Annotated in this window: 42 protein-coding genes (1 of these 42 only partly in view); 23 read left to right on the plus strand and 19 right to left on the minus strand. The window is 71.6% G+C overall.

From position 1 onward, the window contains the following. Together ACIBQZ_RS01025 and ACIBQZ_RS01030 are read right to left on the minus strand one after the other, a co-directional pair. Nucleotides 1-449 carry the beginning of a DHA2 family efflux MFS transporter permease subunit gene (locus ACIBQZ_RS01025; RefSeq protein ID WP_396086388.1) on the minus strand. Its footprint begins 1,102 nt before the window's first position, so only the first 449 of its 1,551 coding nucleotides appear in the window; it begins with the start codon at nt 447-449; its stop codon lies beyond the left edge, outside the window. 94 nt (nt 450-543) lie between these two features. After that, complete coding sequence (locus tag ACIBQZ_RS01030; protein WP_396086390.1) at nt 544-1,017, minus strand: response regulator transcription factor; 474 nt, start codon at nt 1,015-1,017, stop codon at nt 544-546. A gap of 176 nt (nt 1,018-1,193) precedes the next feature. Between ACIBQZ_RS01030 and ACIBQZ_RS01035 the strand changes: the two genes are divergently transcribed. Beyond that, nucleotides 1,194-1,979, plus strand: a complete 786-nt coding sequence (locus ACIBQZ_RS01035; protein ID WP_396086391.1) for an SAM-dependent methyltransferase — start codon at nt 1,194-1,196, stop codon at nt 1,977-1,979. A gap of 32 nt (nt 1,980-2,011) precedes the next feature. Here the strand turns inward: ACIBQZ_RS01035 and ACIBQZ_RS01040 are convergent, their stop codons facing one another. Genes ACIBQZ_RS01040 through pseB form a run of 9 tightly spaced genes read right to left on the minus strand, consistent with a single transcriptional unit; the run spans nt 2,012 to nt 10,266 of the window. Further along, complete coding sequence (locus tag ACIBQZ_RS01040) at nt 2,012-2,329, minus strand: hypothetical protein (RefSeq protein ID WP_396086392.1); 318 nt, start codon at nt 2,327-2,329, stop codon at nt 2,012-2,014. A 2-nt stretch (nt 2,330-2,331) separates the two neighbouring features. After that, entirely contained in the window at nt 2,332-2,649 is a 318-nt protein-coding gene (locus tag ACIBQZ_RS01045) for a hypothetical protein (RefSeq protein ID WP_396086393.1), read from the minus strand. Beyond that, on the minus strand, nt 2,646-4,073 hold the full coding sequence (locus ACIBQZ_RS01050; protein WP_396086394.1) for an AAA family ATPase: 1,428 nt from the start codon (nt 4,071-4,073) through the stop codon (nt 2,646-2,648). The genes ACIBQZ_RS01045 and ACIBQZ_RS01050 overlap by 4 nt, the downstream gene beginning before the upstream one ends. A 9-nt stretch (nt 4,074-4,082) precedes the next feature. Further along, nucleotides 4,083-5,171 carry a PseG/SpsG family protein gene (locus tag ACIBQZ_RS01055; RefSeq protein ID WP_396086395.1) on the minus strand — a complete coding sequence of 363 codons (1,089 nt, stop codon included), beginning with the start codon at nt 5,169-5,171 and terminating at the stop codon, nt 4,083-4,085. Then, on the minus strand, nt 5,168-5,905 hold the full coding sequence (locus ACIBQZ_RS01060) for a cytidylyltransferase domain-containing protein (protein WP_396086789.1): 738 nt from the start codon (nt 5,903-5,905) through the stop codon (nt 5,168-5,170). The genes ACIBQZ_RS01055 and ACIBQZ_RS01060 overlap by 4 nt, the downstream gene beginning before the upstream one ends. A gap of 9 nt (nt 5,906-5,914) precedes the next feature. Next, the gene (locus ACIBQZ_RS01065; RefSeq protein ID WP_396086396.1) at nt 5,915-7,348 is read right to left on the minus strand and encodes a hypothetical protein; all 1,434 of its coding nucleotides are present in this window, start codon (nt 7,346-7,348) and stop codon (nt 5,915-5,917) included. Continuing rightward, the gene (locus tag ACIBQZ_RS01070; protein WP_396086397.1) at nt 7,345-8,163 is read right to left on the minus strand and encodes a hypothetical protein; all 819 of its coding nucleotides are present in this window, start codon (nt 8,161-8,163) and stop codon (nt 7,345-7,347) included. The genes ACIBQZ_RS01065 and ACIBQZ_RS01070 overlap by 4 nt, the downstream gene beginning before the upstream one ends. Before the next feature lie 4 nt (nt 8,164-8,167). Continuing rightward, complete coding sequence (locus ACIBQZ_RS01075; RefSeq protein WP_396086398.1) at nt 8,168-9,292, minus strand: DegT/DnrJ/EryC1/StrS family aminotransferase; 1,125 nt, start codon at nt 9,290-9,292, stop codon at nt 8,168-8,170. Beyond that, nucleotides 9,292-10,266 (minus strand): UDP-N-acetylglucosamine 4,6-dehydratase (inverting), encoded by a 975-nt coding sequence (gene pseB, locus ACIBQZ_RS01080; protein ID WP_396086790.1) that lies wholly within the window; start codon nt 10,264-10,266, stop codon nt 9,292-9,294. The genes ACIBQZ_RS01075 and pseB overlap by 1 nt, the downstream gene beginning before the upstream one ends. Nucleotides 10,267-10,458: 192 nt before the next feature. Here pseB and ACIBQZ_RS01085 point away from each other — a divergent pair, with 192 nt between their 5' ends. The 7 genes from ACIBQZ_RS01085 to ACIBQZ_RS01115 are packed head-to-tail and all read left to right on the plus strand — an operon-like array spanning nt 10,459 to nt 18,236. Next, complete coding sequence (locus tag ACIBQZ_RS01085; protein WP_396086399.1) at nt 10,459-10,704, plus strand: acyl carrier protein; 246 nt, start codon at nt 10,459-10,461, stop codon at nt 10,702-10,704. Further along, complete coding sequence (locus tag ACIBQZ_RS01090; RefSeq protein ID WP_396086400.1) at nt 10,697-11,434, plus strand: SDR family NAD(P)-dependent oxidoreductase; 738 nt, start codon at nt 10,697-10,699, stop codon at nt 11,432-11,434. Before ACIBQZ_RS01085 ends, ACIBQZ_RS01090 begins: the two co-directional genes overlap by 8 nt. Further along, the gene (locus ACIBQZ_RS01095; RefSeq protein WP_396086401.1) at nt 11,431-12,762 is read left to right on the plus strand and encodes an AMP-binding protein; all 1,332 of its coding nucleotides are present in this window, start codon (nt 11,431-11,433) and stop codon (nt 12,760-12,762) included. The genes ACIBQZ_RS01090 and ACIBQZ_RS01095 overlap by 4 nt, the downstream gene beginning before the upstream one ends. Then, a complete protein-coding gene (locus tag ACIBQZ_RS01100) occupies nt 12,759-13,796 on the plus strand; it encodes an acyl-protein synthetase (RefSeq protein WP_396086402.1) in 1,038 nt (345 codons plus the stop codon). The genes ACIBQZ_RS01095 and ACIBQZ_RS01100 overlap by 4 nt, the downstream gene beginning before the upstream one ends. Next, nucleotides 13,793-14,977, plus strand: a complete 1,185-nt coding sequence (locus tag ACIBQZ_RS01105) for an acyl-CoA reductase (RefSeq protein WP_396086403.1) — start codon at nt 13,793-13,795, stop codon at nt 14,975-14,977. Before ACIBQZ_RS01100 ends, ACIBQZ_RS01105 begins: the two co-directional genes overlap by 4 nt. 8 nt (nt 14,978-14,985) lie before the next feature. Further along, nucleotides 14,986-15,969 carry a glycosyltransferase family 2 protein gene (locus ACIBQZ_RS01110; RefSeq protein ID WP_396086404.1) on the plus strand — a complete coding sequence of 328 codons (984 nt, stop codon included), beginning with the start codon at nt 14,986-14,988 and terminating at the stop codon, nt 15,967-15,969. Continuing rightward, nucleotides 15,966-18,236, plus strand: a complete 2,271-nt coding sequence (locus ACIBQZ_RS01115) for a hypothetical protein (RefSeq protein ID WP_396086405.1) — start codon at nt 15,966-15,968, stop codon at nt 18,234-18,236. The genes ACIBQZ_RS01110 and ACIBQZ_RS01115 overlap by 4 nt, the downstream gene beginning before the upstream one ends. On the opposite strand, the gene ACIBQZ_RS01120 is transcribed toward ACIBQZ_RS01115, so the two are convergent. From ACIBQZ_RS01120 to ACIBQZ_RS01140, 5 genes are read right to left on the minus strand one after another with little or no spacing between them, the layout of a single operon-like run. Further along, nucleotides 18,233-18,763, minus strand: coding sequence for a GNAT family N-acetyltransferase (locus ACIBQZ_RS01120; RefSeq protein WP_396086406.1), 531 nt, complete (start codon nt 18,761-18,763; stop codon nt 18,233-18,235). The two genes, ACIBQZ_RS01115 and ACIBQZ_RS01120, sit on opposite strands and share 4 nt — an antisense overlap. A gap of 32 nt (nt 18,764-18,795) precedes the next feature. Continuing rightward, nucleotides 18,796-19,197 (minus strand): DUF4180 domain-containing protein, encoded by a 402-nt coding sequence (locus tag ACIBQZ_RS01125; RefSeq protein ID WP_396086407.1) that lies wholly within the window; start codon nt 19,195-19,197, stop codon nt 18,796-18,798. Beyond that, the gene (locus tag ACIBQZ_RS01130; protein ID WP_396086408.1) at nt 19,194-19,637 is read right to left on the minus strand and encodes a helix-turn-helix domain-containing protein; all 444 of its coding nucleotides are present in this window, start codon (nt 19,635-19,637) and stop codon (nt 19,194-19,196) included. The genes ACIBQZ_RS01125 and ACIBQZ_RS01130 overlap by 4 nt, the downstream gene beginning before the upstream one ends. Nucleotides 19,638-19,679: 42 nt before the next feature. Beyond that, on the minus strand, nt 19,680-20,804 hold the full coding sequence (locus ACIBQZ_RS01135; RefSeq protein WP_396086409.1) for a serine hydrolase domain-containing protein: 1,125 nt from the start codon (nt 20,802-20,804) through the stop codon (nt 19,680-19,682). Between the two features lie 4 nt (nt 20,805-20,808). Then, complete coding sequence (locus ACIBQZ_RS01140) at nt 20,809-21,117, minus strand: hypothetical protein (RefSeq protein WP_396086410.1); 309 nt, start codon at nt 21,115-21,117, stop codon at nt 20,809-20,811. A 169-nt stretch (nt 21,118-21,286) separates the two neighbouring features. On the opposite strand from ACIBQZ_RS01140, the gene ACIBQZ_RS01145 reads away from it, so the two are divergent. From ACIBQZ_RS01145 to ACIBQZ_RS01155, 3 genes are all read left to right on the plus strand, one after another. Further along, a complete protein-coding gene (locus tag ACIBQZ_RS01145; protein WP_396086411.1) occupies nt 21,287-22,750 on the plus strand; it encodes a plasmid pRiA4b ORF-3 family protein in 1,464 nt (487 codons plus the stop codon). 341 nt (nt 22,751-23,091) lie between these two features. Next, nucleotides 23,092-23,202, plus strand: coding sequence for a hypothetical protein (locus tag ACIBQZ_RS01150; RefSeq protein WP_396086412.1), 111 nt, complete (start codon nt 23,092-23,094; stop codon nt 23,200-23,202). 272 nt (nt 23,203-23,474) lie between these two features. Then, nucleotides 23,475-24,851 (plus strand): helix-turn-helix domain-containing protein, encoded by a 1,377-nt coding sequence (locus tag ACIBQZ_RS01155; RefSeq protein ID WP_396086413.1) that lies wholly within the window; start codon nt 23,475-23,477, stop codon nt 24,849-24,851. Here ACIBQZ_RS01155 and ACIBQZ_RS01160 read toward each other — a convergent pair. Next, complete coding sequence (locus tag ACIBQZ_RS01160; protein ID WP_396086791.1) at nt 24,848-25,414, minus strand: NUDIX hydrolase; 567 nt, start codon at nt 25,412-25,414, stop codon at nt 24,848-24,850. The two genes, ACIBQZ_RS01155 and ACIBQZ_RS01160, sit on opposite strands and share 4 nt — an antisense overlap. Nucleotides 25,415-25,782: 368 nt before the next feature. Between ACIBQZ_RS01160 and ACIBQZ_RS01165 the strand changes: the two genes are divergently transcribed. The 5 genes from ACIBQZ_RS01165 to ACIBQZ_RS01185 all read left to right on the plus strand — a co-directional run bounded on the left by ACIBQZ_RS01165 (nt 25,783) and on the right by ACIBQZ_RS01185 (nt 30,752). Further along, nucleotides 25,783-26,004 carry a hypothetical protein gene (locus ACIBQZ_RS01165; RefSeq protein ID WP_396086414.1) on the plus strand — a complete coding sequence of 74 codons (222 nt, stop codon included), beginning with the start codon at nt 25,783-25,785 and terminating at the stop codon, nt 26,002-26,004. 152 nt (nt 26,005-26,156) lie between these two features. Then, nucleotides 26,157-26,300 (plus strand): hypothetical protein, encoded by a 144-nt coding sequence (locus ACIBQZ_RS01170; protein WP_396086415.1) that lies wholly within the window; start codon nt 26,157-26,159, stop codon nt 26,298-26,300. A 198-nt stretch (nt 26,301-26,498) separates the two neighbouring features. Then, nucleotides 26,499-27,806: a sensor histidine kinase gene (locus ACIBQZ_RS01175; RefSeq protein ID WP_396086416.1), complete on the plus strand. Its 1,308-nt coding sequence runs from the start codon at nt 26,499-26,501 to the stop codon at nt 27,804-27,806. Nucleotides 27,807-27,834: 28 nt separating this feature from the next. Further along, on the plus strand, nt 27,835-28,479 hold the full coding sequence (locus ACIBQZ_RS01180; protein ID WP_396086417.1) for a response regulator: 645 nt from the start codon (nt 27,835-27,837) through the stop codon (nt 28,477-28,479). Nucleotides 28,480-28,562: 83 nt separating this feature from the next. Further along, nucleotides 28,563-30,752: an MMPL family transporter gene (locus ACIBQZ_RS01185; protein WP_396086418.1), complete on the plus strand. Its 2,190-nt coding sequence runs from the start codon at nt 28,563-28,565 to the stop codon at nt 30,750-30,752. 140 nt (nt 30,753-30,892) lie between these two features. Here ACIBQZ_RS01185 and ACIBQZ_RS01190 read toward each other — a convergent pair whose 3' ends face one another. Further along, nucleotides 30,893-31,066 (minus strand): CsbD family protein, encoded by a 174-nt coding sequence (locus ACIBQZ_RS01190; protein WP_396086419.1) that lies wholly within the window; start codon nt 31,064-31,066, stop codon nt 30,893-30,895. Nucleotides 31,067-31,131: 65 nt separating this feature from the next. Further along, nucleotides 31,132-33,441, minus strand: coding sequence for a putative bifunctional diguanylate cyclase/phosphodiesterase (locus ACIBQZ_RS01195; protein WP_396086420.1), 2,310 nt, complete (start codon nt 33,439-33,441; stop codon nt 31,132-31,134). A 143-nt stretch (nt 33,442-33,584) separates the two neighbouring features. On the opposite strand from ACIBQZ_RS01195, the gene ACIBQZ_RS01200 reads away from it, so the two are divergent. The 7 genes from ACIBQZ_RS01200 (at nt 33,585) to ACIBQZ_RS01230 (ending at nt 40,553) form a co-directional block, all read left to right on the plus strand. Next, the gene (locus ACIBQZ_RS01200; RefSeq protein WP_396086421.1) at nt 33,585-34,628 is read left to right on the plus strand and encodes a glycosyltransferase family 2 protein; all 1,044 of its coding nucleotides are present in this window, start codon (nt 33,585-33,587) and stop codon (nt 34,626-34,628) included. Between the two features lie 34 nt (nt 34,629-34,662). Then, a complete protein-coding gene (locus ACIBQZ_RS01205; protein ID WP_396086422.1) occupies nt 34,663-35,124 on the plus strand; it encodes a GNAT family N-acetyltransferase in 462 nt (153 codons plus the stop codon). Further along, entirely contained in the window at nt 35,124-36,149 is a 1,026-nt protein-coding gene (gene pseI / locus ACIBQZ_RS01210; protein ID WP_396086423.1) for a pseudaminic acid synthase, read from the plus strand. The genes ACIBQZ_RS01205 and pseI overlap by 1 nt, the downstream gene beginning before the upstream one ends. A gap of 19 nt (nt 36,150-36,168) precedes the next feature. Further along, nucleotides 36,169-37,752: a hypothetical protein gene (locus ACIBQZ_RS01215; protein ID WP_396086424.1), complete on the plus strand. Its 1,584-nt coding sequence runs from the start codon at nt 36,169-36,171 to the stop codon at nt 37,750-37,752. Further along, nucleotides 37,749-38,957 (plus strand): hypothetical protein, encoded by a 1,209-nt coding sequence (locus tag ACIBQZ_RS01220; protein WP_396086425.1) that lies wholly within the window; start codon nt 37,749-37,751, stop codon nt 38,955-38,957. Before ACIBQZ_RS01215 ends, ACIBQZ_RS01220 begins: the two co-directional genes overlap by 4 nt. Next, nucleotides 38,954-39,958 (plus strand): hypothetical protein, encoded by a 1,005-nt coding sequence (locus ACIBQZ_RS01225; RefSeq protein WP_396086426.1) that lies wholly within the window; start codon nt 38,954-38,956, stop codon nt 39,956-39,958. The genes ACIBQZ_RS01220 and ACIBQZ_RS01225 overlap by 4 nt, the downstream gene beginning before the upstream one ends. A gap of 259 nt (nt 39,959-40,217) precedes the next feature. Continuing rightward, nucleotides 40,218-40,553, plus strand: a complete 336-nt coding sequence (locus tag ACIBQZ_RS01230) for a fluoride efflux transporter FluC (protein WP_396086427.1) — start codon at nt 40,218-40,220, stop codon at nt 40,551-40,553. The last annotated feature ends 1,561 nt before the right edge of the window (nt 40,554-42,114 follow it).

Below are 42,114 nucleotides of genomic sequence, written 5' to 3' on the forward strand. Positions count from 1 at the left end.
ATGCCGCCCAGCCCGGACCAGGCGCCGATCGCCCGGGGCCGGTCCTCGCGGACGAACGACGCCTCCAGGATGGCCAGCGCGCCCGGGGTGAGCAGGGCGCCGCCGATGCCCTGCAGCACGCGGGCCGCGACGAGCTGTTCCATGGACTGTGCCAGGCCGCACAGCAGCGAGGCCAGCGCGAACCAGCCGACCCCGATCAGGAACACCCGGCGCCGGCCGAAGCGGTCGCCGAGCGAGCCGCCGAGCAGGATCAGGGACGCCAGGCTCAGCGCGTACCCGTTGACGGTCCATTGCAGGCCCGCCGCGCCGCCGCCGAGGTCGGTGCCGATCGCCGGCAGGGCGATGTTGACCACCGTGGCGTCGATGAACGCCAGGCTGGAGCCCAGCACGGTGGCCAGCAGCACCCACCGGCCGGCGGCGCTGCGATAGCTGATCAGGGGTGCCGTCACCGCGTGCCGACCAGGCCGGCGGTGTCCGTGCCGGCGTACCCGAGATCCATGACTGGACCCTACGCCCGGGCGACGATCATCCGGGCCGGCCCGGTCAGGCGGTGCGCCGGACCGGGCGGGGCAGCGGGACCTGCATGCGGGGCACCGCCGCCCGGGCTGCCAGCAGGGCCGCGGTGGCCGCGGTGGCCGGTGTGACGCTGCCGCGGCGGGCCAGCAGCATTTCGAGCCGGCTGTGCAGTTCGGCGCGCTGGTACGGCTTCGTCAGATAGTCGTCCGCACCCGCGTCCAGCCCGGCGAGGATGCGGTGGTTGTTGACGTCGGCGCTGATCAGCATGATCGGCAGGTGCGCGGTGGCCGGCGTCTCGCGGATCCGGCGGCACAGCTCGATGCCGGAGGCGCCCGGCATCCGGACGTCGAGCAGCACGGCGTCGATCCCGCCGACCTCGAGGGCGCGTTGCGCGGATTCGGCGTCGCCGGCCTCCACGACGTTGTGGCCCAGCCGGGCCAGCGCGAGCATGATCAGCTCACGGTGGTCGGCGTCATCGTCGGCGATGAGCACGGTGGGCACGGCAGCACCTCCAGCCAGCGGTTCGGGTTCGCAGAACTGTTCGGCACCTGCGTTCGGGTCGCTGAGCCGTTCGGCGGGATTGCTCCGCTACCCGGCACTGCTGGTGCTGGTGGTGACCGAGGGGTCCCTGATCAGGGGTCCACCCGCTGTCGATCCGTTCGCATAGACTTCCGTGCATGTCGGATGACCGGCCGCAGCCCGCCCGGCGGTACAACTACTGGCTCGGCGGCAAGGACAACTTCGCCGTCGACCGGGCCTCGGGCGACGAGATCGAGCGCGCCTTCCCGACCGTGCGCACGATGGCCGTGGAGAACCGGCAGTTCCTCCGGCGCGCCACCGCCTACCTGGCCGAGCGCGGCGTCCGGCAGTTCATCGACATCGGGTGCGGGTTACCCGCCCACGACAACACCCACGAGATCGCCCAGCGGACGCATCCCGGCGCCCGGGTGGTCTACGTCGACAACGACCCGATCGTCATGGTGCACGCCCGCGCGCTGCTCACCGGCACGCCGCAGGGCCGGACCGCCTACCTCGAGGCCGACCTGACGGATCCCGGCAAGATTCTCGACCACGACGACCTGCGCGCCACCATCGACCTGTCCCAGCCGGTCGCGCTGATGCTCGTCGCGGTGCTGCACTTCATCCAGGGACCGGGCGCGGCCGGGCCGATCGTGCGGCAGCTGCTCGACGCGCTGCCGGCCGGCAGCTACCTGGCCGCCAGCAACGCGACCAAGGACTTCTCCCCGCCCGCGATGGCCGCCGGCTACGACGCGATGCTGGCCAGCGGTCGGGTCGACGCCTGGCCGCGGGGCCGCGCCGAGTTCACCGACCTCTTCCACGGCCTGGAGCTGGTCGAGCCCGGCGTCGTGGCGGTCAGCGAGTGGCGAGCCGAGCACGAGCCGCAGCCCCGACCCACCCCGGCCGAGGTGGCGGTCTACTGCGGCGTCGGCCGCAAGCCCTGACCGAGCAAGGCTGCGGTTCAGGCTCACGAATCTCATCGCCTCAGGTGACTACAAGCCGTTTCGATGTCCTCTACCATGCGCTGCCAACTGGGCAAGGCCGTCACGGCACCGTGACAGTTCAACCGTTCCAGCAGGGACCGACGATGCTCTGAGAATCTCGTGCGCTCACGGTCACGCCGCCGTCCTTTGACGTCCGCGGCTTGAAGCAACACTTCTTGCAGGAGCTTCTTCGGATCGGCGTGGCTCTCCGCCTCGTGGCGTTTGGGCAAATTCAGCGCCATCTTCCCGCGAGGATTCCCAGCGACGAAGCGGATCTCGTTCTCGTCGAGCAGGAGCCATGCTTCAGTCATTCTTACGGCACTACGGGGACGACTTGGCGTAACGTGGGCAGCATCCGGGCGGCGTCCGTGATCTCATTTCTTCGAGCTTGAGTTCCGGCATTGTCGGCGTCACGATGAACGACGACCAGATCGAAAGCTCCGGCGGTCAGGATCTCGCCGGCGTTAAGTCGAGACTTCAGGTCCTTCGGGACCTTGCCCAGTCGTCCAAAGTCCGGCTTGCGCAGTCTCAGGTCCAATCCGCGTTCAAAGAAGAGGCGCTCGACGATGTCCGCGATGGGCATGTCCGAGCTTCCCTCGGCCACGAAAAGGCCGTCGATCGGCGCGCTCATCCTGCGATGCCGAGAGGGATCCGCAACTGGGCGCCGACCGGAGCGAGCAAGTAGTAGGTCACATCCGCTTCGGTGAACGAGTGTGCACGTGACGTCGCCCGCCATGACTTCGCGTAGGGCAGCAGCCTGAGCGCCCGAGTCGATAGACCTTCAGCGCTGCTATGAGTCTTTACTTCGGCGAGCAGCAGGTCAGCCGGATCGCACAGCTGCACCACTCCCGGTGAGTGGGTATTGACAATTACCTGTCGGAACGGGTTGTCGCTGTCCGGCGGCAGAGTCGGATCGATGGCGAGATCCTTGATGAGACTCATCATTGCCGGAAGGTTTGCCGGATGAATGCCATTCTCCGGCTCTTCCATGCACATCAAGCCGGTAAAGCTGGGGTCTTCGAGAAGTACGCAGAGGGCGAGAAACCGAAGAGTTCCCTCTGAGAGGGCCCGAGCGGGAAGGCGAAGTCCACCCTTCTCGTGCAGGAAGAGGGTGAACACCTCGCGGACCGGATCGACCTCCACCACGATGCTGTCGACATCTGTGCCGGCGAGGTCTGAAAGACGGCCGGCGACCCTTGCATAGATCGCCTCGGGGTGGGCGTTGCCGGTGACGTCATCTTTCTGATGTGCAATTCGATAGAGAGTCGCAGCGAGATGGCGACCGTCGACATCAATATTGCGGGAGTCGGTGAGGCTGTCCGGTGCACGCAGGGCTGAGGGCTCCAGCGCCAGCCTTCGCCAGCTCTGCATTTCGCGGCGAGCGGCGAGAATAGTGGGGTGGTCATTGGTTGCGACGGTGCTGAGCACGGTGCGACCTGCTCTGGCGGCGGCTCGGGGCTGTGGTTTGCCGAAGCTGCCTCCGTCGCCGTGCACGTTAATTACCGTGCCGCCTTCGCGATCTTCGGTGGAGAGATATGCTCCGCCTCTGCGATGATTGTGCACAACCGCGTCTCGAAACGTTGCTGCGGCGTGCTCGAAACGCAGATGTTTGCTCGCCTCGCCCTTGTTGATATGCCGGAGTTCCTCGCCGATCAGTCTCAGCCGGCCAACGCTGCCCTCTCCTTCCGGCGCTGAATATCCCAGGACTATCTGATAGCGAAGAAACGTCGCGGTCGCGCGCGCTGGTGCGCCCAGGTCGTCCTCCACCTCCGCCGGGACAATCATCTCGGCCGCCAGCGTGATCTGCCGCTGATGGTCGCGGTAGCCATCCCAAAAGAGGTCGCGGGGGTCACCGCCCCGCGTGCCGGAGGCGCCCCGCACTCGCTGCGATGCCTCCACCAGGGTGTCGGTGGCCAGGTACGCGAGAAATTCGATGGCGTCGAAGATATTGGACTTTCCGATGCCGTTCGCGCCTGCGATGCAGGTGAACGGACCAAATTCCACCTGTACATCAAGCAGATTTTTGAAGCCCTCGACCTCGAGCCTGGTAAGCATGCGTACAGCCTACCCAGGCGTTTGATCGGCAGTAGGCCCTCCGGCCACGTGAGAACGCGCCCGCAATGAGCGGGTGAGCAGGGCGTCCGCGACCCGGGCGGTGCCGAGCCCGTCGACCGCGGCCCAGGCCCGGCCGGCCAGTGCCGTCCGGGCGGTGGTGCTGATCAGCAGTTCGCGCAGCACGTCGACGGCGTCCCGGGCGTCGTCCCCGCCGGCGGCCAGGGCGGGCAGGTGGCCCAGGCCCGCCGCGAGGCCGCGTGCCGTGGTCCGGCCGTACCCGATGAGCTGGTTCTCCACCACCCAGACCAGGGCGGCCGGCAGCCCCAGGCAGAGCAGCTCCCAGGTTGAGGTGCCGCTGGCGCTGATCGCCAGGTCGGCCTCCGCGAGCAGTGCGGGCAGCCGGTCCGTCGGCGAGATCACCTCGAGCCGCTGTCCGGGTCCGGGCCGCAGCGCGAGCAGTTCGTGGCGCAGGCTGTCGTCGGCGGCCACGATCGTGGCCCGGCAGGCCACCCCGGTGCGGAGCAGCAGCCGGCCCATGACCGGGGCCGCGCGGTAGGCGTCGGTGCCGCCGAAAAAGGCCACCACCTCGGGGGTACGTCCGGAGCCCGGCACCGGGGTCGTGGCCGGACGCCGGTCGCGGATCACCCGGCGGAGCAGCGCGTAGTCGAGCCCGGCCAACCGGAGCGCGCCCGGGGGCAGCGGGGGAGTGCTCAGCTCAGCGTCCAGGTTCTGGTCGACGTAGACGTCTGCCTCCTGACCGCGCAGGTCACCGTCCACGATGGCCAGTACGGTCCGGCCGCTCGCCCGCAGTGCCCGGGAGTGCGCGGGCGGCAGCTGATAGGAGTCGAGCACCACGGCGTCCAGGTCGAGCCGGGTGGCGGCCGCGATCAGCCCGACGGTGTCGTAGGGCGCCGGGTGCCAGGGCAGCCCGCGGCTGGTGAGCTGGCGCGCCGCCCAGTCGAGCCCGCCCAGGTCGCTGAGGAAGTGCACGGCGGTGCCGCGCGCCGTCAGCTCCTCGGCCAGCGCCACGCAGCGCACCAGGTGGCCGACGCCGGTCTGCGGCCCGGCGTCACAACGGATCCCCACGGTGATCGTCACGCCTGCGCCAGCTCCTTCTGCCGGACGTGCGCGTTCAGCACGGCCAGCTCCGGCCGGCCGGCCAGCCAGTCGGCGAGGGTACGCACGGGCACCGGCCGGTCGCCGAAGTGTGCCACCACCGCCTCGATCAGCCGCCAGTCGTCCTCGGTGTCCAGGGTCAGCCGCAGGTGCGAGAGGTCCGGCTGCAAAGTCAGGCCGAGCACCGCGTAGTCGTACGGGTGTGAGTAGACGTACGAGGTGACGTGTGTGCGGTGGTGGTCGGTGGCGAGCTTGTCCACCTGCCGCAGCACCTCGGTGCGGACCACCTCCACGTCCAGCCCCCGCGGCAGGGTCCGGGCGATGGACGTGCTCAGGTAGTCCAGCCCCGGGGTGGCCGCGAAGACGTTGCAGGCCAGCATGATGAGCTCGGGGTCCAGCAGCGGGCAGTCGGCGGTGAAGCGCAGCACCGCGTCGGACTCGTACGCGCACTCGTCCAGCACACCCAGGAAGCGGGTCAGCACGTCGTCGACCGGGCCGCGGTGCACGGCGACGCCGACGGCCGCGCACTCCTCGGCCACCGCGTCGTCGGCCGGTTCGATCGTGGTGGCCACGACCAGGTCGTCGAGGACGCCGCTGTCCCGGGCGGCGCGGACCACCCGGTCCAGCACCGTCCGGCCGCCGAGCCGGCGCAGCACCTTGCCGGGGAGCCGGGAGGAGCCCATCCGGGCCTGGACGATGCCGATGGTTCGCATGATTGCAGTCCTTCAGGAGGGGTCGGAACGGCGTACTGCTCGGACGGCCTGGCGGGCGGCCCGGGCGCCGAGCCGGGTGAGCCGGTAGCCGACCGTGCCGCTGAACGCGGCGATCTGGAGCCGGGCCCGGCGCAGCTCGGCCTCGCGCTTGGCCAGTTCGATCTCGGTGTGCCGGAGCTGGTCCGCGGCCTCGGCCAGCCGGTGCTCGAACCGGCGGACCTGCTCCTCGTGCTCGCGCACCGGCCGCGGCTCGGCCGGGCCCGGCTCCGGGCAGTCCGGCGGTTCCGGCCCGAGACCGGCGACGGCGAGCAGGATCGCGGTGAGGGCGGGCACGTCGGCAGCCGCCGGCCAGGGCTGGGCGTAGCCGCCGGTGAGCAGCGTGCGGGCGAAGCCGTGCAGCACCACGCCCGGTTCCCGGTTGGGGCGGGCCGGGTCGAGCAGGTGGAGGGTGTCGCCGTCCAGCACCAGGTTGTCGAAGCCGGCGCCCGGGTGCCGAAGCGCCCACAAGCCCAGCACCCGCCGCAGTTCCGGCAGGTCGTGCCCGAGGCAGGCGGTGATCAGCAGCTCCTCGACGAGCCGGCCGCTGGGCAGGGCGCCCGTGGGGCCGTCGGCGGTCAGCACGCCGGGCAGCGCGGTCGGCGCCCGGTCGCCGCGGACCGCCAGGACCAGCCAGGCCGGTGCCAGCTCCGGACCCAGCCCGGCGCGCACGGCGGCCGCGGCGAGGCGCCGGGGGTCGGCCAGCACCGGCTGGTCCGCGTACGCGACCGCGACCGCGCCCGTGACAGCCGCGGCGAGCGCGCCGGCCGGCCCGTCGCGCAGCACCTCGACGGCGACGGCGAGGCTCGGCGCGGTGGGCAGCGGCCAGGCGGAGGCGAGCCAGCCGACCGTGAGCCCGTCGGCGGTCAGCCGTTCGGCCAGCCGGGCCGGGGTGCCGGGCTTCGTGCCGAACTCGCCGAGCGGGGACCAGGAACGGTCGCCCGAGGTCGCCAGCCCGCGGTCGACGAGCCGGTGCACGCCGAGCTCGTTCTCCACCGTGAGCAGCAGGGCACCGCCGGGACGCAGCGCCCGGCGCAACACCCGGACGCTCTCGGCCCAGTCGTGCTGCGGTCCCTCCGGCGAGCAGAGCCGGTCCACCCCGTCCAGGGCGACCACCACGTCGTACCGGTCGGTGTCGGTGAGCTTGGCCAGCGTGCCGCAGAGCACGGTGTCGCAGTGCCCGCCGAGCGCGAGGGCGTCGGACTGGGACCGGACCAGGCAGGTGACCGAGGCGAAGCTGCCGAGAACGTCCACAAGGGAAGGTGCGTGGGGGCCGGCGACCAGCACCCGGCCGTCCTCGGGCACCAGCGGGCGCAGCAGGTCGAGCAGCCGGCCGGCCAGCGCGCCGGAGACGGGCGAGGGGTCGGTCCAGCCGGCCATCTCGCCGCCGATGAGCCGCACCGGGTTCACGCCGGCACCAGCGCCCGGTGCCAGCCCAGGACCGCGCGCAGCTCGGCCGGGGACGCCAGCTGGCCGGCGCCCAGCTCGCTCAGCGCGGAGCTGGTTGCCGCGGCCGGATCGGGGTGGGTGCCGTGCAGCTCCGGCCACTGCCGGCGGATCCGCTCGGCGAGCACGGTGACCTCGCCGGCCAGCTGCATCGGGTTGCCGTAGACGGCCGGCTCGCAGCCGACCGCGGCGCCGTAGAGCACGGCGCTGCTGAGCCGGTTGGACGCCACCCGGCGGTGCCGGCGCAGCTCGGTGAGCTGGCGCTGGAGGAAGTTGGCGTCGGTGTCCTGCCAGCGCAGCCCGCGGTAGCCGTGGCAGATGACCCGGCCGGCCCGCTCGTAGGTGCGGCGGACCCGGGCGTTGCGGTACTCGTGCCAGTACAAGCAGAAGGTGACCGGGCCGTCCTCGGTCGCCAGGATCTCGTCCCGCAGCCGCTGGTGGTCGCCGGCCACGTGCTGGCCCTCCCATCCGTGGAACGGGTACCAGATCGTGCCCTCGCGGGGCTGCTCCGCGGCGGGACGCATGGCCAGCAGGTAGAGGAACGGCGCGCCGATCACCGTCGGGTACCGGCGCCCCATCGACCAGGACCGGCGCCGGGTCTGCTCGGACCACACGAAGATCGGCCGGCCCGGCACGTACGGCGTGCCCGGCCCGAGCCCGTCGCCCACGTTCCAGCCGTGCTGCACGTACCCGTCGATCCGCGGTGGCGCCGCCGGATCGAGCCCGCAGTACTCGGCCAGCACGTGCGCGTGGCCGTAGAAGTGGTTGGCGTGGTGCACGGCCTCAGCTCTCCACGATGGTGCGCAGGGTGTCCGCCACCCGGTCCTGGTCCGCGTCGCTGAGGTCGACGAAGAGCGGCAGGGACAGCTGCTCGCGGTAGAACCGCTCGGCCACCGGGCACATGCCCCGGCGGTAGCCCAGATCCTCGAAGACCGGGTGCCAGTACGCCGGCACGTAGTTGACCTGCACGCCGATCCCGGCCGCCCGCATCCGGTCGTACACCTCACGCCGCCGGCCGCCCTCGATCCGCACCGGGTAGAGGTGGCGCATCGGGTCAGCCCAGGCCCGCCGGGCCGGCAGCCGCAGCCCCGGCACCCCCGCGAGCAGGGTGTCGTACCGCTCGGCGAGCGCCGTCCGTCGCGCCTTGAACGCCGGCAGCCGCCGCAGCTGCGAGCTGCCCAGCGCGCAGAGCACGTCCGGCAGCCGGTAGTTGAGCCCGAACTCGGGCACCTCCTGATGCCAGCCGCCCTCGTCGGAGTGCCGCAGCCGGGCCCGGTCCCGCACCAGCCCGACGGTCCGGAAGCTGCGGGCCCGGTCCAGCAGCTCGGGCACCGTGGCCGCGACCGCGCCGCCCTCGCCGGTGGTCAGGTTCTTCGTCGGGAAGAACGAGAACGTGGTCAGGTCGGCGAGCGTGCCGACCGGGCGGCCGTGGTACGTCGAGCCGATGGCGTGCGCCGCGTCCGCGATGAGCACCGCGTCGGCCTCGTCGGCGACCTTGCGGAGCTGGTCGTACTCGGCCGGGTGGCCGGCGTAGTCGACCGCGGTGACGGCCCGGGTCCGTGAGGTCACCGCCGCCTCGGCCGCCGCCGGGTCGAGGTTCGCGGTGTCCTCCTCGACGTCGGCGAAGACCACGGTGGCGCCCAGCATGGCGGCCGTCGACGCGGTGGCCACGAAGGTCATCGGGGTGGTGACGACCTCGGCGCCCGGCCCGATCCGCGCCGCCGCGTACGCCGTGTGCAGCGCCGCCGTGCCGTTGCTGACCGCGACGCAGGGTGCGCCGGCGATCCGGGCCAGGTCGTGCTCGAACAGCTCGACCCGTGGGCCGGTGGTCAGCCAGTCGCTGCGCAGCGCCGCGGCCACCGCCTCGACGTCGGCGTCGGTGACGTTCTGCCGCCCGTACGGCAGCATCAGTTCTCCTCGACCAGGGCGCGCATCTCGTCGACTTCGAGCCACAGGTCGTTGTTGTCGGAGCGGTAGTTGAAGCCGTCCTGGACCCGCTCGCCGCCCGCGGGCGTCCGGTAGCCCCAGCTGGCGACGACCGGCTGCACCACGTACCGGTCCGGGAAGCGCAGCGTGCGCCGGCTGTCGTCGGCCGCGATCATCTCCTCGTGCAGCTTCTCGCCCGGCCGCATGCCCATCTCGTGGGTGGGCGCCTCCGGCGCGACGGCCTCGACCAGGTCGAGGATGCGCATGCTGGGGATGCGCGGCACGAACAGCTCGCCGCCCTGCATCACGTCGAACGAGTCGACGACGAACTTCACCGCGGCGTCCAGGCTGATCCAGAACCGGGTCATCCGCTTGTCGGTGATCGGCAGGCTCCTGCCCTCGGCGTTGAGCCGGCGGAACAGCGGCACCACCGAGCCGCGGCTGCCCATCACGTTGCCGTAGCGGACCACCGAGAATCGGGTCGGGTGGGTCGCCGCGTAGTGGTTGCCGGCGATGAACAGCTTGTCGGCGACCAGTTTGGTGGCGCCGTACAGGTTGATCGGGCTGGACGCCTTGTCCGTGGAGAGCGCGACGACGCGCTGGACCCCGGCGTTGATCGCGGCGTCGATGACGTTCTGCGAGCCGTTGATGTTGGTCGCCACGTACTCCGAGGGGTTGTACTCGGCGGTGTCGACCTGCTTGAGGGCGGCGGCGTGCACGACGTGGTCGACGCCGTGCATGGCGCGCTCCAGTCGGGGCAGGTCGCGGATGTCGCCGATGAAGAACCGCAGCCGCGGGTCGTCGCCGAACATCTGCCGGACCTCGTACTGCTTCAGCTCGTCGCGGCTGAACACCACGATCCGCTGCGGGTCCAGCTCGGCCAGGGCGTGGCCCAGGAAGGCCTTGCCGAACGAGCCGGTCGCGCCGGTGACCAGGATCGACGATCCACTCAACACACTCATCAATTGCTCCCAAAGAGCGCCGGGCATGGGTTCGGTTTGGCAGCATAGCGGCGCGACGTGACAATTCTTCGGACCGATAAAGAAGCCAAACGCAATTCACGTCGAGTTCAGCTGACGGTGGTCGCGGCGTCGCGACCGCTGCGGCAAGGTGGTGTCCTCCGACCTATGCCCCCTGGGAGACACACCGTGAATGAGCTGCAGCGACTGCGTGAGGTGTTCCGGACGGCGCTGGATCTGCCGGCCGGCGCCGACGTGGACGACCTGCATTACCAGGACAGCGAGAAGTGGGATTCGCTCGCGCACATGTCGCTGGTGGCCGCGATCGAAGATGAATTCTCGGTAATGATCGATACCGATGACGTGATCAATATGTCCAGTTTTGCCGAGGCCACGCGAATTCTCGGTAAATACGGGGTGGCGCTCGATGGCTGAGCGGGTGGCCGTGGTGACCGGGGCCTCCCGCGGCATCGGTCTCGCGGTGGCCCGGCGCCTCGCCGAGGACGGCCACGAGCTCATCGTGCACGGCCACCGCGCGGACCCGATCGCCGAGGTCGCGGCCGAGCTGGCCGGCAAGTACGGCGTCCGGGTGCTGCCCGCGCACGGCGACATCGCCGACCCGGCGACGAGCAGGACGCTGATGCGGTTGGCCTTCGACACCTGGAAACGCCTCGACGCGCTGGTGGTCAACGCCGGCACGCACGCCGCCGGGATGCTCGGCATGACCGACGACGCCACGGTCCAGCGGCTCTTCGCGGTCAACGCGGTCGGGGCCGCGTACACGTTGCAGGGCGCGGTGCGGCTGCTCGGGCGGGGCCGTACCCCGGCGGTGGTGCTGGTGTCCTCGGTCACCGGGACCGCCGGCGCGGCCGGACAGGCGATCTACGCCGCGTCCAAGGCCGCGGTCAGCGGCCTGGCCCGGTCGGCGGCCAAGGAGCTGGGCCCGCGCGGCATCCGGGTCAACGCGGTCGCCCCCGGCTTCATCACCACCGACATGCTGTCCACTCTGGATGACGCCGGGCGCGGGCAGCGCATCGCGGACACCGCGCTCGGCCGGCTCGGCGAGGCCGACGAGGTCGCCGACGTGGTGGCGTTCCTGCTCGGTGACCGGGCCCGGTTCGTGACCGGCCAGGTGCTCGGGGTCGACGGGGGACTCACGCTGTGAACCTGCTGCATCCGCGGGCCCGGGTGGTCGACGCGGAAACCGGCCGGACGCTGGACCGGGCCCGGGTGGACGCGGTCGCGGCGCGGCTCGCCCGCCGCCCGCCCGGCGTGATCTTCGCGCTGACCCCGACGGACCTCGACGCGGTCGAGCTGTATCTGGGCGCCCTGGCGGCCCGGCGCCCGCTGGCCCTGCTCGACCCGGACCTGGAGCGCACCCTGCTGCCGGCGCTGCTCGACCGCTTCGCGCCGATCCTGGTCACCGGGGTCACGACGGCGCCGCCGGACGGCTACCGGGCCGCCGAGGACGGCTGGGTGCGCGAGACCCCCGCGGTCGAGCCGCACCCCGCCCTGGCGCTGCTGCTGACCACCAGCGGCTCCACCGGCAACCCGAAGCTGGTCCGGCTCTCCCGGGCGAGCGTGCTGGCCAACGCCGCGGCGATCGGGCAGAGCCTGGGGATCACCCCGGACGACGTCGCGCCGACCACGCTGCCGCTCTTCTACACGTACGGGCTGTCGGTGCTCAACAGCCACCTGCTGGCCGGCGCGACCGTGCTGCTGGAACGCGGCGGCATCCTGCAACGCGACTTCTGGACCGCGGTCGGCACGCACGGCGTGACGTCGCTGGCCGCGGTGCCGTACCAGTACGAGATGCTGCGCCGGCTGCGCTTCGACCCGGCCCGGTATCCCAGCCTGCGCACCCTCACCCAGGCCGGCGGCCGGCTGCGGCCCGAGCTGGTCGAGGACTTCGCGGGCCGGATGACCGCCGTCGGCGGCCGGCTCTTTGTCATGTACGGCCAGACCGAGGCCACCGCCCGGATGGCCGTGCTGCCGCCGGAGCGGATCGCCGACCGGCTCGGCTCCGCCGGCCTGCCGATCCCCGGCGGCGCCCTGGAGATCGCGGACGGCGAGGTCGTCTACACCGGACCCAACGTGATGATGGGGTACGCGGAGAGCGCGGCCGACCTGGCCCGGGGCGACGAACTGGGCGGCGTCCTGCGCACCGGCGACCTCGGCCACCTCGACGACGAGGGGTTCCTGTTCCTGACCGGCCGGCGCAAGCGGATCGGCAAGGTCTTCGGCGTCCGGGTCAACCTCGACGACGTGGAACGCACGCTGGCGCCGCACGGGCCGGTGGCGGCGGTGGCCGGCGACGACCGGCTGCACGTGTTCCTGGAGGGCGCCGACGCCACTGCGACCCGCTCGGTGCGCGGCGAGCTGGCCGGCTTCCTCGACACCCACTTCTCCGGCCTGGACGTCCGCGGCATCGACGCGCTGCCGCTGCTGCCGACCGGAAAGATCGACTACCGGTCCCTGGAGGCCCTGCTGTGACGGTGTTCAGTCTGCCCCAGGCCGAGCGGGAGGTGCTGCTGCTCAAGGAGCTCGCCGGCCTGGTCGAGCACCACCGGGAGCGGTGCGGGCCCTACGACCGGATACTCGCCGCCGCCGGGTACGCCGGCGCCGCGACGGTCGCCGAGCTGCCGTGGCTGCCGGTGCGGCTGTTCAAGAACCTCACCCTCAAGAGCATCCCGGACGACGCGGTGTTCAAGGTGCTGACCTCCAGCGGCACCACTGGCGAGGTCAGCCGGATCTACCTGGACAAGGCCGCCGCGGCCACGCAGACCCGCCAGCTCGGCGCGACCCTGCAGGCCGTGCTCGGCCCCAAGCGCCTGCCGATGCTGCTGGTCGACACCCGGTCGCTGCTCAAGGACCGGCGGTCGTTCAGCGCGCGCGGCGCCGGGGTGCTGGGCATGGCGACGTTCGGGCGCGAGCACGTGTGGGCGCTCGACGAGGCCGGGGCGCCCGACCTGGCCGCGCTGCGGGCATTCCTGGCCGCGCACGGGCAGGCGCCGTTCCTGATCTTCGGCTTCACCTACCTGGTCTGGCTGCACCTCTACGAGGTCGCCCGGGACCACGGGCTGGACCTGAGCAACGGCATCCTGATCCATTCCGGCGGCTGGAAGAAGCTGGTCGACCAGTCGGTGTCGCCGGAGGCCTTCCGGCGGCGGCTGGCCCAGGACACCGGGCTGGTGCACAGCCACAACTTCTACGGGATGGTCGAGCAGATCGGCACCATCTTCCTGGAGGGCCCGTCGGGCGGCTCGCTGTACTGCCCGGACTTCGCCGACGTGATCATCCGGAACCCGCAGACCTGGGCCGAGCAGCCGGTCGGCGAGCCGGGGCTGATCGAGGTGGTGAGCACGTTGCCGACCTCGTACCCGGGGCACGTGCTGCTCACCGAGGACCTCGGCGTGGTGCACGGGATCGACGACGGCGACTGGCCGGGCAAGCGGTTCTCGGTGCTCGGCCGGCTGCCGCGGGCCGAGGCGCGCGGATGCAGCGACACCTACCGGGCGGCGGCATGAGATTCCGGTTCGGTGATCCCGGTGACCTGACGGCCCCGTCGGCGGACCGGCTCGACGTCGGTGACCCGCGGATCGTCGACTTCCTGTCCCGGTTCGCGCGCAAGCTGCTCGCGCCCGCGGTCGCCCGCCGGCACCCGGAGCTGGGCTCGCTCGGCTTCTTCCTGCGCCCGGCCGAGCTCACCCGGGTCGCGGCCCGGCTCCGGCGCCCGGACGCGCTGGTCTTCCCCAGGGGCAACGTCTTCCACGTGCCACCGGCCAATGTGGACACCATCTTCGTGTACTCCTGGGCGCTGTCCGCGCTGGCCGGCAACCACAACGTGGTGCGGATCTCATCGCGGTCCGCCGGCGCCGCGGAAACGGTGCTGGAGACGCTGAACGCGACCCTGGCCGACACGGACCCGGTGATCGGCCGGACCCAGCGGATGGTCACCTACGGCCGGGACGACGCCATCACCGCGGCCCTCAGCGCCTGGTGCGATCTGCGGGTGATCTGGGGCGGCGACGCGGCCGTGGAGAGCATCCGCGCGCACCCGCTGCGCCCGTCGGCCCGGGACCTGACCTTCCCGGACCGGACCAGCTGGGCGGTGCTGTCGGTGCCCGGCTGGCGGGCCGCCGAGCCGGCCGGCAAGCGGGCCGCGGTGCTCGGGTTCGCCAACGACGCGTACTGGTTCGACCAGGCCGCCTGCTCCTCGCCGCGCACGGTGTTCCTGGTCGGCGGGGACCCGGCCGGGGTCGCCGAGGAGTTCCTGACGCTGCTCGGCGAGGCGGTCGCGCGGCGGGGCTGGACCGTGGACCCCGCGATGGCGGTGGAGAAGCGGGTGCACGCGTACGGGCTGGCGGCGACCGGCGCGGCCACGGCGCTGGCCTTCCCGGAGAACGCGGTGACCGCGTTGACGCTGGCCGGGGTGGCGGACGCGCCGCGGCGGTGGATCGGGGCGGGAGCGTTCCCGTTCGCGGCCGTGGACCGGCTCGAGGACCTGGTGCCGGCGATGACCAGGCAGGACCAGACGGTCAGCCACTTCGGGTTCGCACCGGACGAGCTGCGGGCGTTCGCCGCCGCGCTGGGCGGCCGGGGCGTCGACCGGATCGTGCCGTTCGGTGCCGCGCTCACCTTCAGCGCCATCTGGGACGGCTACGACCTGCCGCGGGAGTTCACGCGGCTGACCACGCTCGAGACGTAGGGGATGCCGTGGACAGCACCGTCCTGTCGGTCGTCGTGCCGATGTTCAACGAGGAGGCGGTGATCCCCGCGCTCGTGGACCGGCTCCGGCCGGCGCTCGACGGTCTCGGCGTCCCCTACGAGGTGGTCGCGGTCGACGACGGCAGCGCGGACCGGACCGCGACGCTGCTCTTCGAGCACGGCCGGACCTGGCCCGAGCTGCGCCTGGTCAAGCTGCGGCGGAACAGCGGGCACCAGGCCGCGCTGACCGCCGGGCTGCAGCGCGCCCGCGGCGACTGGGTGGTCAGCATCGACGCCGACCTGCAGGACCCGCCGGAGACCATCGCCGAGATGCTGCGGGTGGCCCGGGAAGACGGCCTCGACGTCGTGTACGGCGTCCGCGCCGACCGCAGCACCGACACCGCCTTCAAGCGGCACACCGCCGGGGCCTACTACCGGGTGATGCGCCGGCTGGTCGGTGCCGACGTGCCCGCCCAGGCCGGCGACTTCCGGCTGCTCAGCCGGGACGTGGTCGAGGTGCTCAAGCGCCTGCCCGAACGCGCGCCGGTCTACCGCCTGCTGGTGCCGTCGCTCGGCTTCGCCTCCGGCTCGGTCCGGTACGCCCGCGAGCGGCGCGCGGCCGGCGAGACCAAGTACCCGCTGCGCAAGATGGTCGGGCTGGCCTGGGACAGCGCCGCGAACTTCTCGGCGGCCCCGCTGCGCATCGCCACCTGGCTCGGCCTCGGTGCCTTCGCGGCCTGCCTGGCCCTGATGATCTTCGGCCTCGTGGTGTGGTCGAACGGCACGGTCATCCCGGGCTGGACGTCGCTCTTCCTCGCCGTGCTGATGCTCTCCGCGGTGCAGCTGATCTGCCTGGGCCTGCTCGGCGAGTACGTGGCCCGGATCTACCGCACCGTGCAGAACCGCCCCACGTTCCACATCGGATTCGACTCGGCCACCGGCGACGGGCAGCTCGACATCCCGCGGCAACGCTCCGCGGCCGGGCGCCGGTGACCGCACTGCTGTCCCGTCCCGCCGTCGTCCCGCGGGCCGCACCCTGCACCACCGCGCACCGGCTCCTGGCGGTGCTGCCGTGGCTGCTGGTCGGCGCGCTGCTGGCCGGGGCGTGGCACTGGGCGGACGTCCCGGACCGGGAGATCGTCCGCTACGGGCTCTACCTGTTCGCCGGCGTGGTGCTGCCGGGCACGCTGGTGCACCGGGCGATCCGGGGCAGCCGCGGCAACCTGCCCGAGGACCTCGGCTACGGCGCGGCCACCGGGCTGGTGCTCCAGCTCGGCGGCTGGGCGCTGGCGGCGGCGACCGGGTGGCAGGTGCTGCTGCCGTACTGGCCGGTGCTGGTGCCGGTGGTGTTCCTGGCCGTGCCCGCGTTGCGCCGGCACTGGCGGATCGCCGAGCCCCGGCCACTGCCGCCGGCCTGGTCCTGGCTGACCTGCGGGGCGCTGGTGCTGGTGATCGCGGCGGGGGCGGCGGCCTGGGCCGGCACGCCGCTGCCGCCGGCGGACACGATCTACTACCCGGACCTGATGTACCACCTCGCGCTGGTGCACGAGATGACCCGCTCGATGCCGTTCGAGGTGCCGCAGCTGGCCGGCGACCCGCTGCGATACCACTACCTCTCCGACGCCGACATGGCCGTCGCGAGCATGAGCACCGGCATCCCGGCGGCGACCGTGCTGCTGCGGCTGTGGATGGTGCCGGTCGGGGCGGTCGCGGTCGTGGTGATCGCGGCGCTGACCCGGGAACTCAGCGGGAAGTGGTGGGCCGGGCCGCTGGCCGGTGCGGTCGCCTTCGCGGGGCTGCCGCTCACGCTGGGCGCGCCGGTCGCACCGTACGGGGGTGCGTCGCTGGCGTTCGCGAGCCCGTCGCAGACGTACGCGATGCCGCTGCTGGTCCTGCTCGTCGCGATCGTGGCCGACGTGGTGCGCGGCCACCCGGCGGGCCGGGCCTGGTTCCTCGTGCCGCCGCTGGCGCTGGCGTGCGCGGGCGCCAAGTCCAGTGCACTGCCGCCGCTGGTCGCCGGGCTGGCGCTGGCGGGCCTGGTGCGCTGGCGGCAGGATCGGCGGGTGCCACGTGCGGTGGCCGGCCTGCTGGCGCTCCTGGTCGTGGTCATGCTGGCCGGCGCCCGGCTGTTCGCCGGCGGCGGCGCGGGCACGCTGGGCGTCCAGCCGCTGAGCCTGCTGCGATGGATGGAGCCGTACAACACCACCTGGGGCGTCGATGACGGGGTGACGCCCGGCGGCCTGTTCCCGCCGGGCCTGCAAGGGATCGGCCTGACCGGGGCGGCCTTCGTCGCCGGGATCGTCGTCTGGTGGCTGCTGATGCAGACGCCGCGGCTGCTCGGCCTGCTCGCGCTGCGCGGGCGCTCGGATCCGGCGGCCTGGCTGCTGGGCGGCACGGTGCTCGCGGGCTTCGGCGCCGCGCTGCTGCTCTGGCACCCCTCGGCCAGCCAGCTCTACTTCCTGCTGTGCGCGGCACCGCTCGGGGTGGTGCTGACCGGGTGGATGCTCGCCGAGCGGGTCCGCCGCTGGTGGGTGCCGGTGGCCGGGCTGGCCGCCGGCGGGCTCTGGGCGGTGCTGGCTCCCGCGGTGGCTCTGCCGGGCGAGAACACCCAGCGCGGCTGGGCCTGGGCGCTCACCCTGCCGGTGCTGCGCACGGCCGGATGCGTGCTGGTGGCGGCCGTGCTGGTGCTGGTGCTGCGGCGCAACCTGCGGGCGCTGCTGGTCGCGGTGCCGGCCGCGGTGCTCGGCGCGAGCATCGCGACGGGCACGACCGTCAGCATCACGGCGCTGACGGCGGAACCGGTCGAACCGCCGGCGCCGGCCCGGATGGTCACCCAGGAGGAGATGCGGGCCGCCCTGTGGCTGGACGGGCACGCGGCCGCGGACGACGTGGTGGCGACGAACGTGCACTGCGTGCCGATGAACCGTTACCAGCCGTGTGACGCGCGCGCCTTCTGGGTCGCGGGGCTCGGCGGGCGCCGCACGCTGGTGGAGAGCTGGGCCTACTCGGACGCGACCGTCGCGGCCAACGGCGTGGGTGGGCGCAAGTACGTGCTCCAGCCGCCGCCGGACCCGGCGAAGTACGCCCTCAACCAGCGGGCGTTCACCGGCGCGGCCCCGGCGGATCTGGCGCGGCTGCGGGCGTACGGGGTGGTCTGGCTGCTCGCCGACCGCCGGGCCGGCGCCGTCGCACCGGAGCTGGCCCGGCTGGCGCGGGTCCGCTACTCGGCCGGCCCGGTGACCGTCTACGAGCTTCGCTAGCTGGGCGGTGGGCGCAGGCCGAGCCACTGCTCGGCGTCCCAGGCCTGGAACCGCTCCACCTCGGTGAACCCCAGCTTGGCCGCGAGGCGCATCGAGCCGGCGTTGGCGCTCTGGGTGGTGAGCACCACCGGCTCGCCGGGCAGGACGCTGTCGAACCAGTCGAGGGCCGCCGCGCACGCCTCGGTGGCGTACCCAGATCCCCACGCCTGCGGCAGGAACAGATAGCCGAGATCGGCCTTACCCGTGGCGGCCGGGCGGCGGTGCCCCGTGGCCCTCCTGAGCAGGATCTGGCCGATCATCGCCCCGTCGAGGTCAACGACGAAGCTCCCGGGCCACTGCTCGGGCACCTCGGGCAGCTCACGCTCCAGCTCGGTGCGCGGCCGGGGCCCGCCCAGGTAGGCGTTCACCTGCGGCGACGCCAAGAGGTTGAGGAACGCCGGACGGTCCCGGGCCGCGGACTCGCGGAGCACGAGCCGCCCGGTCCGGATCGGGGCAGGCGGCCAGGCGACGGGTCCGAGCGCAGTCATGCCGGCCAGCCAACCAGCAGACCCGGCAGCGATCAAGACGGGCGGCCGGGCGCCCCGACCGGGCCGGACGGTCGGGAGCGGGCGTCGAGCTCGTCGAGGTCGGTGACGAACCAGATCTGACTGCCGCGGTTGGACTCGTGCACCAGGGCGCGCAGGGCCGAGCTCGCCGCCAAGTGGCCGTTGATGTCGCCGACGATCGCCAGCCTGATCCGGTAGTTGGCGAACTTCTGCATGATCTCGCCGGCCAGGCCGGTGCCGAGGGTGAAGAACCGCTCGTCCAGGCGGGTGGCGGGCAGGGCGACCAGCTCGGCCCGGCCGAAGGCCGCGCCGATCACATCGAGCGCGTCCTGCACGGTGGCCACCGGCGGCCCGTCGGCCGCACAGACCAGCACAGGTACGCCGTTGCGCTCCTCCACCCACTCGGTGCCGGTCATCGGTCGGCTGCCGGGGCGAACAGGCCGTTCTCCGGGCCGAGCAGGTCGTCGAGCAGCTGGAGGATGTCGGCGGTGGCGGCGGGGCCACCGAGGATCACGATCTTCATCCGGGACCTTCCCTCGTCGTAGATCGTCTGGAGGCGGAGCGGGTCGGCGGTGGCGCGGGGGCTCTGGGCACCGGCGGTGAGCAGGGTGCTGAGCCGGTCGGCGGCGCCGGGCGCGAGGCCGTCGATCTGCACGATGCTCGACACCTCGGCGTGCCCGGCGCCGGCCGCCGCTTGCTCGCCGGTCAGGGCCCGCAGGTCGGCGGGGGCGATCCGGTACTGCTTACCGATCTTGACCGCGCTCAGCCGGCCGTCCCGGATGTAGTTCCGGACCGTGCGGACGTGCAGCCCCAGCCGCTCGGCCACCTGCTCGACCGAGTACATATCGTTACCCATCGCACCCCATTATCCGCCGTACAGGGAAGTATAGGGTATCGGTCAGCGTGGTGCGGCGATAGGTCTGCGATCGGCGACCGCCCCGGCGATCAGCGCCGCGAGGCCCTCCATCGGGTCGTCGCCGCCGATGCCGAGGTGGTTCTTGGTGACCGCCAGCGCCAGGCCCAGCTCCGGGTAGCAGCCCGCCAGGCTGCCGCCGTTGCCGCTCCAGCCGAACCGGGTGCCGCCCACCTGGGCCGCGTACCCGAGGGTCTTCGGCAGGTCGCCGCCGAACGCCCAGTCCGGGCCGCGGGTGGCCACCGTGGTGATCTCCTTGAGCCGGTCCGGCGAGATCAGCCGGACCCCGTCGACCTCGCCCAGCAGCGCCGCGTACATCCGGGCGATGGCGCGCGCGCTCACCGTGGCCACCGCCGGGATGTCCGCTCGCAGGATGTCGCGGCGGTTCGCCAGGGTCGAGTCGGGGCGGACCCCGGGCGGGTTGATCTTGTCGAAGTTCTCCACCCGCTCGCTGAGCAGCTGCAATGCCGCGGTCCAGTTCCGGTCCTTCAGCCGGGCGACCCGGGGGAGCTGCTCCACCGGCACACCGAAGAAGAGCTCCCGCTCGGCGTGCAACGGCCGGGCGATCTCCTCGGCCAGCACCCAGGAGATCGGCCGCTGGGTGGCCCGGCGGACGATCTCGCCGACCAGCCAGCCGTAGGTCCACTCGTGGAAGCCGTGCCGGGTGCCCGGCTCCCACACCGGCGCGGTGGCCGCGATGGTGCGGCACATCCGGTCCCAGTCGAGGAAGTCCTCCGGCATGGTGTAGCCGGGCAGCACCGGCACGCCGGCGCTGTGGGTCAGCACGTGCCGCAGCGTGGTGCGGCCCTTGCCGTGCCGGCCGTACTCCGGCCAGACGTCGGCGATCCGCAGGTCGTAGTCGAGCCGGCCCTGCTCGGCCAGCACGTGCACGATCGTGCTGGTCAGCCCCTTGCCGGTGGAGAAGCTGAAGAACGGCGTGTCGGGGGTGACCGGCCGGCCGCCGGCCTCGTCGGCGAGCCCGGCCACCGCGTTGACGATCTGCCTGCCGTCCAGGTACGCGGCCACCTGCACGCCGATCTCCCGGCCGGAACCGACCAGCCCGTCGATCGTGCGCCGCACCACGAGCTGCAGCGCGCTCCAATCCCGCACGTCCTCAGGATGGCCCACCTCGGGCCGGCGGGGGGCGTGATCCGGCACGCCGTTCAACACGGCCGTCACCGCCGTCGTCCAGGCGCACCGGGATGTCAGCGTCATAGTTGATGTCGAACGGCGCTACGACACCTTCGCGCGGTTGATCGTGACCGAGGACGGCCGAACCGCAAAGTCCGGCTTCGACCGGCGCATCTTCGCCGCCGCCCTCGGACAGGCCAGCCCGCTGGACCCGGCGGATTTCGCCCAGTACGGCATCGCCGGCCAAGACCGCGGCGGGCCTGCGGGCCTTCACCCGGCGGTGGGTGGTCACCCGACGAGCACCGGCTGTTCGGCAGACTGGCGCGATGAGTTCTTCAAGCCGACGCCCCGCAAAGCGGGGAACCAGCCGGGCCCGCCGCCCAGATCTCACCATCGTGCCCGGCCCGGAGCGGGCCTGCGGCTGCCCCGACTGCGCAGAAGGTGGACCGGATCCCGAACAGATGCTGACCGACCTGGTCGATGACGCGTCCGCGTTGGCCGAGGTCGACGATCCGCTCGAAGCGGAGCTGGCCGGTGCGTTGTTCGTGGCGATGAGCCGAGCCGGCGGCGGCGAGATGATGGCGGCGTTTGCCGGTGCTTTCATCCCAGCGATCGAGGCGCGCGGCACCCGGGCCGCACTGACGCTGCTCACCGCGATCGGTGCGGTGGGCGGCGAGGCAGAGAAGCCGGTCACCGAGGCTGCCCGGGCAGCCTCGGCACGGATGCGCGCCAACAGCGTCCCGGCCCCGTCCTGGGCCGACGATCTGGCCCAGCCGCTGACGTCAGGGCCGTTCACCCGGATGCATGACGACCAGGACATCATGTCGGTGCTGATCGGCGCCTTTCAGCGGGCCGGCCGCGACCATGCACTGATGATCACGGTGGATCACCAGCACTGTGGCGCTGCGGAACAGATCTATCTGCTCGATGCCGAGGAGTTGCCGACCGCGGTCGCCGCGATCCATCAGGGCGCCCGGCAGGACGGGGTGAGCATCAGTACGAAGAAGCTGGGCGCGCCGGAGTTCCGCTGGCATGTCGAGCAAGCCTTGGAGGCGCGTGCCGTCCACGACGAGGAGGACGGACCGAACGACGATGCCCCGGTCGATGCGAAGCTGATCGACGAGGAGGACGGCCCGGGATACGCCCCACTCGCCGTACTCACCCGCAGCCGCCTGGAGGCCCTGCCTCCCGCTCGCCGGCCGCGCGACGCGACCGCGTCCGGCCACACCGCCGACCGGACCGCGATGGACGTGCTCCAACAGTTCGCCGCCCTGATCGGCAACTCCGGCGGCCCGGCCGCGTTCGGCCTCGACCTGCCCGCAGCCCGCCGGCCAACACCGGCGAAACTCCCGGCCAAACGCAAGAAGTCCAGCGGGCCGTCACCGATTTACCAGGTCAAAGTCAGTCTGCGCGGTGCCAAACCGCCGATCTGGCGGCGGCTGCTGGTACCCGGCGACATTACCCTCAACCGGCTCCACCAGACGATCCTCGCCGCGTTCGGCTGGCACGGCGGACACCTGCACGTCTTCGACACCGCATACGGCCAGTTCGGACGTGCCGACCGCGACCTCGGGCACCGCTCGGACGGCCCGGTCACCCTCGAACAGGTCGCACCCGCGGTCAAAGACAAAATCCGCTACACCTACGACTTCGGCGACGACTGGGAGCACGACATCCTGGTCGAGAAGACGACACCCGCCGACCCGGCCACCACCTACCCGGTCTGTGTCGGCGGACGGCGCGCGGCCCCACCCGACGACTGCGGCGGCATCTGGGGATACCAGGACCTGATCGAGGTACTCACCGACCCGAACCACCCGGAACACCAGGAACGGCTGGAATGGCTCGGCCTGGACCACCCCGACCAGTTCACCCCGGACAAATTCGACCTGGATCAGGTCAACCAGCGACTTCGAACCCGCTGACCAACAGGCCACGAACAGATCGCCGCTCGTTGACGCGCCTGCCACACCGGGCCGACCCATCAACGAGCGGCGTGGCCGCATCTCGGCCTCGAATGCCTCTTCGAGGTAGTCAATGAGCGAGAAAAACCGAGAATTATTCGGTACGACCGAAACCGCCTCTGACCAGCAACATCCCGCCTGGTGCGACCCGTCCCGATGCACCGCCGACCCGTCAAACACAGGCCGACGGCTACCGATCCGGCGTCAGTGGCGAACGCCGGTCAGCCGACGTGCCGCTGACGTAAACTGCTCGATCGCTGGTATCGAGAGCAGTTGCGGCGGATCCGACTGTCAAAGTGTCCGTGTCTCGATGGACGATCAGGCGAATGAAGACTAAGTGGGGGTCATGCAACCGAGAATCCCGGCACATTTGGTTAACATCGAGCTCGCGAAGAAGCATCCAGACTGCCTAAAATACATTGTCGTCCATGACATGACTCATCTCCTTGAGTGAAATCACGGCCCGCGCTTTACCAAGCTAATGGACAAGTTCTTGCCGAACTGGCGAAGTCTTCGTGATCAACCAAACACTGCCCCGCTCGTCGAGGAGCAGTGGGCCTGAGTCCCATCAATTGGTCATCCGGTGAGGGCTCCGGAGCGTACTGCTGAGAGCTATGGTGTCCGGTGATGCCCGGTCCCGATAGGGAACGGGGGTCGCTGTTCATTGAATCGTTGGGGGTGGCTGATGCCGCGGCGGACTGTTGTTGCCCATCCCGACTTCGGCCGCAAGCTCAGAGAGCTGCGTGAGCGGCATGGATTGTCGCTGCGCCGGCTCGGCGGGATGATCCATTGTTCGCACGGCCATCTGTGGGATCTCGAATCGGGGACCAAACGACCGAGCCTCTCCGTCGCGGTTTTGCTTGATCAGGCTCTCGAAGCGGGCGGCCAGTTGTCCGCCATGGTGTCCGAGGTGTCAGCCGACACCGATACCCGGACAGTCGCGCCCGAACAAGCGGTTATGTCCATGCCGCCCGGGCTAGAGTTCGCGCCGGACTGGCGGCACGGCATAGATGTCGCTGTTGATCTTTGGCGAGGCGATATGCAGCGGCGGAACCTTCTTCGGCAGGTGGGCTTCAGTGCGACGGCCTTCCTGCCAGCGGCGATGCGTTGGCTGATGTCGTCGCTCGACGAGCGCCCGGCCGGCAATGGTGAGCGGCTGATCGGTACGGCCGACGTCGAGACCGTGCGCCGGATGACCTCGACTTACCGGACGTTGGACAACCAGTTCGGCGGCGGCCATATCCGTGACAGCCTGGTGCGCTTCCTCAACGCCGACGTCACCGAGCTGGTCAACGGTCGGTACGACGCGGCGACCGGGCGCCAGTTATTGTCCGCGGTCGCGGAGACGACCCAGTTGGCGGGTTGGGCTTCGTACGACGCCGGAATGCACGGGCTGGCCCAGCGATACCTGATCCAGGCCCTGCGCCTCGCGGCCGGCGCCGGTGACCGGGCCCTGGGAGCTGAGATCTTGGCGGCGATGAGCCATCAGGCCGCGTTCCTGCGGACCTCCGGCGAGGCGGTCGACCTGGCCAAGGCCGCCAGCCGCGCAGCAGCCGAGGCAGGTATCGCCGCAATCGAGGCGGAATCGGCGGTCCTCGAAGCCCAAGGCCATGCCGTCGGCGGCAACGAGAAAGCCTGCGCAGCAGCGCTGAGCAGGGCCGAAGCGCTTTTCGACAAGGCTGACCGGACCAGCGAACCGCAGTGGATCGGCTACTTCGACGAGTCATACCTGGCGGCCAAGTTCGGCCACTGCTTCACCGCCCTGGGCAGAGGTGACATCGCTACCCGGTTCGCCACCCGGTCGCTCGACATGGACGGCCGGCAGTACGCGCGGGGACGGCAGTTCAACCTCGTCCTGCTCGCCGTGGCGCACACGCAGAACGGCGAGCCGGAGGAAGCCGCGCGGGTCGGTGTCGACGCGGTCGAAGCCACGGAGGGGCTGTACTCGTCACGCGCCCGCGACTACCTGACCGACCTCGCCGATCGTCTCTCCAAGCATGTCGGCCTGCCTGCAGTGCAGGACTTCGCCGAGCGGGCCCGGCCGGTCCTGGCGAGCGCCTAAATTTTGCCGGTCGCCTTGCGCAGCAGCAGGGCGAGCAGCCCGGAGACGGAGCCGGCGCCGACGATGGTGCCGTTGTCGATGTGCTGCTGGATCTCGTCGAGCGGGATCCAGCCCAGGCGTTCGGCTTCGTTGATGTCCGGGGCCGCGCCGGTGAAGTCGGCGCCGCGGGCAAGGTAGACGATGTTCTCCTGGTCGATCGTGCCGACCATCGGCTGGAAGCTGATCAGCTGCTCGATGCTGCGTGGCCGCCAGCCGGTCTCTTCCTCGACCTCGCGAGCGGCGCAGGTCATGGAGTCCTCGGCCGGATCGAGGTAGCCGCCCGGCAATTCCCAGACCCAGCGGTCCACGATGAACCGGTGCCGCCACATCATCAGCACGCGTTCGTCGTCGTCGAGCACGATGATCATCGCTGCGGCCGGGATACGCAGAACGTACTGCTCGAAGCGGACGCCGTCGGGTAGCTCCACGTCCGCGATGCTCAGCACCGCCCGGCGGGTGTCGTCGACGACGCGTTCGCCGTGGATGGTCCATTCACTGGCCCTTTTCGGCTCAACGCTCATCAGCGCAGAGTAGCTGTACGCCTGCCGGGTTGTACTCCGACACCTGCCGCGTCGGCTGACAGCGGCTGACGCCTGTCGCCTTCATTTCCGGGTCACCGGACCGCCACGCTGTGACCGAAACACCTGGTGAACAGCAACGAAGCCCACGGCGACCACCGCACCACGCCGGCCGCCACCCGCGGAATCGAGACCGGGCACGCGGTCCCCGCCGCACCCCAACGAACCTGCGGACCGGCGGGACCACCGTGACAGTACGTCGCAGGTCGGCGTGCTCTCGCCCATCACGGAAGGCAGGACATGGCGACGACCACGAACCACCTCGTCTGCGGAGGTGAATCCCAGTGGTGGCGATAGCGGCGACGAGCGCGCTCATGGCGGGGTTTCTCGCGGGCCTGATCAGCTTCAAGGTCAAGAGCCGGTGGTGCCCGCACTTCGGCGCTATGAACACCGCCGACCTGCCCGCAGTGACCACCCCGCCGCCCACGCCGAGCGCACCGAGTTGGGCGGCGCTGCCGACGCAGTCCTACAACCAGGTCGGGCGAGCCGGAGCACTCACCCCGGCCCAACGGCGCCGCGCGAACGGCGGCCATTGATGCTGGTCCCGAGGACGCCACACCAGCCCGACCGGCCGACGTGGGACTGCCTGGCCTGCGGTGAGCCGTGGCCGTGCGCGCCCGGCAAGGTCGAGCTGGCCGAACAGGGCGCGGTACATCGCCGATCACTGCGGCTCTACCTGGAGTCCTGCGTGATCGACATGATCGACGACCGCGCTGACGGGCATCGCGCCAGCGGTCGCGACGACGCGATCTACGACCGCATCCTCGGTTGGTTCGACGCGTACCAGCCTGCGCCGGCCGACCGCGGGACGGGACGGGCGGCCCGACGATGATCATGAGGCACTACCCGCCCGCCGTGCTCGTCCACGTGCCCGAGTGCATGGAAGGGTCCGCGCTTCCGACGGTGTGCTGGTGGTACATGGCCCGCCGGACACCCGCAAAATGGTTGAGGGAGGGTCGGGTTAACCCTACTGTCGACTGGGCGGTCAGCGGGATCGGTCGGGAGGCATCGGGTGCCTAGCGTGGACGACATGACCACCACTCCCGCCACCGCCGAGTTCGACCACGGTCTGGCGCAGCGTCTGCTGCGCCGCCTGGGGCAGGACACCCTCTACATCCTTGTCGGCTTCCCGCTGGGCCTGATCACGTTGGTCCTGTGCCTGGTCGGCTTCTTTCTCGGCCTGGGCACCAGCGTCATCTGGATCGGCCTGCCGATCCTGGCCGGCGCGATCATGCTGGCCCGCGGCTTCGCCACCGTGGAGCGGGCCCGCCTGGCGCCGGTGCTCGGCCGCCGGCTGCCGCACCCGGCCTACAAGCGCGTGGCGGCGGATGCCGGTGTGGTCCGCCGCACCCTGAAGCCGCTCAGCGACGGGCAGTCGTGGCTTGATCTGCTGCACGGGGTGTTCCGGTTCATTCCCAGCACGATCGCCTTCGCCGTCGCGGTCACCTGGTGGGCGGGTGCGCTCGGCGGGCTGACCTTCCCGCTGTGGGACTGGAGCATCCCGCGCGGCCCGGACAACCAGGACCTGCCGGAGCTGCTCGGCCTCGGCAGTGACTACTCCACCCGGATCGTCTTCCACATGGCGATCGGCTTCTTCTTCGCCGGCACTCTGCTCCCGGTGATCCGCGGCGTGGCTCTGCTGGAGGCGGGTTTCGCCCGCGGGCTGCTCAGCGGGGTGAACGAGCTGCGCGAGCAGGTGGCCTCGGCCGAGGCGGCCCGGGACACCGCGCAGGCGCAGAAGGCGGCGGCCGTGTCCGCCGAGGCGACCGCGCTGCGCCGGCTCGAACGCGACATCCACGACGGCCCGCAGCAGCGGCTGGTCCGGCTGGCGATGGACCTGGGCCGGGCCCAGCAGCAGTTCAGCACCGACCCGGAGGCGGCCCGGGCGACGGTCGACGAGGCCCTGGCCCAGACCCGGGAAACCCTGGACGAACTGCGTGCGCTGTCCCGCGGCATCGCCCCGCCGATCCTGGTCGACCGCGGGCTGCAGGCGGCGCTGACCGCGCTGGCCGGCCGCAGCACCATCCCGGTCGACCTGGACGCGCCGCCGATCGACCGGCTGGACCCGGCGGTGGAGACCACCGCGTACTTCGTGGTGGCCGAGGCGCTCACCAACATCGCCAAGCACAGCCACGCCGGTGAGGTGCAGGTCAGCGTCCGGCGGGCGGCGACCGGCCTGCTGATCACCGTCGCGGACGACGGGGTGGGCGGCGCGAGCCTGGCCAAGGGCCACGGCCTGGCCGGGCTGTCGGACCGGGTCGAGGCGGCCGGCGGGGTGATGAGCCTGACCAGCCCGGCCGGCGGCGGCACCACCCTGACCGTGGCCCTCCCCCTGTAACAGGAGGGCAGCGCATAGGCTCGTCGGCATGCGGGTGGTGATTGCCGACGACGCCGTGCTGTTGCGCGAGGGTCTGCGCCGGCTGGTCGAGGAGAACGGACACGCCGTCGTCGCGGCCGTCGGCGACGGCCCGTCGCTGGTCGAGGCGATCGTCGAGCACCGCCCGGACGTGTCCATCGTGGACGTCCGGATGCCGCCGACACACACCGACGAGGGCCTGCGCGCGGCGGTCGAGGCCCGCCGGAAGGTGCCGGGCAGCCCGGTGCTGGTGCTCTCCCAGTACGTCGAGGTCGAATACGCCGACGACCTGCTGGCCGACCGGGTGGGCGCGATGGGCTACCTGCTCAAGGACCGGGTCTCCGAGGTCGCCGAGTTCCTGGACGCGCTGGCCCGGGTGGCGGCCGGCGGCACGGTCCTGGACCCGGAGGTGGTGGGCCAGCTGCTGGTCCGCCGGCGCCGCGACGACCCGCTGCGTAACCTCACCCCGCGCGAACGCGAGGTGCTGGGGCTGATGGCGGAGGGCCGTTCGAACACGGCGATCGCGCGCAAGATGGTGGTCACCGAGGGCGCGGTGGAGAAGCACGTCCGCAACATCTTCACGAAGCTGGACCTGCCCCCGGACGAGGAACAACACCGCCGCGTCCTGGCCGTGCTGACCTATCTCCAGTCATGACCCCGGCGTAGGGCTAGCACTACCCCGGACCGGCCTGCTCGCCGGATCGATTCGGGGTAGCGGGCTGCCTAGCGTCAATCCTCATGAAGCACAGGGAGAATGTCACCGGATTCGCGGCTCGGGCCGCGTTGTGGAGTGCCCGGCATCGCACTCTCGCGATCGTCGGCTGGTTGGTCTTTGTCGTCGGCGTCACCGTCCTCAGTGGGCAGATCGGGACGCTCGAGGCCAGCGGGTCCGATCAGGGGCACGGCGAGTCGAAGCGGGCCGAGGTGCTCGTCGAGCAGGCCGGGTTCCCGGTTCGGCCGGCCGGGGAGATGGTCATCGTCAAGGGCGCCGGCCGGGACGCCGCGGTCGCTGATGTCGTCCGGTCGCTCGGCGGCCGGGCCGAGGTCGACACCGTCGCCGAGCCGATCACCTCGCCGGACAAGCAGGCCACGCTGATCAGCTTCACCATGACGGGTGACCCGGAGACCGCCGAGGACCGGGTGCAGCCGTTGCAGGACGCCGTTGCCGGGGTGCAGGGGCGGCATCCTGATCTCTTCATCGCCGAGGCCGGCGACGCCAGCGGGGACAAGATGTTCTCGGACACCCTCGACGAGGGGCTGTCCCGCCTCTCCATGCTCTCCATCCCGGTCACCTTGGGCATTCTGCTGGTGGCCTTCGGCGCGGTGGTCGCCGCGCTGATCCCGGTGGGCCTGGCCCTGACCGCCATCGTCGCCGCGATCGGCTTGCTCGCGGGGGCGAGCCGGCTCGCCCCGACGGTCGACACCACCCAGCACGTGCTGCTGCTCGTCGGGCTCGCCGTCGGCGTCGACTACTGCCTGTTCTACATCCGCCGGGAACGCGACGAGCGCCGCAACGGCGCCGACCCGCACCGCGCCCTGGTGATCGCGGCGCAGACCTCCGGGCGGTCGGTCTGGATCTCCGGTCTCACCGTCATCGTCGCCATGGGCGGCATGTTCTTCACCCAGGACGCCACGTTCGTCAGCTTCGGGATGGCCACCATCCTGGTCGTCGCCACGGCGGTGCTGGGGTCGCTGACCGTGCTCCCCGCGCTGCTCTCGGCGCTGGGCGACCGGGTCGACGCGATCAAGATCCCGGGCCTGTACCGGCGTACCAGCGAGGGCCGGGTCTGGCGGCTGGTGCTGCGGGTGGTGTTGGCCAAGCCGCTGATCTCGGCGATCGTCGCGGTCGGTGCGCTCGCTGCGATCGCCTCGCCGGCGCTGGACCTGCGGACCAAGGGCGGCAGCATCGAGGACATGTCGCCGAAGCAGCCCGTCGTGCAGACGTTCGTGGCGATCGCCGAGGCGTTCCCGACCGAGGTGGTGCCGGCCGAGGTGGTCGTCAAGGCGCCGACGGTGCGCGGGCCTGAGTTCAAGGCCGCATTGGCCGACTTCCGCCGGGCCGCGGTGGCCGGCGGCCAGCTGCGGGAACCGATCGAGGTGCGGGTCAATCCCGCCGGGACGGTCGCGGTCGTCTCGGTCGGCCTGGCCGGCAACGGCAGCGACCGTACGTCGGAGAGCGCCGTCAACACCCTCCGGGCGACCGTGGCGCCGGACACCTTCGGCCGGCTCGCAGGTTCCACGGTGGCCGTCGGTGGCGACACCGCGGAGAACATGGACTTCACCCAGCGGCTCTCGGACTCGGTGCCGTGGGTGTTCGGTTTTGTGCTCGGCCTGGCGTTCGTGCTGTTGCTGGTGTCGTTCCGGTCCGTGGTCGTCGCGGTGACCGGCGTGCTGCTCAACCTGCTGTCGGTGGCCGCCGCCTACGGCATGCTGGTGTTCATCTTCCAGGACGGGCACTTCGAGTCGGCGCTGGACTTCAAGTCCGGCGGCGGGATCACCAACTGGATGCCGCTGTTCCTGTTCATCATCCTGTTCGGCCTGTCGATGGACTACCACGTGTTCGTACTGAGCCGGATCCGCGAGGGCCACGACCGTGGCCTGGCGACCAAGCAGGCGGTGGCCGAGGGCATCGGCCGGACGGCGGGTGTGATCACGAGCGCGGCGCTGGTGATGGTGGCGGTCTTCGCCCTGTTCGCCACCCTGCCGCTGATCTCCACCAAGGAACTGGGTATCGGCCTGGCGGCGGCGGTCCTGCTGGACGCGACCATCATCCGCGCAGTCCTGCTGCCGGCCGTGATGGCGCTGCTGGGCGAGAAGAACTGGTGGCTGCCCCGCTGGCTGAACTGGCTCCCCGAGGTGGCCCACGACCTGCCCCCGGCCGCCACCCCGCAACCGCGGGAGGACCGCGAACTGACCCCGGCGATCTGACCCGCGGACAGACAGGAATGGCCGCCGGTAACGGCGGCCATTCCCTGTTTGTGCGATCTCTTCAGACCGGCGCACCCGCAACGGCCCGGACCGGCACCCCGATCGGGTGGTGCGTCACGGGACCTGGGGGTACGCGTACCTCAGGATTTGAAGGCGTCCTTGATGTTCTCGCCGGCCTGCTTGAGCTTGGAGCTGGACTGGTCGGCCTTGCCCTCGGCCTCGAGGGACTCGTTGTCGGTCGCCTTGCCGACGCCCTCCTTGACCTTGCCGGTCAGCTCTTCGGACTTGTTTTCGATCTTGTCGTCGGTAGCCATGGTGACCTCCAGGTGTGTGGCCTACGCAGAGGGGGTTACCCGGCCGCCGGGGCCGCAATCCTCGATCAGCCCGTCATCTGCCATTCCGGGACCGGCATCAGTGACGTCGGGCCGCTCAGCAACTCGCTGAACTTGGCCGGCGGCATCGGCCGGGCGAAGTGGTAGCCCTGCGCCGCGGTGTAGCCCAGCGCCAGCAGTTGTTCCGCCTGCTCGGCCGTCTCGACGCCCTCGGCGACCGCGTGCAGCCCGAGCGCCTGGGCCAGGTGGATCACCGCGGCCGCCACCGGCGGGCGGCCGTCGATCCGTGCCTGGGTGAAGGACCGGTCCAGCTTGATCTCGTCGATCGGGCAGTCGTGCAGCAGCGTCAGGGTCGAGTGGCCGGTGCCGAAGTCGTCCAGCGACACCCGGACGCCGAGCGAGCGCAGCCGGTGCAGGTTGGTGATCGACTGGCCCGGTTCCAGGGCCATGGTCTCGGTGATCTCCAGGACGATCCGGTCGGCGGCCAGCCGGTGCTGGGCCAGCAGCGCCGCCACCCCGTCGGCGAAGCCGGGCTCGCGCAGGTCGCGGGCCGACACGTTGACGTTCAGCACCCCCGGCGTGTCCTCGCCGTGCTCCGCGATCCACTCCGCGAGCTGGGCGAACGCCGTGCGCATCACCCACCGGCCGAGCGGCACGATCAGGCCGGTGCGTTCGGCGAGCGGGATGAAGGTGTCCGGGGCCAGCGTGCCGCGGGTCGGGTGGGCCCAGCGGACCAGCGCCTCGGAGCCCAGGATCCGGCCGTCGTCGAGCGAGACGATCGGCTGGTAGAGCAGGAACAGCTGGTCGCCGGCGATGGCCTCGCGCAGGTCGGCGCCGAGGTGGGCGTGCTCGGAGCCGTGCGCGGCCATGCTCGGCTCGTAGTGCAGGTATGCCGTGCCGGCCAGTTTCTTCGCCGCGTACATCGCGATGTCCGCGTGCCGCAGCAGCACCGAGGGCTCGTCGCCGGTCCGGCCGTCGGCGATCCCGATGCTGGCCCGGATCGGCAGTTCGTGGCCGTCGGCGTAGACCGGCTGGCTCAGCGCGTTCATCATCCGTTCGGCGGCCAGGTCGGCGGCGGCCGGGTCGGCGTCGTCCAGCACCACCACGAACTCGTCGCCGCCGAGCCGGGCCACCGTGTCGCCGGCCCGGACGCAGCCGGCCAGCCGCCTCGCCACCCCGACCAGCAGCAGGTCGCCCACCTCGTGGCCGAGGGTGTCGTTGACCTCCTTGAAGTCGTCCAGGTCGATCAGCGCCACCGCGACCGGGCGGTCGGTGACGCAGCCCAGGGCCGCCTGCAACCGGGTGTGGAACAGCACCCGGTTCGGCAGCTGGGTGAGCGCGTCGTGGGTGGCGCCGTGGTCCAGCCGGCGCAGCAGCCGGTTGTTGTCGCGGAACGCGTTCAGCTGGCGCAGCACGACCAGCGCCGTGGTCAGCACCGCCGCGGCCACCACCGCCGGCTGGTCCACGTCGTCGCTCATGGTGACGGCGATGAGCAGGCCGTCAACCGCCGCGACGGCCACGTACGGCACCACGCTGAAGGAGCGCCGCGGCCGGGCGACCAGCCCGCGACGGGAGCCGAGCCCGGCCTGCCGCTGGCGGCCGGCGGCGAGGGTGGCCAGGAAGAAGACGATCGGCGTGCTGGCCATGTCCGGCATCAGCTGCGGGTCGACCGCCTGGAACGGCTGCCGGAACATCGGGCCCAGGGCGCCGAGGAGCATCGCGACGGCGATGGCCTGGAGCGCGCCGTTGTGCACGTAGAGGTGGCTGGAGAGCACGAACTTGGTCACCGCGAAGACCGCCAGCAGGGCGATCACGGTGACGAAGAGCGAGGTGTAGACGGCGGTGTGGTCGGCGTTGTTCAGCGCGTCGCGGGTGGCGTAGTGCCAGACGAAGACGGCCGCCGCGATCATGACCGTGCCCGCGTCCAGGAACACCCGCAGCAGCTCACCGGGCGTCTGGTCGCCCAGCGGGAGGCGGAACAGCGCGTACATGATGGTGGCGACACCGGCGGTGCAGAAGGCCAGCATGACCGGCCCGGTCGAGCCACCGGCCGGGTCGACCGCGGACAGCACCTCGAAGGCCTGGGCGACGACGCCGATGCCGACGAAGCCGAGCGCGATGGTCAGATGCCGCCAGAACCGCCGGGTCGCGTCCGGCAGCGTCGGGGTGCCGGCGGTGCGCAGGAAGGCCAGAAAAGGGACGATCGGCCCGATCATGGACGGCAGCCAGAGCAGCAGCTTGGGCTCGAACGGGTGCACGTAGTCGGCGAGCACTCCGAGCACGGCCAGGGCGGCGATGACGCCCGAGGCCGGCAGGAGCCGGTCCCGGTACCCGGCCGGCACCGTGGAAGTGCCCATCCATCAGCCCCCTCGTTCAACCTTCACTCGTCTGATCGGTCGGACGGCCGGAATCGTGAGCGATAACGCCCCGCCGCGCCCCCGACGGGTGCCGGCCAACCGGGGTTTGAACTTTCGTCATCTGCGGCGTCGAGCGTGACCGTATGAACTCCGTGCTGCTGTCGGTGGTCGTCCCGGTGTACGCCGTCGAGGGCTACCTGTACCAGTGCCTCGAATCGATCCGGGCCGGGCTGAGCGCGGCGGAGTCGGCGGCGGTCGAGGTGATCGCGGTGGACGACGCGTCGCCGGACAGCTGCGGCGACATGCTGGACGGGTACGCGGCCCGGCACGGCGACCTGCGCGTGGTGCACCTGAGCCGCAACAGCGGGCTGGGCGCGGCCCGCAACGCCGGGCTGGAGCACGCCCGCGGCGAGTACGTCTGGTTCGTCGACAGCGACGACTGGCTGCCGCCGGGCTCGGTCCGCGCGGTGCTGGCGGCCCTGGACCGCGACCGGCCGGACGTGCTGCTGGTCGATCACCTGCGGGTGCACGAGAACGGCCGGCTCGAGGCCGACGCCAGCAGCCAGGTGCTGCGCGACCCGACGCTGCCCAGCCTGATCGGGCTCCAGCACACCGCCTGGAACCGGATCGTCCGCCGCGGCCTGCTGGCCGAGCTGGGCCTGCGCTTCCTCCCCGGCTGGTACGAGGACGTGCCGTTCAGCAACCCGGTGCTGATCGGGGCCGAGCGGATCAGCGTGCTCGACCGGGTCTGCTACCACTACCGGATCGGCCGGCTCGGCGCGATCACCGCGACCCGCAGTGAGCGCCACTTCGAGGCCTTCGACCAATACGAACGGATGCTCGACTGGGTGGCCGCCCGTGACCCCGAGCCGTGGCTGCGGCACCGGCTGTTCACCTTGATGATCGACCACCTGCTGGTGGTGGCGGGCAACGACAGCCGGGTGCCCAGCCGCCGGCGGCGGGCGTTCTTCCGGCGGCTGGCCGTGCACTACCGCCGCTACCGGCCCGCGGGCTACCCGGCGGACCCGGGCATCAAGCACCGGCTGGTCCGGATCGGGGCCTACCCGCTCTACGCCGCGCTGCGGCAGGCGTACCGGATGGTCCGCACCGACCCCCAGCCGTCACCTGTGGTTCGCCCCGGCATCGTCTCACCGCCACGGCAGGCTCAGGCAGCGCCCGTACGGTGACGCCTCCGCCCGTGAACGTGAGAGGTGTGCCCCTGTGCTGCGCCCTGCCGTCGATGCCGACCGCGACACCGTGCTCGCCTGGCGCAACCATCCGGAGGTCCGTGCGGTCAGCCTGACCACACACGTCATCGGCGCGGCCGAGCACGCCGCCTGGTGGGACGCCGCGATGGCCGACCCGGACCGGCACATCCTGATCTACGACGACCGCGGCGTGGTGCTCTTCGACCTGCGGGAAGACCCGGCGAGCTGGAGTTTCTACCTCGACGTGGCCGGGCTCGGCGCCCAGCTGCTGCCGACCTGGATGCGGCTGGAGCAGGCCGCGGTCGAGCACGCCTTCGGGCCGCTGGGGCTGACCCGGCTCGGTGGCGAGACGCTGGCGGACAACAAGCAGGTGCTGGCCCTGCACCGGCGTTTCGGCTTCACCGAGACCCGGCGCTACGAGCGGCTCGTCGACGGAACGCCGACGACGGTCGTCTGGACCGAGAGGACAAACTGATGGAGATCGGTGCGGAACACCGGCCGTACATCGTGGCCGAGATGTCCGGCAACCACAACGGCTCGCTGGACCGGGCGCTGGCCCTGGTGGACGCGGCCGCCGCCGCCGGCGCGCACGCCATCAAGATCCAGACCTACACGGCCGACACCATGACGGTGGACGTCAAGGACCCGCGCTTCCGGATCTCCGCCGGCCACGAGCTCTGGGGCGACGAGTACCTCTACCAGCTCTACGAGCGTGCGCACACGCCATGGGAGTGGCACGAGCCGATCTTCTCCCGCGCCCGGGCCCACGGGCTGACCCCGTTCTCCAGCCCGTTCGACCGGACCGCGGTCGAGCTGCTGGAGAAGCTGGACGCGCCGATGTACAAGATCGCCTCGTCGGAGATCACCGACCTGCCGCTGATCCGGCTCTGCGCGAGCACCGGCAAGCCGCTGATCATCTCGACCGGCATGGCGAACGTCCAGGAGATCGCCGCCGCGGTGGACGCCGCCCGCGGGGCCGGCTGCCGGGAGCTGGTGGTGCTCTCCTGCACCGCGTCCTACCCGGCGCCGCCCGAGCACACCAACCTGCGCCGCATCCCGGTGCTGGCCGAGGCGTTCCGGGTGCCGATCGGCCTGAGCGACCACACGCTGGGCATCGGCGTCCCGATCGCCGCGGTGGGCTTCGGCGCCTGCCTGATCGAGAAGCACATCACCCTCGACCGCGGCGACGGCGGCGTGGACTCGGCGTTCTCGCTGGAACCGGCCGAGCTCGCGGCGCTGGTGGTGGAGTCGGAACGGGCCTGGCAGGCGCTGGGCAGCACGGCGATCGGGCCGACCGAGGCGGAACGCGAGGGGCTGCGCTTCCGGCGCTCGCTCTACGTGGTCACCGACGTGCGGGCCGGCGAACCGGTCACCGAGCGCAACGTGCGTTCCATCCGGCCCACCGGCGGCCTGGCCCCGGACACCATCGGCCTGGTGCTCGGCCGCACCTTCACCCGGGACGCGGCCAAGGGCACGCCGCTGACCTGGGACCTGATCTGAAAGGCACGGAGACAAAACGGTGTGGCTCAACGCGAACGACAAGGAACTGCAGGTCTTCCTGGACTCGGCGGCGGTCTACTGGGAGAAGAACCTGCCGCGGCCGGCGGGCGACGCCGTCGTCCTGGTCGAGGCCTTCCACCAGGACATCCGGGTCACCCTGCGAAACCTGGCCTGCGCCAACGCGATCCGGCGGCTGCGGCCGGCCCGGCTGGTCGTGCTGACCGGCGTCGAGCAGCAGTGGCAGCGCACCCTGTGGAGCGGCTTCGACGTCGAGGTGGTGCGCAAGGTGGCGACGGCGTTCGGCGCCGACGAGGTGATCGACGTCTGGGACCGGGTCCGCGGGTCCGAGACGCCCGCGCGCGATGACGACTTCCTGGTCGCGAACACGGACGCGACATACTGCCGGCTCGCGAAGGTGCCGCGGCTGCCCGAGGGCTACCGCGACCGTCCCGACTACCGCCTCCGGCACGCCTATGCGACCCGGCTCTTCGACATCTACCAGCAGATGGTCGCCCCGGGGACCGTCGAGGCGCTGGTCACCAGCCACGTCGACTACGACCAGTGGGGCCTGGCCGTCGAGGCCGCCCGCCGGGCCGGGGTGCCGATCATCCACACCCAGCAGACCGGCTGCCTGAAGGCGTACGGGCTGTTCCCGGCGGCCGACACCGGCACCGGCACGTTCCGCGAGGAGCTGACCCGGCAGATCGGCGAGGTCTTCGAGACCCAGGTCTGGCCCCGGCGCGCCGAGCTGCGCGCGAGCGCCGAACTGGTGGCCTGGCGCGCCAAGGTCAACCTGGGCCGGCCCAGCTGGTGGCGCGGCGGCGTGACCGCCTCGGTGGACCTGAACAACCCGGCGGAACGGGCCCGGCTGCGCAGCCACGTGGTGGGCCGGCTCGGCTTCGACACCGAGCGCCCGATCGTGACGGTCTTCAACCACGCGGTCTCCGACGCGCTCGGCACGAATCGTGAGTTGTTCCCCAGCCTGGCCGACTGGTTCGCCGACACCGCGGCGTACGCGGCCGAGCACCCCGAGGCGCAGTGGCTGTTCCTGGACCACCCGAGCCAGGCCCTCTACGACTCCACCGGCTTCTTCGACTCGGTCGCCGCGACCCACCGCAAGGCCCGGCACCTGGCGTTCCGGCCCAGCGCCACGCTCAGCAAGAACGCCCTGTGGAGCCTGACCGACCTGGGCGTGACCGTGCGCGGCAGCGTGAGCAACGAGCTGCCCGCGTACGGCATCCCGGTGATCCAGGCCGGCTGGTCCGAGTGGAGCGCGTGCGGGCTGTCCACGGTCGTCGACGACCGGGAGACGTACTTCAAGACCCTGGACCAGAGCATCACCGCCATCCGCGACGGCGCCGACCTGGTCACCGAGGAACAGGTCCGGCGCGCCCGGCTCTGGCTCTGGCTCTACCGCAGCGGCTCCGACGTGGTGACCCCGCTGGTGCCGCAGTGGGAGGTCTGGCCGGCGGACGTGCTGCTCAAGACCATGCGGGCCACCTTCCGGCACATCGAGGCCGACGCCGACCCGCTGTTCAGCGCGGTCGAGCGGATGTGGACCCGGCAGGAGCCGATGCTCACCCGGACGGACTTCCGCGCATGATCGGCGCCTGGTTCGGCACCGACCACGACGTGGCGCCGGCCGTGATCGAGCTGCCGGTCGACGTCACCAGCGGTCGCGACCCCGGCATCTGCATCGTCGACCAGGTGGTCCGCGGCACCGGCATCGTCGGCCGGGTCACCGCCGACCACGGCGCGGTGGGCCTCAAGGTGCGCAGCCCCGGCGTCGCCACCCGGGTCACGGTCGAGATCCAGCTCGACGAGACGTCCACCCGCTGGTGGTCCGACCGGGTCCGCCCGCCGCGCACCGCCCCGGAACTGCCCCGCCTGGTGCTGATCCGCGCACAGGGCGAACTCCGCGGCGCGGCCCTGCTGGCCCGCCGCCAGGGCCTGCGCCGCGCAGGCAGCGCGAAGGCGGTGGTCACCTTCGACCTGACGGCGGCCGAGCTGGACGGCGACGGCCTGCTGATGATCGAGCTGGCGGAACCCCCGCGACCGGAGTGGGCGACGGGCCGCATCGCGGCGCGCCCGGCCCTGGGCGTCCGGATCGACAAGATTTCGGTACGCGCACACCCTTCCCCAACCGCAGCTCCGGGGCCGGCGGATGTGGACGCTCCGGCCGGGGTCCCGGCCGCAACCGCCTCCGCTCGGAACCGACCGGAGTCCGGGGGCAACAACCCGGCTGCGCCTTCCGCCGGCCCGGCTGCGCCTTCCGCCGGCCCGGCTGCGCCTTCCGCCGGCCCGGCTGCGGCTTCCGCCGGCCCGGCTGCGGCTTCCGCCGGCCCGGCTGCGGCTTCCGCCGGCCCGGCTGCGGCTTCCGCCGGCCCGGCTGCGCCGGGCTTCGCGGTGCTAGGGTCCGGGCCGACCGGCTGCGACATGGCTCTTCTTCCCGCCGGCGCGTCCGGGATGTTCCGGCTTGAGGTGTCGGCTGTGCCGCCGGCGCCTCCGGTGCCGCTCTCGCCCGCGCACAAGCTGACCCGCCGCCGCCCGGCCCGCGCCGGGTTCAAGGTGCTCCGGGCGGCGCGCCGCGCAGGCACCCGGGTTCTTGCCGGCGTGGTGCAGTCCCGGCCGGCCTCCGTGCGGGGGGTGCACGGGTTTGACCTTGCTGCCGGCGTACCGGTGGCTCTGGAGGTCGGGCAACCACGGCCCGGCGTGTTCGAGCTGAAGTTGGCCGGCCCGGCGGGCGGGCCGGTGCTGCTCGGCCTGGACCCGGGCGACCGCGGGCTGTCCTGCCGGATCGTGCCGTGATCCACCGCCCGGCGCTGACCGCCGACCCGGTGGCCAACCGGCGCCTGCTGCAGGACGCGCTGGACACGGTTCCGGCCGGCAAACTGGAGCTGCCGCCCGGGCAGCACGTGATCAACGACGGCCTGCGGGTGCCCGCCGGCTGGACGATCCGCGGCTCCGAGGTGGCCGGCGCGAACGGCGGCCGGCCCGGCACCTGGCTCACCTCGGCCGGCGGCACCGGCCACCCGGTCCTGCACATCACCGGCTCGGACGTCGCGGTCAGCGACCTCGGCCTGCGGCCGCCGCCGGCCGACCCGGGCGAGCACGGCGGCGACCGCGGCACGGCCATCACGATCGGTGACTACCTGTACGCCCGGACTCCCGAGTGGATCGAGCGGGTCGACGTGCGCCGGGTGCACGTCGAGCGGCCGGGGGAGAAGCACGCCAACTGTGTCGCGGTGATGGGCGCGGTCCGCGACGTCACCCTGCACGACCTGACGATCCGCGGCGGCTACACCGGCGTGGCGGTGCACTGGGGCGCGGTCGGCGCGGACGTGGCGACCATCGCGGGCCCGACCTGGCACCCGCACCGGCTCACCATCACCGACCTGCGGGTCCGCGACGCGATCGAAGGCTTCTACCTGAGCTCGGTGCACGACGTACGGGTCGACGGCGCCTGCCTGCGGGACGTGGAGATGGGCTTCCGGCTGCTGCCCGGCGACAACACGGACCGGTTCGTCGGCGCGCCGGTGGTGGGCACGGCGATCGAGATCAGCGACGTGTGCGTGCGCTGGCGCGGCCCCCGGTACGCCGTGCGGGTGGCGGGCTGGGGACGCAGCGAGATCGACGGGGTGGTCAGCGTGCTGCGCTACCGGGACTGCGTGATCCGCGACTGCGTGCTGCGCGGCACCGGCACCGGCGACGCCTGGTCACCGATCGTGATCGAACGCGCCGACGGCGTCGAGCTGCGGGACAATCGGATCGGCACCGAAGCCGCCGGAGCCTGCTGCATCCGCGCCTGACCGCCGCCTCGCGCGGCGGTTCCCAAGATCGTCCCCTACAGTGGATCATCATCGGCTCACCGAGGCGCTGCCGCTCCGCGTGGTCGCGCAGCGCCCCCGGAACGAGGCCGGGGGAGGACGCCGCCACGTCCACCCTCGGCCTCCCGGGAGTCTGAGCGAGCGTGACCTGCTTGGCCGAAGATCCAAAGGCCCGGTTGTCGGCCCCGGCCCTGCTGACGGTGCGGTCCGGCACGGCGGCGACGGAAGCGGCGCTCCACCGATGACCGTGCTGCTGGTGGCACTGGCCGCGGCGATCGGCGCACCACTGCGAGGGATCCAGGCCCGGCATCGCTCAACGTTTCCATGGGGCACGTTCACGGTGAACGTGGCGGGGTCTCTGCTGCTGGGGTACCTGATCGGGCTGCCGGTGGCGCCTTGGCTGTCGGCGTTGTCGGGGATGGGGTTCGGCGGGGCGCTGACTACGTACTCGACGTTCGGCTTCGAGGCGGTGCGCGGGGGAGAGCGGGTGCTGGCGGTGGCGTATGCGATCGGCAGCGTGCTGGCGGGGGTTGGAGCCGCCTATGTCGGGCTGCTGCTGGCACAGGCAGCGAGCTGACCGCGGAACGTGGGTTTGGGGCGGGCATCCCGGTGGCTGGGCTTCGGCTCGCCTGAGTGGCGGGGCCCGAGTGGTCTCCTCCTGATCGCCGGGCGGTCTCGTCTTGATCGGCAGGTGGTCTCTGCCTCCCGACTTTCACCATTTCTGGATCACGGTCCCCTGTGATCCGGTCCGTTGCCGGGTTTGTCCGGTATTCGGGATTTGCCCTTGGAGGTTGGGGGGTACATCTCAGGAGGAAAGGGGTGGGAGTGGTGGACCTTGTTGCGATGGGGTGTGGCTGGAACGGTTTAGCTCATCAAGATCTGCGGGAAGGGCTGCCGCTGCGGCTGCGAGGGCACTGAGTGGCGAAGGTCGACCTTCCTGATCGCCGGGTGTCTCGTCTTGATCGCCGGGCGGTCTCTTCCTGATTACTGGAGGTCTTCCGGATTGCTGGAGGTCTCCTGATTGCTGGAGGTCTCCTGATTGCTGGGGGTCTCCTGATTGCTGGGGGTCTCCTGATTGCTGGGGGTCTCCTGATTGCTGGGGGTCTTCCAGATTGCTGGGTGGTTTCATCCTGATCGCTGGGTGATCTCTTTGTGATTGCTGGGTGGTCTCTTCCTGATTGGCGGGCGGTCTCCTCCTGATTGGTGGGTTTGGGCGTTTCCTGGTTGAGTGTCGGCGGCTTCGGGAGGGTCGGTGGTGACGCCGGGCGCGGTCCTCGCTGACGTCGCGTGCCGTGTCGGAGCGGGTCGAGCGATGCGGAGTTGAAGCCGTAATGGGACAACAAGCGATCTTGGATGTTGTTAGCGTCCGATCCGTGAACGACCAGCCCTCGAACCCCACCCCGCCGGACCCCACCGCTGAGGACCCCACGGTGTTCCAGCCCCCGGCCCGGGACGCTCTGGCGCCCGGACCGATGTCGGTGCCGCCCACCGGGCCGCCCGCGACCGCTGAGCCGACCGCGGTGCAGCCTCCGGTGGCCAACGCTGGCGTCGGGGATTGGCCGGCCGAGGCGGGTGCGGGCTGGGGTGCGGCCGAGTTCGCTGCACCGCAGGCAAGCCCGCCTCACGGCGGCCCGGGGGCTCCGACGGATGGCACCGAGCCGACGTCGCCTTACGGCGCGGCACCCAGCACGCCTTACGACGCCCAGCCAACCCAGCCTTACGACGCGCAGCCTCCTTCGCCTTCCGGCGCGCAGCTGGGTGATTCCTACGGTGTCCCGCCGACTCAGTCTTATGACGCTGAGCAGGCGTCGCCCTTCGGCGCGCAGCTGGGTGATTCCCACGGCGTCCCGCCGACTCAGTCTTACGACGCCCAGCAGGCGTCGCCTTACGGCGCGCAGCTGGGTGATTCCCACGGCGTCCCGCCGACTCAGCCTTACGACGCCCAGCAGGCGTCGGCCTTCGGCGCACCGCCGCCTTCGCCTTACGGCGCCCAGCCGGGCGATCCCCACGGCGCCCAACCGCCTCAGCCTTACGGTGCGCAGCCGCCTCAGCCTTACGGTGCGCAGCCGCCTCAGCCTTACGGTGCGCAGCCGCCTCAGCCTTACGGTGCGCAGCCGCCTCAGCCTTACGGTGCGCAG

It is taken from the genome of Actinoplanes sp. NPDC049599, assembly GCF_044465625.1.
Lineage (GTDB): Bacteria > Actinomycetota > Actinomycetes > Mycobacteriales > Micromonosporaceae > Actinoplanes.

What these genes read in the sequence shown, in the direction of transcription:
- ACIBQZ_RS01200 (WP_396086421.1), top strand. Translation starts at nt 33,585, where the DNA reads ATGAACTCCGTGCTGCTGTCGGTGGTCGTCCCGGTGTACGCCGTCGAG.
- ACIBQZ_RS01185 (WP_396086418.1), top strand. Translation starts at nt 28,563, where the DNA reads ATGAAGCACAGGGAGAATGTCACCGGATTCGCGGCTCGGGCCGCGTTG.
- ACIBQZ_RS01130 (WP_396086408.1), bottom strand. Translation starts at nt 19,637, where the DNA reads ATGGGTAACGATATGTACTCGGTCGAGCAGGTGGCCGAGCGGCTGGGG.
- ACIBQZ_RS01145 (WP_396086411.1), top strand. Translation starts at nt 21,287, where the DNA reads ATGCTGACCGACCTGGTCGATGACGCGTCCGCGTTGGCCGAGGTCGAC.
- ACIBQZ_RS01195 (WP_396086420.1), bottom strand. Translation starts at nt 33,441, where the DNA reads ATGGGCACTTCCACGGTGCCGGCCGGGTACCGGGACCGGCTCCTGCCG.
- ACIBQZ_RS01180 (WP_396086417.1), top strand. Translation starts at nt 27,835, where the DNA reads ATGCGGGTGGTGATTGCCGACGACGCCGTGCTGTTGCGCGAGGGTCTG.
- ACIBQZ_RS01040 (WP_396086392.1), bottom strand. Translation starts at nt 2,329, where the DNA reads ATGACTGAAGCATGGCTCCTGCTCGACGAGAACGAGATCCGCTTCGTC.
- ACIBQZ_RS01125 (WP_396086407.1), bottom strand. Translation starts at nt 19,197, where the DNA reads ATGACCGGCACCGAGTGGGTGGAGGAGCGCAACGGCGTACCTGTGCTG.
- ACIBQZ_RS01045 (WP_396086393.1), bottom strand. Translation starts at nt 2,649, where the DNA reads ATGAGCGCGCCGATCGACGGCCTTTTCGTGGCCGAGGGAAGCTCGGAC.
- ACIBQZ_RS01075 (WP_396086398.1), bottom strand. Translation starts at nt 9,292, where the DNA reads ATGCTGCCGTACGGGCGGCAGAACGTCACCGACGCCGACGTCGAGGCG.
- ACIBQZ_RS01050 (WP_396086394.1), bottom strand. Translation starts at nt 4,073, where the DNA reads ATGCTTACCAGGCTCGAGGTCGAGGGCTTCAAAAATCTGCTTGATGTA.
- ACIBQZ_RS01220 (WP_396086425.1), top strand. Translation starts at nt 37,749, where the DNA reads ATGATCGGCGCCTGGTTCGGCACCGACCACGACGTGGCGCCGGCCGTG.
- ACIBQZ_RS01035 (WP_396086391.1), top strand. Translation starts at nt 1,194, where the DNA reads ATGTCGGATGACCGGCCGCAGCCCGCCCGGCGGTACAACTACTGGCTC.
- ACIBQZ_RS01165 (WP_396086414.1), top strand. Translation starts at nt 25,783, where the DNA reads ATGGCGGGGTTTCTCGCGGGCCTGATCAGCTTCAAGGTCAAGAGCCGG.
- ACIBQZ_RS01190 (WP_396086419.1), bottom strand. Translation starts at nt 31,066, where the DNA reads ATGGCTACCGACGACAAGATCGAAAACAAGTCCGAAGAGCTGACCGGC.
- ACIBQZ_RS01120 (WP_396086406.1), bottom strand. Translation starts at nt 18,763, where the DNA reads ATGACTGCGCTCGGACCCGTCGCCTGGCCGCCTGCCCCGATCCGGACC.
- ACIBQZ_RS01155 (WP_396086413.1), top strand. Translation starts at nt 23,475, where the DNA reads ATGCCGCGGCGGACTGTTGTTGCCCATCCCGACTTCGGCCGCAAGCTC.
- ACIBQZ_RS01230 (WP_396086427.1), top strand. Translation starts at nt 40,218, where the DNA reads ATGACCGTGCTGCTGGTGGCACTGGCCGCGGCGATCGGCGCACCACTG.
- ACIBQZ_RS01175 (WP_396086416.1), top strand. Translation starts at nt 26,499, where the DNA reads ATGACCACCACTCCCGCCACCGCCGAGTTCGACCACGGTCTGGCGCAG.
- pseI (WP_396086423.1), top strand. Translation starts at nt 35,124, where the DNA reads ATGGAGATCGGTGCGGAACACCGGCCGTACATCGTGGCCGAGATGTCC.
- ACIBQZ_RS01105 (WP_396086403.1), top strand. Translation starts at nt 13,793, where the DNA reads ATGAGATTCCGGTTCGGTGATCCCGGTGACCTGACGGCCCCGTCGGCG.
- ACIBQZ_RS01090 (WP_396086400.1), top strand. Translation starts at nt 10,697, where the DNA reads ATGGCTGAGCGGGTGGCCGTGGTGACCGGGGCCTCCCGCGGCATCGGT.